This is a genomic window from Rothia sp. CCM 9417, assembly GCF_048513575.1.
GTDB lineage: Bacteria > Actinomycetota > Actinomycetes > Actinomycetales > Micrococcaceae > Rothia.
Genome location: NZ_JBLXXT010000010.1, coordinates 1 through 57,671, shown reverse-complemented (window position 1 = coordinate 57,671; position 57,671 = coordinate 1). Strand labels below are relative to the sequence as shown.

Here is a 57,671-nt window from a genome sequence, read left to right as displayed (position 1 = left end):
ATCGATGTTTACCGTTCATCTGGCCCCGGTGGACAGTCAGTGAACACCACTGACTCCGCTGTGCGTATTACCCACCTACCAACCGGCATCGTGGTAGCTATGCAGAACGAAAAGTCGCAGATTCAGAACCGCGAAGCTGCTATGCGCGTGCTCCGCGCCCGTCTCTTGGCTTGGCAGCAGGAGCAGATCGATGCGGAGAACGCCGAGAAGCGTCACTCCCAGGTGCGAACCATGGACCGGTCAGAGCGTATCCGTACCTACAACTATCCCGAAAACCGTATTGCGGATCACCGCACCGGCTACAAGTCTTACAACCTGGACGCTGTCCTCAACGGTGACCTGGGCGCTGTTATCCAGTCTGCTATTGAGATGGATGAAGCCGCCCGTCTTGAGAAACTAGGCCAGGACAACAAATAATCGTGGCTGACTTTTCTGCCTTGCCCGGTGAGGATCTGGATTCAGCTCTTGGCCGGGCCTCGGTCTACCTGGCTGAGGCAGGGGTGGAATCCTCCCAGACTGATAGCCAGCTGCTTGCGGCCTATCTGTTGGAGAAGCAGACCGGTGAGCCGGTCAGCCGGGGGAGGGTTCAAACTCTTGCTCTGCTGGGTACCCCGGTGCCTGCTGATTTTGATCGGCTGGTGACTCTGCGCGGTCAGCGGATCCCGCTCCAGCACCTGACCGGGCAGGCCCATTTCCGGGGGCTGACCCTTTCTGTTGGCCCGGGGGTTTTTGTTCCGCGTCCTGAGACTGAGCTACTGGTTGAACACGCTGTCGTAGAGTATCAGCGTCGCGTGGCCCAGGGTACCCTGCCGCATCGCCCCCTGGTCCTTGACCTCTGTACGGGTTCCGGGGCGATTGCTGCTTCGCTAGCTACTGAGCTGGCTAGGGCTGAGGTGCTAGCGGTCGAGCTGTCCAAGGACGCGGCCGCTTGGGCTGAGCGTAATCTTGATGGTACGGGTGCTCGACTGGTCAGGGGTGATGCCCTCACCGCACTGGAAGAGCTCAAGGGACAGGTGACACTGGTTGCCTCGAACCCACCTTATATTCCGCAGGGTGCTGTTCCAAAGGATCCCGAAGTCAGAGACCACGATCCGGCACTTGCCCTTTACGGTGGGGGAGAAGACGGCATGGAGTTGCCCTCCGCGATAGCTTACCGTGCCTACGATTTGCTGGCTCCTGGAGGGTACCTGATTATGGAGCACGCGGAAACCCAGCGGGAGCTCATGCGCCAAGCCTTTGAAAAGGCAGGTTTTGAGCGTACTGAATCTATTGACGATCTGGCGGGTAAACCCCGTCACACCAGCGGCTACAAACCGGTGTCCAAGAGCTAGGAATGTGAAAGAATAAAGAGTGTGAAAGCAACCATTGTTAGTGCCACAGACCAAGAAGCCTTTGACCAGGCTATAGCTACTGCTGAGTCGGTCATTAAAGACCACAAGCCCATCGTCATTCCGACCGATACCGTCTACGGTATTGCCGCAGACGCTTTTTCTGTTGAGGGCGTTACTGCTTTGCTGGCCGCTAAGGGGCGAAGCCGTCAGATGCCCCCGCCTGTTTTGATTTACGATAAGGCCGTACTGGCGGGGCTGGCTGATGAGGTGTCAGCTGATGCGCGGGCCCTTGCCGATGCTTTTTGGCCTGGAGCGCTGACCCTGATTTTCTACTCTCAGCCTTCTCTGAACTGGGACCTGGGGGAGACTCAGGGAACGGTAGCACTGCGTGTTCCCCATGACCCTGTAGCGATCGAGCTGCTCAAAAAGCTGGGCCCTCTTGCCGTGTCCTCAGCTAATAAAACGGGGCGTGTAGCGGCAACCACCGTTGATGAAGCCATGGAGCAGCTGGGCGCAGACGTTGAGCTTATTCTTGATGGCGGCCCTCGTCCCGCTGAGCGTTCCGATGATTTTGAGTCGGTACATGCCCAACCCTCGACCATTGTGGACTGCACCTCGGATCGACTGATTGTGGTGCGAGAAGGCGCTATCCCGGTTGAGCGGCTGCGCGAGGTTGTGCCCTCAGTAGTGACCCGAGCAGAGTTTGACGAGCAAGAGAAAGCCCGGCGGGAGGCCGAGGTTGCTCTGGCCCAGACCCAGCAGGCTATGACTACCCTGGAGAACGACTCAGACCAGCAAGAAATCGATGGTGTTGGGCCAAAGGCTGCCGCACCGGTTGCAGGTTCCCTGGCGGCTCACCTGGTCTCTCATAGCGGGCTGAAGGCGGTGGACCAGAAGCGAACAGCTACTGCCTATGCAGCACCCGTTCGCACGGTGGAAGATAAAACTAAGCCCTTTACCGTGGCTGAGGCCCGGGCCTTAGTTTTTGGTGCTAGCTCGAGCACCACAGCGGGCATCACGCTTGAAAGCACGGCTGGGCAGGCGGAACTGGACGAGCTTGAGGAGCTACCAGAGGCCTAAGGCTCCTAGCAGGCTATAGCCGCTGTGAGCAAGGGGGGGGCCGGTTGGTAATGAACCGGCCCCCTGATCTTGCATAAAACTAATCGCTGAACTTACGGTCCCGTTTTGAACCCAAAGAGCTATGGGCAGTGCGTAAGACCTCTTGCACCCGTGCCTGGGGGATTAGCCCGTGAGCCCTAGCCCAGGAGTCGTCAATGTCCTGGCCAAACCACATGACTTCTACGCGACGCACCGGCCCGGTCAGCCTATCGCCCAGGAGTTCGGAAACCTTATAACCTGCAGAAACTGCGGCGCGGCAGAGCGCTTCAGGCAGGTGGATTGGTTGCCGGCGCCCTGCATCGACGAGCACAGACTCGGTGGTTGCGCCTTCCCAGGGCTGAACTACGATGGCGGGCAGCTCACCTTCAAAGGCAGCAATCATATGCACGAACTCAGCCAGAGCGTAGTTAGATGACACGGGGGTCCGGCGGCTTGCTGAACCAGCAACCGATGCCAGCGGTGAGGATGCAATTTTGGCGAAAGCCTGGGTGGTGCGGCGACCGCGTCCCTGGACGCTAGTGGCCCGAATAATACAGATTTCTACCGCGTGATCTTTTGCAACCTGAACCGGCGCGTACGAGGGAGCGGCAGGGAACTCGGATTGTTCAGATCCTGGGGCACGGCCTTGAGCAGCAGTTTCTTCTACGAAGGAGCGAATCTTGAGTAGGGCTTCTTCGCCCAGGGCCTTGGAAAATGAGTATGCGGAGAACGGGTAAGTTTCTTCGGTGGGGGTTAGTACACTGGCCGCGCCTAGAACAGCGGCTGATGAGATATGGATGACTCGGCGCACACCTGTTCGCTGGGCGGCAATGGCAATGATGATGGGGAGCAGAGCATTTGCCCCGATCAGAGGAGCCAAGTCTTCTTGGTCGGGGGCAGCCAGACCCGAAGCATTAATAACAAGGTCGCACCCGGCAAAGGAATCAGCCAGGGTATCGATAATGCCCTCCAGGGAGCGAGCCTCGGCAATGAGTTTGTCGGGGTCACTAGTTCGGGTGAGTAGGCGTGGAGCCTCAACCGCCTCGAGCGTGACACCTTCTGAGGCTAGCCGGGCAAGGATTGATGACCCCACAAAGCCGCTTGCACCAATAACTTTCCATGTGGCGTGAGCCATGCCTTTTCTCCCTTGTGCGCTAAATGGAGCCAGTGAACCCCTGTCCTTTTAAGGTTGTCACAGCCGGGGCCTCATTGCACGTAAGGGGCTGATAAAAAACAAGGGTACCCTTGGTGCCCGTGCTCATGGGGGTAATACTCAGCCGGGTTAGGTAAACTTTATGTAGTTGTGTGGATTCTGCCCTTTCTTCCGGGCAGGGGCCGCGTATAGGTGGCCTTAAGCCCACGAAAGGACCTGTTCTTTATGGTTTCTGACCAGAGTAACCAGCAGCGACCGGCTGAGTGTATCGCCGCCGTTGTTGTCACCTACAACCGGCGTGCCCTCTTGGAGCGTACTCTGGCTGGTATAGCTGGCGGTCTGCTCACCCCTGATGTCGTTATTATCGTCAACAACGCTTCAACGGATTCCACTCCGGACTATCTTGAGAGCCTGGACTATGAGCTTGAAGCAGATATTGTTCACCTGCCCGAGAACGTGGGTGGGGCTGGCGGGTTTACCGTCGGCATTGACCGTGCCCTGGTCCGTCACCGGGCCGATTTGGTCTGGGTTATGGACGATGACACCGAGCCAACCGAGGGAACTTTGAGCGAGGCTTACCGGGCTTGGGCTAATTACTCACCTGTTAAGGCTGAACGCCCTGCGGTGGTTGCCTCCAAGGTGGTCTGGACTAATGGCGAAGATCACCCCATGAACACAATGCGAACCATGTTCGCCGCTGGTGCGGAACGAACCGCGCAGGCCGCGGCTGTGGGTGCGCGCCCTATCCGCTCTGCTTCTTTTGTCTCGATTTTGATGGACGGGGCGGCCATGCGTGCTACAGAGTTACCGCTGGCTGACTTCTTTATCTGGAACGATGATTTCGAGTACACCACCAGGCTGATTCAGCATAGCCAGGGGATTGCCACTGAGCGTTCTGTTGCTGTTCACAACACTAAGACTTTCGGTACAACCGATACTGCCCCGGGGCCACGTTTCTATCATGATGTGCGCAACAAGCTCTGGGTTTTTTGTGCTCGGCGTACTCTCGCCCCGCACGAAAAGCTACTCTATGGCGGTTCTACCGCCCGACTGTGGGCTAGCACCCTCTTAGGGACCGATGATAAGAAAATCTATAGCGGGTATTTCTTGAACGGCCTTAAGGATGCTCTTGCCGGTTACCGCTCTAACTCTGAGGTACTCAAAGATATCTACCAGTTAGAGACCCCAAATTTAGCCGAGATAGTGCGCGCACAATACCGCGATGCCCGCGATTTTTCTTTGTTGATGAGTGTCTACCGGGGTGATACTCCCCAGAACCTGAAGGCGGCACTGAACTCTAATACCGTTGAGCAGACGCTCCCTCCCACCCAGGTAGTTTTGGTTCAGGACGGTCCTGTAACTCAGGAGGTAGCCGAGGTCATCGCTGACTTTAAGATATCGGCACCCATGCCAGTCGAGCACATTGAGCTGGCAGAAAACCACGGGCTGGCTGCCGCCCTGCGCGAAGGTCTAAGCGCCTGCGCTTACGATATCGTTGCCCGTGCTGATGCCGACGATATCTCAGTACCGGAACGGTTCGAACACCAGATACCCCTGGTAGCAGACGGACGGTTTGACGTGCTGGGAAGTGCCATGTATGAGTTCTCTCTAGACCCGAGTACCCCCGATGCCCTGCGCCATGTAGCTACAGGGTCGCGGCGTATTAGCGAAGTTATTCCCCGACGTAACCCCATGCTCCACCCGACCGTCGTATTCCGTAGGAGTGCTGTCCAAGCTGTCGGTAGCTATATCGAGCTGCCGGGGGCCGAGGATTACTGGCTGTGGGCGCGTATGGATAAGGCAGGTTTTATTCTGGGTAACCTGCCCGATCCTTTAGTTAAATATCGGGTTAGTACGGCCTACACCCGTAGAGGTGGAATAAGCGCCCTGCGCAAAGACATTGATGTTCAGCGCCGGCTCTACAGTGGAAACGTAGTGAGCCCCGTGCGTTTTGCAAAGAATATGGGTATTCGTGGTCTCTATCGTCTAGCCCCCGAAAAGATACGAACCAAAGCATTCCGCTGGATGACCGGTCGGACCCCGCAAGGGATTGAGAGAAAGGGCGACAATGTCTAAGGAACCCTCCTTGCAGACCACCTCGATTCCCGCTCTCACCTCAACGTCTGAGCGCAAGAATTGGTGGAAGTACATTCAAGTTCTGCTTGACTCCCTGGCATGGCTGCTTGCGCTACCCGTTGCTTTCATGCTGCGTTACGGCATGGATATCGATCAGATCGACCCGCAGGGACTTACCCTTGTGGCCCTTGTGATGGTTACCCTTCAGGTGGGTGGCGGGCTGATGCTGGGTCTCTATCGTGGCCGCCACAGTTATGGCACCTTGCAGGAGGGGAGCAAGCTTTACCCCTTGCTCCTGATCAACCTGGTTATCATGCAGTTTTTGTTGATGATGTACTCCCGTACTTTTGGGGTGCCTCGGTCTGTGGTTATGATCGCTTTCCCCATTGCTATTTTGCTGATGATGGGTTTCCGCTACCTTAAGCGGATTTACGAGGAAACCACCAATCGTCCCACGGGGGAGGGTTCCGAACGCGTCATTATTTACGGCGCAGGATTTTTGGGGCGTAACCTCGTCTCTTCCTTGATGACGGACCCCAAGGCAAAGTACCTGCCTGTCTCCATCGTGGATGATGACCGATCGGTCAAGAACGCTAGAATCCACTCGGTTAAGGTGGAGGGTACGAGCGCTGAACTGCCTGCACTGGTCAAAAAGCACGGTGCGCGTAAGGTTCTCATAGCTATTGGTGAAGAAATCCCCGAGCGGCGTCTGGTTCACGTTGCCCAGACCATGAAAGATTTGGGCGTAGAAACAATTCGCATCAACTCAGTTGTTCCTGATTTTTCGGGGGCTAGCCGTCGAACTCACGAGGGCAATGAGCGTGAACTCTTAGAGGGAATCCGAGGGAAAATCGATTACAAGATTGACCATGCCCTGATCCGGAGCTATGTCCAGGGTCGTCGGGTGCTGGTGACTGGCGCCGGTGGTTCAATCGGTTCTGAGCTGTGCCGGCTGCTAAGCGGGTATGAACCAGCGGAACTGATGATGCTGGACCGCGACGAATCCCTGCTGATGGATACTCGATACTCTATGACCGGTCTTTCTAGCCTTGATGACCCGAGCGTTATTCTGGCTGATGTGCGTGATGCTGAAGCTATCGAGGCAGTATTTCTTGAACGTAAACCTCAGGTTGTATTTCATGCCGCTGCCCTCAAGCATGTGTCCGCGCTGGAGGCCTACCCCAAGGAGGCCTACAAGACTAATACGCTGGGGACCGCGAACGTCCTAAAAGCTGCATCTCTAGTAGATGTTGAAGCTTTTGTGAATATCTCAACCGATAAGGCAGCTGACCCCACCACTGCACTGGGGCAATCCAAGCGCAGCGCAGAAATGCTGACGAGTTGGTACGGTAAGCAGACCGGAAAAACCTACGTCTCAGTACGCTTCGGTAACGTCTTCGGTTCACGGGGTTCTATCAAACCGCTCTTCACCAAGCAGATTCTAGATGGCGGTCCGCTGACGGTCACCGACCGCAATGCGACCCGCTTCTTCATGCTAATTCCCGATGCCTGCCTGCTGGTCATGCTGGCCGGCGCCATTGGTAAGAGCGGGGAAGTGCTAGTTCTCGATATGGGTCAGCCGGTCAAAATCATGAAGGTGGCTGAACACATGCGAAGCCTCTACGAACGCTTTGACGTTGCTATCGACGTCATCGGCTTGCGGGCTGGCGAAAAGCGCGACGAGGTCCTCTTTGGTCTGGGTGAACAGGTACAGCGGAGCCAAGAAAACGAGAATATTATGCGGGCCCAGGCACCGGATATGGACCCGAACGATTTGGACTATGGCCGCTGGCTGGCTAACTATCGTGAGCATCGCGGCTACGATCGGGTTGAACGCCCCGGGCAGGCGGCCTAAATGGAAACCTCATCAATGATTGGCCTGGCTACCGTTGTGGCTCTTCTTGCCGGTTGCGCTGGCCTGCTCCTCCCCTTTGTGGTTCGCCCCTTTCTGCACCGCTGGAACCTGGTGGATATACCCACCGCCCGCTCTTCGCACACTTCCCCGGTCTTTAGGGGCATGGGCTTGGCAACGGCACTTGCCGCAGTTTTGGGCTATATCGCTGTTCTTGTTGATGGGCAGATTCCCACAGACCGATCGATTGCCCTCTTGGTCCTCTTTGGAATGCTGGCTTCGGGTGCACTGGGCTGGTTAGAAGATTACAGCGGTGTTCCGATTGCCATTCGGGCAGCTATCCAGCTCCTCATTGGTCTTGTGGTTACCGTAGGTATGACCATCATGCTGGGGACATCCGGGTTTTGGATTCCGCTGGGTGTTTTTGCTATTGCCGCCTACATCAATGTGGTGAATTTTATGGACGGCATCAATGGCATTTCCGGCCTGCATGGTCTTACTGTGGGCGGTGCCTATGCTTTTGCGGGCTGGGTCAATAATATGCCCTGGCTACTTGCTGGGGGACTTGCTGTAGCGGCGGCCTATCTAGCTTTTCTGCCCTGGAATGTGCGTACCGGCAAAAATGTTTTTCTGGGGGATGCCGGCTCTTACTTTTTGGGCGGTGCCATTGCTTCAATGGCTGTCGGTGCTTTCCTCTCCGGTGTTTATGTGGAATACATCCTTGCACCGCTTTTGGTCTACCTCGCTGACACCGGCACAACTTTGTTGCGTCGTGTTATCAAGGGGGAGCAGTGGTACAAACCCCACCGGACCCACACTTACCAGAAGCTGACGGATCTGGGCCTGAGTCACCTGGCCAGCGCCGGGGTGGTGACCCTGGCAACGGTTTTGGTGACGGCTATCACGGTTATTGCCTTACCCTTTGAAACACAGAACGCTGTGGGGGCGGCCCTGCTTGTCGCTCTTGTCTTGACTCTCTACCTTACCCTGCCGGCTATCTTGAGAAAGGTCGGTCAGCCCAATGGTAGGTAAGCCCCTGAAGGTCAATGAGATGCCTTGGCGCAGGATGCTGACCTCCGTGACTCTGGCTTTGGCGATCTTGGCCCTTGTCGGTAGCATAGTGGGTGTAGTCATTGCAGGTTACCCGGCAGCAGGCGCTTTCCTTGTCGGTCTGGGGCTGGTCTACCTGAGCTTTTTTATCGGGATTCTTATTGCACTCCTGACGGAAAAGAAATCAATGAAGACGGCTGCGGTTGCCTTGGCGGCTTCCTATCCGTTCAAAATTTTGGTTTTCACCGGCCTGCTAATTTTCCTACCTATTCCGGACGGTTTTAGAAACGGATGGTTACTGGCCGGAGCTGTTACTGGACTGCTTGTTCAGCTAGCCCTGGAAACGAAAATTATCACGAAACAGAGAATCCTCTACTTCGATTCGGTAGGATAATGCTAAGCAAAGGAGCGTGCATAGGTGGCTAATGCCGATGAGAAATGGTACCAGCAGAATAAGCAATTGCGATCAGCTGGTGAGCTTGTAGCAGGCGGCGGTACCGCTGGGGCTGTCATGACGCTTCTCTATGTCATGATAGGTATTGGTATCTGGAGTTTGGTAGGCTATGGTCTGGACCACTTGCTGGGTACCTCCTGGATTGTCTGGGCAGGCGCGGCTATCGGTGCCTTTGGTGGTATCTATCTGGTATTCATCCATATGCAACAGAGCAAATAAAACCGGCTCCTCGGAGCGGGCCCATACACATTTTTAATTCTTACAACCTCTGAGGTTGCTTTATAACAAGCGGCCAACACGAAGCAAGAAAGGACTTGCCTTGATTTCAAACGGGCTAGTTGTCGCAGCAGGAGAGCAGCAGGGCTACGTGCCGCCCACCATCGAAGACATGCACCTGCCTGCCCTTTTCCAGATTGGTGACTTTGAATTCGGCAAGCACACAATTCTGATTCTGCTATCAGTTGTCATCGTCGCTGGCTTCTTCATGTTTGCCGCTCGCAAGCGCGCTATGGTTCCCTCCCGGACCCAGTTTGTCGGTGAAATGGGCTACGGTCTGGTGCGCAACAGTCTGGGCAAGGAGCTGATTGGCGCTCACCACTACAAGCCTTTCGTGCCCCTACTATTCACCGCTTTCTTCTTCATTCTGGTCAACAACCTCTACGGTTCGATCCCCTTCTTCCAGCTCCCCACTATGTCACACGTTGGTAGCGCCTACGCACTGGCCGCTATCGCTTACATCACCTGGGTTGGTGTCGGCATCAAGCGCAAGGGTCTGGGCAAGTTCTTCAAAGACATGACCATGCCTGCCGGTGTTCCCCCGCTGGTTTATGTCATCCTCATTCCCATTGAGTTCATGTCCAACATGCTCATCCGGCCCGCAACTCACGCCCTGCGTCTTTTCGCTACCATGTTCGGTGGCCACCTGGCGATTATGGTTGCGGCCTCACTGACTCAGTACCTTATCGTTGAAGCAGGTGGCATCGCTGCGATTGCTTCAGTTGGCTCCGGCGCTCTGGGGCTCTTCCTCTACTTCCTGGAACTCATGATTCAGTGCATCCAGGCTTACGTCTTCACCCTGCTCCTTGCGGTTTACCTGCAGGGTTCGGTTTCAGAAGGCCACTAAAGATTTTCTCCGGCAGGGCAACCTGCCGGACGAGAAAAGCAACCCGCTCGCGCGGGGAGTGTACACAAATAAATACTCTGCCCCTGATAACACACGCCCTAAGGGGTAGGGGCACTGTGAAAGGAAACAAACATAATGGAACTTACCGGTTCACTTACCGCAGTTGGTTACGGTCTTTCAGCAATCGGCGGTGGCATCGGCGTAGGCCTGATCTTCGCGGCCTACATGACCTCCGTAGCCCGTCAGCCTGAATCACAGAAGACCCTGCAGCCCATGCTCTTCCTGGGCTTCGCTCTGGTTGAAGCTCTGGCAGTTCTCGGCCTGGTTCTTGCGTTTATCAAGTAATTTTTGGCCCCGCCGAAAATTTGACCAAACTATAGAACAGGAAAATCCCCTATGACTTATCTAATGGCTGCAGAAGAGGGCACGAACCCTCTGATCCCTAACGTCTGGGAAATCGCCATTACCGCCATCGGGTTCCTGATCCTCCTCTTCATCGTTACCAAGTACGTTGTCCCGGCATTCGAAAAGATTTACCAGGACCGCAAGGAAGCAATCGAGGGTGGTCTTGCCAAGGCCGAAAAGGCTCAGGCAGAGGCAGCAGCAGCACGCGAAGAGTACGGCCAGCAGCTCGAAAGCGCTCGTCTGGAAGCACAGAAAATTCGTGAAGAAGCACGTGCCGAGGGTGAGGCTATCGTGGCTGAAGCCAAGGAGCGCGCTACCGCAGAAGCTGCTCGCATCACCGAGAACGCTCAGAGGACAATCGAAGCAGAACGTGCAGCTGCCGCAGCCTCACTTCGTACCGAAGTTGGCGTGCTGGCAACCTCACTGGCAGGCAAGATTGTGGGCGAATCCCTCAGCGATGATGAGAGGTCTTCACGTGTCGTCGATCGTTTTCTTGCTGACCTTGAAGTTCAGCAGCAGGCAGGTGTGGCCCGCTAATGTCAGCAGTATCGACTGAATCACTGAACAAGGTGGAACAGGTGCTAGCAGCTCATGCTGGCCAGAACCCGACTGACCTCGCAGCAGAACTCTTTGCTATCGTCGATGTCATTGATACCAACGGTGGGTTCCGCCGAGGCCTCACTGACCCCTCCCGTCAGGCGGCCCAGCGAGCAGGCATCGCCCGCTCAGTGCTGGGCGGTAAGATTTCCGATAACGCTCTGGCAATCGTGACTGCGGCAGCAGAAGCCCGCTGGAGCGCCGAACGAGATCTGGCAGATGCACTCGAGAAAACCGCTGTTTCTGCAGTAGCACTGTCTGCTGAGAAACGCGGCGGTATCGACGCTCTGGAGCAGACGGTGAACGAACTGCTGACCTTCATCAACACTGTTGATGCTTCAGCTAAGGCACAGGCTGCTCTGGCCGACACCCGGGCTAGCAAAGAAGCACTCAAGAAGCTGGCCGTTTCTCTCGGTGGCAAGGTGTCCTCCGAAGAAGGCAGGCTTCTGCTCGAACGAGTTGGCACCGTAGCCCGTGGCACCACTGCCGCACGCTTGGCTAACGAGTTCGTTGAAATCATCGTCAAGCGTCAGAACAAGTGGATTGCGCGGGTTGTTACAGCACGACCCTTGACTGCAGGGCAAACTGCTAAACTCCAGAGCTCCCTGAACAAGACCTACGGTAAAGAGCTCAAGCTCGATATCACCGTAGATTCCACACTTTTGGGTGGGCTCAGAGTACAGGTGGGGGACGAGGTCATCGATGGCACTCTATCTACCCGCCTGGCAGATCTCAGCAGAGCATTCGCATAATCGTTGACATCAGTCGAGACCTCGACGGTGATTTAGAAGATACACAGACGATTCGGGCCAGCTCAGAGCATATCGCCCCGGCACGTCATACAAGTTTCGGTGAGCCTGTCAGCACTGGTGGCGGGCCTACCAACAATCTAGGAGAGCAGGGACATAAGATGGCCGATTTGACCATCAACGCCGATGATGTCCGTAACGCGCTGAACGAATTCGCAGCGTCTTACGAACCCGGCAACGCAGAACGCGTAGAGGTGGGTCGAGTTGCATCAGCATCCGACGGCATCGCACGCGTTGAGGGCCTTCCCTCAGTAATGGCTAACGAGCTGCTTCGCTTTGAAGACGGCACCCTTGGCCTGGCACAGAACCTCGACACCCGTGACATTGGTGTCATCGTCCTTGGTGACTTTACCGGCATTGAAGAAGGCCAGGAAGTCCACCGCACCGGCGAGGTTCTCTCGGTACCTGTAGGCGATGCCTACCTGGGCCGTGTAGTTGACCCCCTGGGTAACCCCATCGATGACCTGGGCGAGATCGTACCCGAAGGTCGCCGCGCCCTCGAGCTTCAGGCCCCCGGCGTCACCCAGCGTAAGTCAGTTCACGAACCCCTCCAGACCGGTCTCAAGGCAATTGATGCCATGATCCCGATCGGCCGTGGCCAGCGTCAGCTCATCATTGGTGACCGCCAGACCGGCAAGACTGCAATTGCGGTTGACACCATTCTGAACCAGAAGGACAACTGGGCAAGCGGCGACCCCACCAAGCAGGTTCGTTGCGTTTATGTAGCAATCGGCCAGAAGGCCTCCACCATTGCAGCTGTCCGTGAAACCCTCAAGCAGAAGGGCGCACTGGAGTACACCACCATCGTTGCTTCACCTGCATCTGATGCTGCGGGCTTCAAGTATCTTGCACCCTACACCGGTTCGGCTATCGGCCAGCACTGGATGTACGGTGGCAAGCACGTCCTCATCATTTTTGATGACCTCTCAAAGCAGGCAGAAGCCTACCGTGCAGTGTCACTGCTTCTTCGCCGTCCTCCGGGCCGCGAAGCCTACCCCGGTGACGTCTTCTACCTCCACTCCCGCCTGCTTGAGCGCTGTGCAAAGCTCTCAGACGAGCTGGGTGCAGGCTCAATGACCGGTTTCCCGATCATTGAGACCAAGGCAAACGACGTTTCAGCCTTCATCCCCACCAACGTCATCTCCATCACCGACGGCCAGATCTTCCTGCAGTCAGACCTCTTCAACGCTAACCAGCGCCCCGCAGTTGACGTAGGTATCTCTGTTTCTCGCGTCGGTGGTGCAGCTCAGACCAAGGCAATGAAGAAGGTCTCCGGTACCCTCAAGCTTGATCTGGCTCAGTTCCGCGCAATGGAAGCATTTGCCATGTTCGCTTCGGACCTTGACGATGCTTCTAAGGCTCAGCTGACCCGCGGTGCTCGCCTGACCGAGCTTCTGCGCCAGCCCCAGTACACTCCCTACGCTGTTGAGGACCAGGTTGTTTCAATCTGGGCCGGCACCAACGGTCACCTGGATGATCTGGAAGTTTCAGACGTCCTGCGTTTTGAGGCAGAGTTCCTGGACCACCTACGCCGCTCAACCTCGGTACTGCAGAACATTGCATCATCGGGCAAGCTGGAAGAGGACACCGTAGCAGCACTTGAGGCCGCTATCCTTGACTTCAAGAAGGGCTTCCGCTCAGAGGGCACCAGCCACCTGGTTGAGGCCGGCCATGAAGAGCACAAGCCTCTGTCAGACAGCGAAGTATCACAGGAAACTATCGGTTAGCGATTTTCCTAGTTCCGTGATTGGCCCCTCACCTTTTGGGGGAGGGGCCCTCACCACTAGGAGTGAAAGGAATCTCTATGGGAGCCCAGATTAGGGTTTACCGCCAAAAGATTACTTCAACATCGTCTATGAAGAAGATCTTCAAGGCGATGGAGATGATCGCAACCTCACGCATTAACAAGGCACGTCGTAGCGCAGAGGCTGCAAGCCCCTACGCAAATGCGCTGACTAAGGCAGTAACTGCTATTGCGACCCAGCACCCCATTGAGCATCCCCTGCTCAATCCCAGCTCTAAGCATAGGGTTGGTCGCTCTGCAGTTCTGGTTCTAACCAGTGATCGTGGCCTTGCGGGTTCATACTCCTCATCCGTCCTCAAGAAAACCGAGGGTCTTATTGAGAAGCTCCGCGGTGAGGGACGCGACGTCAAGCTCTACCTGATCGGTCGCAAGGCAAAGTCCTACTTTGACTTCCGCGAACGTGATTACGAACAGGCATGGGAGGGTAACACCGATAACCCCAACATCGAGATGGCAATTGCCGCTCGTGACGCTGTTCTGGCCGCCTACGAAAACGGCGAAGTCGATGATCTCCACATCGTCTATACAGAGTTCGTTTCCATGGTGACTCAGGAGACTCGCGTCTTGCGCCTGCTCCCCATTGAGGTGGCAGCTGCACGGGCACTCGGTGAGGACATCATCCCCGGTGAACGTCTTGAAGATGACCAGTTCCAGCAGAACTCGGTCTTCGAATTTGAGCCCAACCCCCAGGAAGTGCTTGATGAACTGCTCCCGCGCTATGTTGCCTCCCGCATCTATGCGTGCCTGCTTGAAGCCGCCGCCTCCGAACTCGCATCTCGCCAGCGCGCGATGAAGTCCGCAGGCGATAACGCTGATGAGCTCATCAAGAAGTACACCCGCCTGATGAACAATGCTCGCCAGGCTGAAATTACTCAGGAGCTCAGCGAAATTGTTGGCGGCGCCGACGCACTCGCCTCATAAACCCACCACAAACTTTTCCACTCTCTACATAGGTAAGTGAGAACAATGACTGCCACTCTGAACGAATCGGCTACCGCGCCGGCTCAGGGCGCAACCGGTCGTATTGCTCGCGTTATCGGCCCTGTCGTCGACGTTGAGTTCCCTGCCGGCCAGGTACCCGAAATTTACAATGCGCTGACCGCTGAGCTCACCCTCAACGGCACCACCCGCAAGATCACCTTTGAGACCGCTCAGCACCTGGGCGACTCATTGGTACGCGCCATCTCCCTGCAGCAGACCGACGGCCTGGTCCGTGGTCAGGCTGTTGTTGATACCGGTGCCCCCATCTCCGTCCCCGTTGGCGACGGTGTCAAGGGCCACATCTTCAACGTCCTGGGTGATGCTCTGGATGTCTCCAACGATGAAATCAAGGCCGATACCTACTGGCCTATCCACCGTGCAGCTCCCGGATTCGCCGACCTTGAAGGTTCAACCGAGATGCTGGAAACCGGCATCAAGTCAATTGACCTTCTAACCCCCTACATTCGCGGTGGCAAGATTGGCCTCTTCGGCGGTGCAGGCGTTGGTAAGACCGTTCTGATTCAGGAAATGATTACCCGCGTTGCTCGTAACTTCGGTGGTACCTCCGTATTCACCGGTGTGGGCGAGCGTACCCGTGAGGGTAACGACCTCTGGGTTGAAATGGAAGAGGCAGGCGTTCTTAAGGACACCGCCCTTGTCTTCGGCCAGATGGACGAACCGCCGGGAACCCGTCTGCGTGTTGCGCTGACCGGCCTGACCATGGCGGAGTACTTCCGCGATGTCCAGAATCAGGACGTGCTGCTCTTCATCGACAACATCTTCCGCTTTACTCAGGCTGGTTCTGAGGTTTCAACCCTGCTTGGCCGTATGCCTTCAGCTGTGGGCTACCAGCCCAACCTGGCCGACGAAATGGGTCTGCTCCAGGAGCGTATTACCTCAACCCGTGGTCACTCCATCACCTCTATGCAGGCAATTTACGTTCCTGCGGATGACTACACCGACCCGGCGCCTGCAACCACCTTCGCACACCTCGACGCAACCACCGAGCTGTCTCGTGAAATTGCTTCTCGTGGTCTGTACCCCGCGATTGATCCGCTGTCCTCCACTTCCCGAATCCTGGATCCCCAGTACATCGGTCAGGAGCACTACGACACCGCGATTCAGGTCAAGGCGATTCTGCAGGAGAACAAGGAACTTCAGGACATCATCGCCATCCTTGGTGTCGATGAACTCTCTGAGGAACAGAAGATTGTTGTCTCCCGTGCTCGCCGTATCGAGCAGTTCCTGTCGCAGAACACCTACACCGCTAAGCAATTCACCGGCGTTGAAGGCTCAACCGTGCCCCTGAAGGACACCATTGAGTCATTCCAGATGATTTGCCGTGGCGATGTTGACCATATCCCCGAGCAGGCCTTCTACAACATCGGTGGCATGGACGATGTCATGCGTCGTTACGAGGAAATCAAGGCACAGTCTGGAGCCAAGTAATCATGGCACTGAAAGTTGAAGTTGTTTCCCGCGAACACATCGTGTGGGTCGGCGAAGCAAAATACGTTCGGGCTCGCACCGTGAACGGGGATTTGGGCATTATGCCCGGTCATATCCCGACCATGGCGCTTCTGGCCGACGATGGTGAGCTTCTGATTGAAGACATCACGGGCGAAAAGAAGACAACCCGCCTGAACGAAGGTTTCTTGACCGTGTCAAACGATCGAGTCACCATCGCCGCAAAGCACGCACAGATTTAGTCTGTTCCTGCTCAGCAGATACGGTCGCCTTCCCCATCTGGGGGAGGCGACCGTTTTTGCCTCACACTGTGACTTTGCTACCGGGGGAATAAGAAAAGGGGGGGCGGCACCCCATGGGTGCCGCCCCCCTTATGTCTAGGTTCTTTAGAAGAGCCGGGAGTCGCTATCGTCAACACCGCGCATAGCATCGTAATCTAGGGCTAGACAACGGATGCCACGATCCTCTGCTAGTGTGCGTGCCTGGGGTTTGATACGCTGGGCAGCAAAAACGCCCTGAACGGGAGCCAGGAGGGGATCGCGGTTCAGGAGTTCAAGGTAGCGGGTGAGCTGTTCAACGCCGTCAATATCACCTACACGCTTGAGCTCAACAGCCACCGAGATACCCGAGGCATCTTTGGCCAGAATATCGACCGGGCCGATAGCGGTGGGGTATTCACGGCGAACCAGGCGGTAGCCACTGCCCAAAAGCTCAATCTGTTCAGCCAGTAAACGCTGAAGATCTGCCTCAACACCGTCCTTGATGAGACCGGGATCTATGCCTAAGTCCTGGCTCAGCTCGCCCTGCTTCTCAAAGACACGGATGACCAGTCGGTCATCGGATTTGGCGGCTTGCACGGTCCACAGCTCGCTGATATCGGAGTCAAGATCTTCGCCTGCGGTGGTTCCTTCAAACTCCTCGCGGGGTGCAATATGCAGACGGCAGGGCGGGCTCATCCAGTTGAGCGGTTTGTAGGAGCCGCCATCGGAGTGGATAAGTACCGAGCCGTCATTCTTAATCATGAGCAGACGGGTCGCACGGGGTAGGTGGGCCTTCAGACGGCCCACATAATCAACAGAACAATCAGCTATAACTAAACGCACCGTACCACTCTAACAGCTGAGCAAGAAGCAGTTGGGGCTTAGCTCAAGGACGTGACAGAATAAACCCATGCCTCGTAGATCCCCATCCAAGAAACGTCGCCCTCATTCTAATTCCGGCTCTGCCCCTAGCAAATGGCAAAAGCAGAGCAAGCCTGGGCGCGATATTTCTCGTCTACTAGACCCATCACCGCGAGTGGAACGGGCAGGTGATGGTGACTGGTTCGTGCAGTATATTCCCCCCATGAATGCTCAGAAAACCTACACCTGCCCTGAATGTATGACCTCGATTAGGCCGGGTGTAGCGCACCTGGTGGTGTGGCAGGAAGATCACATGTTCGGTTCTCAACGCGCTATCGAGGAACGCCGGCACTGGCACCAGCGTTGCTGGCAGACCCGCCGCTTCTGGTAGCCAAGAGCTTTGTACATAGAGCGGGCCGGGGTAGGTAATGATTACCTACCCCGGCCCCTTAAACCTCATCGATCAGGTATTTATAGACGATCTTGTCGAGGTACTAAGACCTCATTGACCAGGATCAAGATAGAGGCGGCAACTGGGATAGCAATTATTGCTCCCAGTACGCCCCAAATCGAACCGCCCGCAACTACCGCAATAATAGCAACAGCGCCGGGCACAGCCACCGCTTTTTTCATGATGCGCGGCGAAATGAAGTAGGCCTCGATCTGGAGATAAATCAGGTAGGGGACCAAGAAGAAGAGGGCAGTCTGCCAGCTATCGGTCAGTGAAATCAGCGACACTAGGACCGCTGCGCTGACCCCACCGATTAGGGGGATAAAGGCCAAAACCAGAACTAAGAGCATCAGGAGCTGGGCAAAGGGAACACCGACAATCAGCATAATAAGGGCAGCCACCGTTGCGTTACAGATAGCTACTAGAGCCTGGCCCATCACATAGTGGCCCACGGAGTCAGAAATCTTTTCGGTCAAGTATCCAACGCGTTCTCGACGTGAGGCAGGAGCCAGACGAATAAACCAGGCCTTGATGGTTGGCAGCGAAGCTAAGACGTAGATAGAGAGGAAGAGAACGATAATAATGCCTGTGGTGGTCTCCGCTAGGGTGGATCCCGCGTTGAGCAGAGAGTTCATAAAGTTGCTGACCACCGAGGTATCGGAGGTTAGCTGGGTAAAAACCTTTTCAACTTCTCCGTCAACTGCTGAGCGGATCTGAAACTTTTCATCCAGAGAAGTAAACAAATCTGAATTGAGAAAGGCTTCAAGCTGGTTGGGGAAACCCGTGATAAAGGAGACGGCCTGGCGAGCTACCATGGGGATGATCCAGAAGGTCAGGGCACCCACTATAGAGGCAAAGGCCAGGAACACTACACCTACACCTGCCCCTCTGGGCAGACCCCTCTGCTCAAGTTTGCGGACGGCAGGGTCAAGGCCTAGCCCAATAAAAACAGCACCGGTGATCCAGCCTGCTAGGGCACCTACATTCAAGACAAAGTAGATGCAGATAAGAGCTAGAGTAATTCCAACTGCCAGCATGAAACCGAAGTAGATGGGGTTGGTGATATGGCGGCCGTGCTCGGGGACCTGCGATTGCTTAGAAGGCAAATGTGAGACCTGCTGATCGGGTTCCTTGACTGTGTTGGCTGTCTCGGTAGGATCAGCCGGTAGCTGCAGCCTATGCCGGGGCCGAGCGCCGGGTATGGCCGGTAGCGCTGGCATCGTGAACTTGGAGCTACTACTGTTTTGAGCATCGTCACCCGATGCGGCTTGAGCAGGTTCTGAGCTTCTGGCACGAGAAGCTCGGGAGGACAAAAATGGTAGTGGCATATTCCTGGCCTGGTCATCAAAAAGGGATAGTTGTCTACTACCTTATCGTGATTTCTGCCCTGGGCTAGAAAGTAGAGGCTCTCTTGGCGGCGGTGGCCTGTTTTTGACACCATAGACTGAAGAGAAAAGAACCTGCTACTCCCTAAGGAGAAAACCATGACCGCATCATCGGGTTTCCAGCCTGAGAACCTACCGGCTTCGGTGCGCAATGCTCCGGATCTAAGTGTTACTGCTCAGGCTAGCGCTCAGCCGGGGGAGCAAACGGCCCAGGCAAGTGAGCCCAGTTGGCGTTTTGACGTCACCGATGTAGCCCAGTTCCAGCAGCTGGTTCAGGAGTCCAACCGGGGTGCCGTTATTTTTGCCCTGTGGGCACCCCATTCCCCTGCTTCTGTGCAAATGCTCGAGCAGGTTGAGGCACTGGTCAACTCCGCCGGAGGGAACCTGCTCCTGGCGGCCGTGGATATTACCAAGACTCCCGAGATTGGTCAGGCCTTCCAGATTCAGGGTGTACCAGCCGCTGTTGCGGTACTAGCTGGCCGTCCCGCCCCGCTCTTTAACGGGCCTGTTGAACCCCAGGCTCTGACCGAGGTGCTGGGGCAGGTAGTCCAGCTAGCAACCCAGCAGGGTCTGGCCGGTGGCTTTGAGCCGGTTCTCAGCGAACAGGAAAAGCCCCTGCCGCCCCTGCACCAAAAAGCCCTGGACGCTCTTGACTGCGGGGATTACGCTGGTGCTGAAGCCGCCTACACCCAGGCATTGAATGAGAACCCAGGCGATACCGATGCGAAAATTGGCTTGGCCCAGGTTCACCTACTCCACCGAGTTTCATCTCTGACTCTGGCCGATGAACGAGCCAGAGCCGCCGCAGATGCCACTGATATTCAGGCTCAGCTCAATGTGGCTGACCTAGATATTGCTGGTGGCCATATTGAGGATGCATTCAAGCGCCTAATCACTCTTTTTAAAGCAGTTGGCCCTGATGACAAAACACGGGTACGGGAACGCCTGCTAGAGCTCTTTGAGGTAGTCGGTTCAGCTGATCCCAGGGTCAAGAAAGCACGGGCGGAACTGATGATGGCCATGTTCTAGTCAGGAGCATATCTTTATGAGGGGCCTCCCGGGAATTCTCAGCGCTAGAGCTTAGATCTTTCCCAGGAGGCCTTGTCATACAATGGATATCAGCCTGCTGGGGGAGCTCAGAGCTAGCTAGGTCACCTACCATAGTTATATGGAACACGATGAGAAGACCTGGCCGCACCAGGCAAACCCCCAAGAAGTCACGCCCCTTTACCCGGCGGCACCCAGTGATCAGGTTTCCCCGGCATCTCCGGTGGAAGCTGAGATTGCTCCCGAGAGCCTAGATACACCTGCCCTACAACTGCTTAACCTGGTCAAGGTTTTTGACCAGCACCCTGCCGTTAACGGTATTAACCTAACCATTCCTCGCGGGTCCTTCTACGGTCTGGTAGGGCGTAACGGTGCCGGTAAAACAACAAGCCTGTCAATGGCCACAGGCATGCTTAAACCCACCGACGGTCAGGTGCTGGTGGGCGGTACAGATATGTGGGCTAGTCCGCTGGAGGCCAAGCGTAAGGTGGGGGTTCTGCCCGATGGCGTGCGCCTCTTTGATAAGCTCACCGGAGAGCAACTGCTGACCTATGCGGGTCGCCTGCACGGGCTTGACAAAGTGACGGTTGCTGAACGAACCCGCGATTTGCTCCTAGCCCTTGACCTGGTTAATGCCGCCGGGAAGCAGGTTGCTGATTACTCCGCCGGTATGACCAAAAAAATTGCCCTGGCCTGTGCAATGATTCATGCGCCCTCTTTGCTGGTGCTTGATGAACCCTTTGAAGCGGTTGACCCTGTCTCCGCCTCCAACATTCAAGATATCTTGAAGGGGTATGTTGCCGGTGGGGGCACCGTCATTATTTCCTCTCACGTCATGGATTTGGTTCAGAGATTGTGCGACCATGTGGCGGTTATGAATGAGGGGCGAATCCTGGCTTCGGGTACCGTGGAGCAGGTCCGGGCCGGTATGAGCCTGGAAGACCGATTTGTTTCACTGGTCGGCGGTCGAATGGTGAGGGAGGGCCTGTCATGGTTGCAGTCCTCGTCCGACTAAAGCTTGCGCACTTTATCGCATATTTTACCAGGGGTAACGCCTGGGCTATCGTGGGGTTCTCTTTTGCCATGCTCTATGGGCTGGGCCTAGCGGTCTGCCTAGGAGCGGGCGGGTTCTTTATTGATAATGCCAGCGGTGCTCAGGTTTTTCTGGCGCTGGTAGGCGGAATTCTGACCCTAGCCTGGTTCCTTGTTCCCCTCTTTGCCTCCGCCGCCGATGCCACCTTGGATCCTGAGCGGCTGGCACCATACCCCATTCGGGTTAAGGACCTGATGCTGGGCCAGGCTATCGGGGCTCTCGTGGGTGCCCCCGGAATCCTGACTCTCCTCATCGCTCTGGCGAGCGCTACCTCGCTGTTCTTCTCGATCCCGGGTCTCTTGACCTACCCGGTAGCCGCTATCCTGGGTCTTGCACTGGCAATTGCCGGTTCCCGGGTCGTGACGCTTGCTTCTATCCCTTTGCGGGCTCGTAGGGGTATCAGTAACCTGCTGACGATTGCCTCCTTTATGGTGGTGATGCTCATGGGGCCTATCATCGCGGGTGCTGCCGGTGGGATAGCGCAGGTGGCAGACCGCCTCCCCGAATACATCGAGGTGCTACAGTGGTTGCCTTTGCTGACTCCCTGGCTCATTCCGGTTCATGTTGCCTCCGGTAGCTACGGGCTGGCTGGAGCCCTGTTGGCTCTTAGCCTTCTCTACCTGGCCATCATCTGGTGGTTCTGGTACCTGCTGGCTGCCCGCACCATGGCTAACGTTGGGGAAGTCACCGGGCGTAAGGAAGCCCGCAACCTGGGCACCGGATACCTGGGCATTCTTGACCGCTTCCCGGCGACCGTTCGGGGCACAATTGCTGCCCGCATTGTGCAGATGATGTTCAAAGACCCCCGGTGCACCGTCAATGTTATGAGCCTACCGCTTTTTTACCTGATCTTTACTTTCATGGGTAATTTGAGTGTTACAACGGATACGGGGGAGGACGTTTCAACACCCATTATGGGAGTCTTTTTCTGTAGCGCCTTCATCCCTGCTTTCGCTGGTTACATATATGCCTATCTGGTGTCCTATGAAAGCACCGCTTTCTCCTTACACACCACCACGGCTGTGCGCGGCATTGATGACCGGCTGGGGCGGGCCTACGCCATGATACTGATTTACGCACCGATGATTCTGATGGGCACCCTGCTCTTTGGCCTGATTGCAGGAGCGGGCGCTTATACGGTACCCATGCTGGTGACCGCCTACTCGGTTTTCTTCTTGGGTATGGGACTCGCGTCCTATGCTGATACGGTGTTTTCCCTACCTGTGCCGCCACCGGGCTCAAGCCCCTGGAAAACGGCCAAGCAACCCGACGGCATGGCCAAAGCATTTGTGCGCGGTCTCACCATGATGATTCCCATGTTCCTTGCTGCCCCCGGCCTGGCCGGTATGGCGGCCTCAGCAATCAACGGCAATATGCTCTGGGCTTGGCTGGGCGCTGGTGTCATGCTGGTGATGGCAGTGGGCGGTTTCACTCTGGGAATCCGCCTGGGCTCCCAGCGCTTTGAGCGCCACAGCGCAGATATGCTCTACCGGGTTACCCAGTTCAGCTAGCCTATTGTGCTCGCCGGAGAACCTGCCTGGCTTGGTAGACTAACTAGAGATAGCCCGCCTGGGCCACTACGAAAGGACGCACCCGTGTCATCTATTCCCGGAATCGAAGATCCCTTCCCCGAAACCGCCCACTCAGGCGGTACTGCGCTCCTTGAGCGTGAGGAAGTTCAGAACGTAGAACCCGGTGACCACGAGCGCTTTGCCCACTACGTGCGCAAGGAAAAGATTATGGAGTCTGCCCTCACCGGAAACCCTGTCCGTGCTCTCTGCGGCAAGAAGTGGACTCCTGGCCGAGACCCCGAGAAGTTCCCGGTCTGCCCCGAATGCAAAGAGATCTACGAGGGCCTGGCCCCTGGCGGGGACGACCAGTAATCAAGCCATTCGCGTTCGCCCGTTCTGTCGCGTGAGACCAGCACCCTACCCCGAATACAGAACAGGGGGAGAGGTCGCTCTCACAGGTGCAGGTGCTCGTTGATAGCCCCATTCCTCACCGAATGGGGCTAAACTTTTGTGGTGCCCACCGTGGCTCATATCTGTTGTGAGGGAAGGGAAAATACATGGACGATAGCCAGCCAACACTCTTTGGAGAAGGCAGCAGCGCCCTACCCCCAGCCTACCCGGACCGCGCCGCCTGGGGCACTGCTCCCAAGCTCCGTGCCTGGCAGGCCGAAGCTATGAGCAAGTACTTCACCCAGAACCCCCGCGACTTCATGGCTGTGGCTACTCCCGGTGCAGGTAAGACCACCTTTGCCCTGACCGTTGCCAAAGAACTTTTCAACCGGGGAACCATCAACCGCATGACCGTGGTCGCGCCTACCGATCACCTTAAACGCCAGTGGGCCGATGCCGCCGCCCGTGTAGGTATCTCCATTGACCCTAACTTCAAAAATGCAGACGGTAGCGTGGGCAGGGGCTACCAGGGCGTTGCCCTGACCTACGCCCAGGTAGCCAATAAACCTATGCTCCACCGGGCGCGTACCGAAAACGGCCGAACCCTGGTGATTATGGACGAAATCCACCACGCCGGTGATTCTCTCTCGTGGGGCGACGGCCTGCGCGAAGCCTTCGAGCCTGCTACCCGACGCCTGGCTCTGACCGGTACCCCCTTCCGCTCCGATACCTCACCCATTCCCTTTGTGCAGTACGAAGAGGACGCAGAAGGCATCCGCCGTTCCAAGTCTGACTACTCCTACGGCTACGGCCCCGCCCTCAAAGACCATGTTGTGCGCCCCGTCATCTTTATGGCCTACTCAGGTCAGATGCGCTGGCGCACTAGCGCCGGTGAAGAAATGGCGGCCAACCTGGGGGAGGGCTTCACCAAAGACGTCACCGCCCAGGCCTGGCGCACCGCCCTTAACCCTGAGGGCGAGTGGATTCCCACCGTACTTGCTGCCGCCGATAAGCGCCTGACCGAGGTACGCCGTACCGTACCCGATGCTGGTGGCCTAGTGATTGCTACCGATCACGCCGATGCCCGCGCCTACGCCGCCCAGCTTCAGCGTATTACCGGTGAAAAGCCCGCCCTTATTCTTTCCGATGACAAAGAAGCCTCCAACAACATTGAGGAATTTTCCCAGGGGCTTGCTCGCTGGATGGTTGCTGTGCGCATGGTCTCCGAAGGCGTGGACGTTCCCCGCCTAGCGGTGGGTGTTTACGCAACTTCCACCTCAACGCCTCTCTTCTTTGCTCAGGCTATTGGGCGTTTTGTGCGCTCGCGAAAGCGCGGGGAAACTGCTTCTGTCTTCCTGCCGTCTGTTCCTCAGCTCATGATGCTGGCTAACGAGATGGAAACCGAGCGCGACCATGCCCTGGACCGCAAGAACGCTCAGCAGGAAAACCTTGACCCGCTCAATCAGGGGCTGGACGATCACCTGATTGAAGAAGCTAACCGTGAAGAAGGGGCCAGCGAGCAGTTGACCCGTGGCAAGTTCGAAGCTATCGGTTCCCAGGCCTCCTTCCACGGGGTCCTTTTTGACGGTGCCGAGTTCGCCTCGGGCGGTCTTGAAGTGGGTTCAGATGAGGAACAGGATTTTTTGGGGATCCCCGGCCTGCTGGATGCTGAGCAGGTAGGTACCCTGCTGAGAGCACGGCAGAAAGACCACGCCTCGCGCCGCCCGGCGACGGCCGTGCCGCAGGTGGTGGATCACCGCCAGCTCAAAGAGCTCCGCAGCAAGCTGGCTAAGAACGTTGCCGCCTGGGCTGCTCGGACCGGTAAGCCGCACGGTTCTATCCACAACGAGCTTCGTCGTATCTGCGGAGGCCCTGCTGTTGCCCAAGCCTCAGCCGAGCAGCTCCAAGCGCGCCTGGATAAGCTCCAGGACTGGTTCGTGGGCAGAAAATAAAAGAGCAGAAAAAGAGGCCGGGGCACTGAAATGAATCAGCGCCCCGGCCCCTTACCTGCACCAGCTGAGACTAGAGAACCTGGATAACTGTCACACCGGCATCTTCTAGCTCGGCCACGGTGTCATCAAGCGAATCCTCAGACACAGGGGCCGTGAGATCAAGCAGCACGCGTGTCTCGTAGCCCGCATCAACAGCGTCCATCGCAGTTGCCTTAACACAGAAATCAGTGGCGATGCCTACGACATCAATATCGGTAATCTCCCGCTCGCTCAGCCAAGCATCCAGAGGAGTCTGCTCACCGGCATCTTCAACCGGAGCGCCGGCTTCACGCTCACCGGGCATGACCGTGTACTCGGGAGCCAGAAGGCCCTCAAAGGCTGAGTAGGCAGGGGCATAGGCACCCTTGCGGAAGTAAGCCTCGATGTAGTCGGTATCAAGCTCGGGGTGAAGCTCAGCGCCCTTAGACTCTGCGCGACAGTGCGGGGGCCAAGAATCCTGATAATCTGGGTTATCCGAAAAGTGCGTGCCCGGGTCGATATGCCAGTCCTGAGCTGCCACAATGGCCTGGTAACGGTCGTGGTAGTTTTCTACGAACTCGCTGATCAGAGCCGCAACCTCAGCGCCGCGTTCGGTAGCTAGCGCACCGCCTGGGCAAAAGTCATTCTGGACATCAACAATAATCAAAGCTTTAGACATAGTTTCCTCAGGTGGGCTAAACAGCGGGCACAAACTCGGTGGGGATTACCGGGTCACCGGGGGACAGACGGGTTGCAGTGACGGGCAGCTCGGACAGGGACCGGGCGTGACGTTCAGCGGCACGGCGCACGCCTTCGGCACCGGTAAAGCCGGGCTGAAGCTCACCGTCGACCACAAAATCAACCATAAGCTGGCGGTCGTTGGCATCGGCAGGTGCGCTCACATCGAGGCCTATGACCTCAGCGGTAGCAATACCACGTTTATTTAGGCGGCGCACCGCGCTCTTTTTGCCACCCACAGATGCCTTACCAGAGGATGCCTTAGCGACCGGCTCCATTACGCCCTGGGCGTTCTCGCGCAAAACCACCTTGTAAACCATGGAAGAGGTTGGAACACCTGAGCCGGTCACCAGCTTGGTGCCCACACCGTAGGAATTAACCGGGGCTGCTGCCAGAGAGGCGATAGCGTACTCATCAAGATCGCTGGTCACAGTAATCTTAGTGGAGGTGTTACCGAGGCTATCGAGAAGCTGACGGACGAAAGCGGCCTGGGCAACCAGGTCACCGGAATCCAGGCGAACGGCACCGAGTTCTGGGCCGGCCAGCTCGCAAGCCAGGCGAACAGCGGCTTCAACATCGTAGGTATCTACTAGCAGTGTTGTATCTACCCCGAGCGAAGCAAGCTGGGCTTCAAAAGCCTGGCGCTCGCTGTCATGGAGCAGGGTAAAAGCGTGGGCGCTCGTGCCCACCGTGTGCAGGCCATAGCGGCGGCCAGCCTCTAGGTTAGAGGTGCCGATAAAGCCTGCAATTACCGCAGCCCGTGCGGCAGATACAGCGGCTTGCTCATGAGCCCTGCGTGAACCCATCTCAAGGCAGGGGCGCTTACCGGCGGCTACCGTCATACGGGAGGCCGCAGTTGCAACGGCTGAATCGAAGTTGAGAACCGAGAGAATATAGGTCTCTAAAAGGCAGGCCTCGGCAAAGGAAGCTTCAACCTGGAGCACGGGGGAGTGGGGAAAGAAGATTTCCCCTTCGGCGTACCCACGAATATGCCCGCTAAAGCGGAAGTCAGCCAGGTAGTCCAAGGTCTGCTGGTTGATCACCTTGCGGGAGGCAAGGAACTCAAGTTCGTTCTGGTCGAAACGGAAATTTTCAAGACCCTCAAGGAGCCTGCCAGTGCCGGCAAGGACACCGTAGCGGCGGCCACCGGAGAGCCTGCGGGTAAAGACCTCAAAGACGGTCCGCCTATGGGCGGCACCGGAGGCAAGAGCCGCCTGAACCATGGTTAGCTCGTAGTGGTCTGTTAACAATGAAGTTTTCTGAGTCACGGCTACCACTCTAGCCCCTGTGCGGCCTAAAAAGACAGCCCTCTCAGAAGATAAAACTGTGACCTCTAGCTTGCTCTAGCTGGCGCGTGGCAGTTGTGGCTCCTTAGCCGTATGATAGATAAGGTGTATTTGACCTATAAGTCTGCTAAGGGCCCAGTGGCGTAAGCTTGTTCAAGGCGCTACCGACTCAAAGATTTTCACAAGGAGAAGAAGGCTATGTTATCGGCTGAAACAGCTATCACCCTGAATACAGCGGTGGATACTTTAGCCGACCTTGAACGTAGCTTAGAGAGCGAAACGAATGACCGACCCCAGCTTCCTTGGACGGTGCTGGTCTGGGATGACCCAGTTAACCTCATGAGCTTTGTCACCTATGTTTTCCGCACTCAGTTTGGCTACAGTACCGAAAAGGCCCAGGAGCTGATGCTCCGTGTACACACCGAAGGTAAGGCCGCAGTCTTTAGTGGTTCCCAAGAAGAAGCCGAACGCCACACAGCAGCCCTGCATACCTGGGGGCTGTGGGCAACGCTAGAACAGGCAGGTCTATAAGATGGCAGAGCCTTTTAGCAGGACACCGCGTGGCCTGACTGCACGCTTTACTCCCGAAGAGGTCCAGGTGCTTACCCGCCTTTTTGAAGATGTAGCGCTTGCCCTGGAACCTGAGGAAGACCCCAACACTGACCCCCTGGCAGCTCTGGTGGGAATTTCGGAAAAAGCTGATGTGCCTGCCGATCCCGCTGTCGCCCGCATGCTGCCTGTCGCCAGTGATGATCCTGAGGTAGCCGATGAGTACCGGCGTTTCACCGATCTCTCCCTCCGACAGGCTAAAATCTCGCACCTAAAACTGGCCGCTATGGATATCCAGGCAGGCACAGTTCACCTGGATACAGAACACGCCAAGGCCTGGGCCGCAGCCCTGAACGACGTTCGCCTGACCCTGGGTTCCAGGCTGGGCATTATCAGCGCAGCAGATGCCGAACGGGTGGGGGAGCAGACCGACTGGGACCGGGTAGAAACAACCGAGGACTATATGGCTCTGCTCTATAACTTTGCAACCTGGCTTCAGGAAAGCCTCATGCAGGCACTCCTGATAGGGCTGGAAGAAGATTGATTTTTACCGGTCCAGAGTGTCTATTTATGACACCAAAAAGTCGTGTTAGAGCGTGATTGTCCACTCAAAAACCGGCAGGTGAGTTCTACACCTTACTGAATTAACCATCGAGTAGCTAATGTCAGGTCTGTCATGAACGATTCAAACCCAAAAATAGTCACCCCCTGGGGCAGCCAGGTGCTGGCAGAGCCAGCCGCCAGCGCCCCCATTGGCGTGTTTGACTCGGGTGTGGGTGGGCTGACGGTTGCCCGTGCCATCATGGACCAGCTACCGCACGAATCGATTATTTATGTGGGTGATACCGCCCACGGCCCCTACGGCCCCCTGAGCATAGCTGAGGTGCGTGCGCACGCCCTGCGGATTATGGACGAGCTGGTAGATTCCGGTGTGAAACTTTTGGTTATTGCCTGCAATACAGCCTCAGCGGCAGTTCTGCGTGATGCCCGCGAACGCTATACCCGCAAGTACGGTATTCAGGTGGTTGAGGTTATCCAGCCTGCCGCCCGCCGTGCGGTGGCCGCAACCCGCAAGCGTAAAATCGGTGTCATCGCCACAGAAGCCACGGTCACCTCACGCGCCTACGAGGACACCTTCTCAGTGATGAGCGACCTGGAGATTTATTCGGTGGCCTGCCCCCGCTTTGTGGAGTTTGTTGAGCGGGGCATTACCTCCGGACCTGAGCTTCTCCAAACAGCCGAGTCCTACCTTGCCCCCCTCAAAGAAGCCGGGGTTGATACCCTGGTGCTGGGTTGCACCCACTACCCGCTCCTGACCGGCGTTATTTCCTACATCATGGGTGATGATGTAACTCTGGTCTCATCATCGGAGGAATCCGCTAAAGATGTTTACAAGGCGCTACTGAGAGCCGGCCTTGAACGCCCCGCTGATCTACCGGCAAGCCACGAATTCTTGGCAACCGGTCACAGCGAAACATTTGAGCACCTCGCCCGCCGATTCTTGGGCCCCGAGGTCGCTCGCGTCCGTCACACCAACTCGGTAGCAGAGCAGTTTCCCACAGGCTCGCTTGCCCTTATCCCACCGGAGTTGATTAAGCCACGAGTCACCATCGAGGCAGACCGCTCCACCCCCAAACGCTAAGGAAGAAGACACCATGCGACTCACAGTGATCGGTTGTGCCGGTTCCTTTCCAGGGCCGAATGCGGCAGCTAGCTGCTACATGGTTTCGACTATCGATGATCTAGGTAAGACCTGGCGGATTATCATCGATATGGGCAATGGTGCCCTGGGGACTCTTCAGACCCACATGAACCTTGAAGACATAGATGCGATTCTGATTTCGCACCTGCACCCCGATCACTGCATTGACCTGTCGGGCCTGCACGTTGCCGTCAAATGGAACCCCAACGGCTGGGGCAGAGGCCCTATTCCCCTGTATGGCCCCAGCGATATTCACCAGTACCTGGTCAATACTCACGGGCTACCGCTAGAACCGGGGATGCACACCGAGTTTGAGTTCAACGAGTGGAGCAACCACGCTGAGGTAAAAATTGGGCCATTCACTGTCACGCCCTATGCGGTCGTGCACCCCGTTAAAGAACCCTATGCGCTCCGTATCGTCTGTGAGACAGGTGAAGGGAAAACGATTCTGACCTACTCCGGTGACACCGATTCCTGTGACGGCTTAATTGAGGCAGCCCGCGATGCTGACCTTTTCCTCTGCGAAGCGGCCTACCAGGAGGGGCGTGACGACGCCTTGCGCGGTATTCACCTGACGGGCCGCAGGGCAGGGCTGGCTGCCCAAGAAGCCGGTGTGCGTAATCTGCTCCTAACCCACCTACCCATCTGGAACGACCCTGCTGTCGCCTTTGCCGAAGCCAGTGAGGTCTTCTCTGGTCCTATTTCGGTGGCCGAGGCTTCAGCTACCTACCGGGTTAACCCCCGCCGGGCACCGGAAGACTACGAGTCCGACCCCCAGACCACTACCCTCCAAGTGATTGAGCGCTACGTTGCCGGGCAAGGTATGCGCGCGCAAAGCTGGCAGGGACACGGCTAAAAAGTTTGCCCACGATTTCTACGGGTTCAAGCGAAGAAGATAGGCTGAAAGCATGACAGATACTATGGAATCCTCACCCGTCCGTGGCGACGGACGCACACCCGATGAACTCCGACCCATCACCGTGACCCGGGGCTGGGCTAAGAACGCAGAAGGCTCAGCTCTCATCGAGTTCGGTAATACCCGGGTGCTCTGCACCGCCTCGCTCACCGAGGGCGTTCCCCGTTGGCTCAAAGGCCAGGGAACTGGTTGGGTCACCGCCGAATATGCCATGCTCCCGCGTGCCACCAATACCCGTAACTCCCGTGAGTCCGTTAAAGGCAAGATTGGTGGCCGTACCCACGAGATTTCCCGTCTGATCGGTCGCTCTCTGCGCGCCGTGATAGATACCGAGGCTCTGGGCGAGAACACTATTGTTCTGGACTGTGATGTTCTTCAGGCTGACGGTGGCACCCGAACTGCCGCCATCACCGGTGCCTATATTGCTCTGGCCGATGCCATTACCTGGGCCCAGAAAGAGGGTGTTATCCCCGCTAAGGCTCGCCCTCTGACCGGGTCTGTATCGGCAATTTCTGTGGGCATCATTGACGGTGTCCCCATGCTGGACCTTCCCTACGAAGAGGACGTCCGCGCCGAAACAGATATGAACGTCGTGGTGACCGGTGAGGGTAAGTTCGTGGAGGTTCAGGGTACAGCCGAGGGCGCTCCCTTTGACCGCGATGAACTCAATGATCTGCTGGATCTTGCCTTGCACGGTACAGCCCAGCTAGCCTTGATCCAGCGTCAGGCCCTGGAGGACTAATGCCCGCCAAAATTGTTCTTGCCACCCATAATCAGGGTAAGCTGCGCGAGTTCCGTGAACTGCTGCGCGGAGCTATTGACGGACTGGACGTTGAAACCCAAGTGATTGATGCCGGTAGGGCCGGCGCCCCCGATGTGGTGGAGGACGGGGTAACTTTTGCCGAGAATTCACTGCTCAAGGCTCGCGCGGTAGCTGAGGCTACCGGTCTTATCGCTATCGCAGATGACTCCGGGCTTGCCGTGGACGTCCTGGGTGGGGCACCCGGTATCTTCAGTGCCCGCTGGGCAGGCAAGCACGGTGATGACCGGGCTAACCTGGACCTACTGCTTGCCCAGCTTTCGGATATTTCCGATGAACATCGGACCGCCCGCTTTGTCTGCGCGGCATCACTGGCTACCCCGGACGGGCGGCAGGCCGTTGAACACGGCGAGCTGGTCGGAACCCTGCTCCGTGAACCGCGCGGAGAGGGCGGGTTTGGCTACGATCCCATTATGGCCGCCCAGGGATTTACCGGTGAATACAGCGGCAAGTCATGCGCTGAGGTCCCGCCCCATGTCAAGAACGCCATAAGCCACCGCGCTCAAGCTCTGACTAAGCTCATCCCTCATCTGCAAGCAGTGCTGGCAGACTAACAGGCACCTAGGTAAAGACTCTTATGGCAGCGCACCTTACGCAGCTTGAACAAATGAAGGCCCTCCCCGTTGTCTACGCGGTGATGGAGCAGGCCGGTGTTGTCGTCCCCTCTGACCGTTGGGATATACGAACAACCGGGTCAGCTCATATCATCGTGAACATGGGCTCTGAGCTGAGCGTGCGTGTAGCTAAGACTCAACAGACCGGCTACCTGGTAGCTCGGCGTACTGAGATTTTACGTCGCCTGCCTAAGACCCTCCCTTTTGCGGTGCCCCGCCCCATTACCCGGGTGATTACCCGCAATGGTTTTACAGCGGTGGGTTTGACCTGGATTAAGGGCGAGCCTCGCCAGCAGGGAGCGGCCCCTCCCAAACAACTGGCAACCATGCTCAAGGCTATCCATTCGGTAGATTTTTCGGGCTATGGCCCCTACTTGGATATGGTGCATGAGCACTGGGGCGGGAGAGAAAACTGGGAAGAACTCCTGCGCCAGCAGGTAGTTCCTCGGCTCTTGACGACTGCCCAAAAAATCGCGCACAGGGCCATTGACCGGGTCGTCGCCCTGGACCCGGTAAGGCCAGTACTGGTTCACAGCGATCTAGCTGGCCACAATATCCTGTGGAAAGGCGATAAGCTGGTGGGCGTCATCGACTGGGATCATGCGTCGGTGGGGGATCCCGCGATTGATTACGCAGCCTTGGGTAACTACTACGGTTGGGATTCTCTGACCAGGGCCCTGGACGCTACCCAGTTAGAGCGGGCACGCACTGTTGCCCAGCTCCTGCCCCTTCAGTCGCTGGCCTACAGCATGAAGAACGGTATGGGGGGCGCTATCCAGCGGCTCGCCCTAGAGCGGGCAGATGAATGGTATCTGGACCACCGCGCCGAAATTTTCGACGGATAAAACCCTCTGGTTTAGATACCCAACTGGGTGAACCAGGCTTTCTCCACGAGCTCGAGAGCGGCCCGTGCATCGAGCCCTTCCAGCAGTTTTGCCGGTAGGACGGCGTCACTCCACCGGGCTCCGACAAGGGAACCAACCAAGGCTGCGATAGAGTCTGAATCTCCGTCAACAGCTACAGCATCGGCTAGCGTTTGGAGCAGGGCCTGGCTTGGCTTCATGCCCTGGGAAACCAGACTTTCTGTAGCAAGGAGCAGGTAGAGACCGTAGCCTAGGCAGTCGGTTGCCAGAACCAGGGCACCAAAACTTTTGCGGGCTTCATGAGCCGGGGACTGCCGGTCCGCCAGTTCAAGCGCCCGGCCAAATGCCGCACGGGTGAGCGTGGCATCACCGGGAAGTAGGCTACTTTTTTCAACAGTCCCTAGCCAGTTTTTAACCTCCTTGAGGGCAAGACGTACCGGAGAATCCACCGGCACAGCAAGCTCGTGTGCACCTAAAAGGTAGCGGATCATCAGAGCGTAGGCGGCTGCTGAAACCAGGGCTTCTGGGTGCCCGTGCGTGAGGGCGGCGGCCTGGACGGCAAGTTTGATGACCGTAGCATCATCAGCAACTGGCAGATAGCCAAAGGGAGCAGAGCGCATGAGCGCACCGGTACCCAGGGCGTCAGGGTTTACATTCTTGGAAATGAACTGCATCTGCCCGGTTGCTAAAGCATTCAGAGTGGCCTTACCCGGCCCCCGCTTCTGGCGCATGATTGCCTGAGAATTCAGGGGGCGGGGGAGGGAATAGGGTGCGGCTTCGGGGGCGGTATGACCGGTGCCGGTGTACCAGCGCAGGTAGGACAGCCAGATACAGGCCAGCTCATCGGCGGCCTGACCCTCATTGTTCCATTCCAATACTTCGGTTAATCCGTCCAGGGTAGCCAGGGTGAGCTGGGTATCATCGGATACCGCCAGGTCACCGCCTGCCAGAGCTTCTAATAAGTCGGTTTCGCCTGCTACTGACCACCGCTCAAGCATCTCGGTGCGACTGAGGGTTTCTACGCGGTAGCCCAATGCATCACCCAGTGCGGTGCCAAACAGTGAACCCCGTAGGGCCGCGCGGTAAGCAGGTGAGAGCGCATCAGGGGCAGGAAAAACTGAAGTCATACTCTCTATTCTAAAGCGGGGCTGACTGTAGGCCCATTAGACTAAGGAGCATGCGAATTTTGCACACCTCCGACTGGCATCTGGGCCGTAGCTTCCACGGTACCTCCCTGCACACCGTAACCGAACAGCTCATGGATGAGCTGGTAGAGCTGGTTCAGGAACAAGCACTGGATGTGGTTCTCATTAGCGGAGATGTCTATGATCAGGCTCAGCCTCGCACCGAAACTGTAGAGCTTTTTGACGGCACCCTCACGCGCCTTACTCAAGCTGGTACCCGGGTTTTTGCTATTAGTGGCAACCATGATTCAGCCATCCGGTTGGGTTTTGGCTCTTCGCTACTGAGCGCCGCAGGAGTGCACCTGGTGACCTCACAAACTCAGGTGGGAACCCCCACCCTCATTGAAGCCGGGGGAGTGTCGGTAGCTTTCTACGGGGTTCCCTATCTGGAACCGCGCCCCATCGCCGCTCGCTGGGGCACCGAGCCTACCCACGCCGGCGTTCTCGCTGAGGCTATGCGCCGTATCGAGCAGGACAGGGCAACCCGCCACGTAGATGCCAGCATTGTCTTGGCCCACTGTTTTGCTGGTGGGGCTGAACCTTCTGAATCTGAACGGGATATCTCGGTAGGTGGTGTGGAACAGGTACCTGCCCGCCTCTTCTCATCAGCCACCTATACTGCTCTGGGGCATTTGCACGGGAAGCAGAAAGTAACCGATACCGTGCGCTATTCTGGGTCGCTCTTGGCTTATTCCTTTAGCGAACAGAACCACCGCAAAGGCGCCTGGATCCTTGATATTGAGCCGGGTGGTCACCTGAGCGTCACCGACTACCAGTGGAAGACCAAACTGGTACTCAAAACCTTACGGGGAACTCTCGAAGAGGTGCTTTCTCCCCAGAATATCGTTGAGTACGGTCAGGCATTTGTCAGCATCACCCTGACCGACCCCGAACGTCCAGCTCAAGCCTTGGAAGAGCTCAAAGCGCACTATGAGCATGTGCAGGAACTCTACTTTGACCCTCAAGGAGCACAGGCAGGCCAAAAACACAGCTACCGGGCGGCTCAAAGCAAGCACAGCCCCCAAGAGATTTGCGGTTCTTTCTACGAGCACGTGCGCGGGCGGCAACTGACAGATGACGAGAGCGCCTACCTGGCTGAAGTCATGGAAACAGCACGAATTCAAGGAGGGGCAGAATGAGAATCCACCGCTTAGAGCTCAAAGCCTACGGCCCCTTCCCCGGCACCGTGGCCATTGATTTTGATGACCTCAACCGCGAAGGCATCTTCCTGCTCAACGGCCCTACAGGCTCGGGCAAGTCATCCATTCTCGATGCCATCTGTTTTGCTCTCTACGGCACTACGTCCTCAGGGCGCACCGACCTTAAATCTCGTTTCGCTGAGCCTGCGGTACAGCCGCGCGTGACCCTGGAATGTACTATCGGGGGCACCCGCTACCGTATCGAACGCAACCCTGCCTATGAGCGACCCAAAAAACGTGGTGAGGGAACCATTACCGAGCAGGCAAAGACCCTGATTGAAAAATACGACGCGGCCACCGGCGAATGGGAGAGCGACCCCACTATTACCCGCCATAAGGACGCCGGCGACTTTATGCTTTCGGTACTGGGTTTGAACGCCCAGCAGTTCAATCAGGTCATGCTTCTACCTCAGGGCCAGTTTCAGCGGTTTTTGCTGGCGTCGTCCGGTGAGCGTGAACAGCTCCTCAAGAAGCTCTTCGGGACCAATGAATTTGAGGCTATCCAGAACCTTTTGACGGAGCAGGCTAAGGAAGCTGGTCACCGTGCGGAGCAAGCTAGCCATGAACTTGAGGTACTGGTTGGCCGCGGTCAACGGGCTGAGCACGGCGCTCGCTTAGAGGAAAGTTATGCCCTACTGGGTCTTGAAGGCCTGCTGGCAGACTCCGATAGTGAGAGCACCACACTTTCTGCAGATAACCCGGCAAGCGCACCGGGTTACCTTGAAGAACTTGCTGCTGAGCTGGGTCAGCTGCATAGCCAGCTCCTAGAACGCACAGGTCAAGTAGCTGAAGAACTCACCAGGGTAAATGACCAGCGCGCCCAGATGATTCAGCTCAACCAGCACTGGCAGGAATATAGCCAGCTGACCCTGGTCCTAGACAAGCTAGAAAGTGCCAGAGAAACTGTTACCCAGCAGAGTAGTCTGCTGGAATCCCACCGCAAGGCGACCCTTGTATTGCCTTTCCTCATTGCGGAGGAAAGAGCACTAGCATCCTGTGAAAGCACCCGGCAGCGCGTCACCGCGCTAAGTTTCCGGGGGCAGGAATTAGCCTCAAAATTACAGGGAAATCTTGACCAAAGGGCGCGTGAGCTTGCGACCGTGGAGAAGGTATTGGACCTTCTCAAGGATCAGCAGGACGTAGAGCATTACGAGCAAATAAGCCATGACCTGGCGGAATATGCCAAGGATCTTCAAGCACTGGACCGCGATGAGCAGAGGCTGATAGACCTGGCAGCCGAGCAGAAACTGGCCCAAGCTCAAGGTGCTCCGCTGGAAAGCAAAGTGTGTGAGGCAGAGCAGGACCTGACCGCCCATCGCAAGAAGATTCAAGACCTTGAAGAAGAGTACAAAGGCCTTGAAAATGCACCGGTTGAGCTCGAAAAAGCAGGCATGGACTACGCCGGTGCCCAAGAGGCGCAACAAGAGGCAAGGGCATTGGTTCGTGCGCGTCAACGGGTTGAGCAGGCAGAGCAAGCAGCTACCGAGACTGAATCGAAACGGGTGCGGGCAGACCACCAGGCCGATGAACTTCACCGCCGCCGTTTTGAGAATGCCGCGCTGATTCTAGCCGAAGCTCTGGTTGCCGGTCAGCCATGTTCAGTCTGCGGTTCACGCCAACACCCTGCACCGGCTACCGGACTAGAAGCAGGTGCAGCGGTTAGCGAAGAAGCCCTGCAGAAGGCTCGTGCCCAGAGAACTGCCGCCGAAACCGAGGCTTCTCGAGCCCTGGGCGAGCTTTCAGCTGCCCGGGAATCTCTGGACCAGCTCACCCGGTCAGGCGCACCTGAACCCGAAACCGCCCAAAACCTCATAGCTCAAGCTCAGGACGCGCTGACCCGAGCCCAGAAAGCCCAAACACGTCGCGATGAGTTAGACCAGCTACTCCAAGAGGGCAAGACCCACGAAGAAAAGCTGAGGGCCCAGCTGGTGGCAGCGCAGCGCCTAGTTGCTGAGCACAAGGCCACAATCCAAGAACGAGCCCGAACACTGGCCGAACTTGAAGCCGGGCTGAAACCTCAGACCCAGAAGATGAGCTTTGCTGACCGCGCCCATGCTCTAACCAGCCTCAATACCTGCCTGACCCAGCTCGGTAACTCCCGCCTGGAACAGAGCAGGCAGGCTGAGGTTCACCGGCTTGCTCAGGCTGAAACAGCCCAAGCCCTAAGCCAGTCAGGCTGGAGTGATCTAGCCCAAGTGCGAGCTGCGCATCTTGCACCAGCACAAGCCCAGAAGCTTGAGCAAGAGATCCGTCACTACCAGGAACGGGTGCTTGCTACCCGTGCCCGTCTTGAGAGCCCAGCCCTGCTGAGCATTGCTGAACGCGCTAGCCGGGGCGAAACCGCGCCCGATCCGCAAGACCTTGCGGTTCTTACCTCCCGCCTAGAAACCCTCAGCCGCGAAAAGGATGAGCTCATCGCCCACTCCACCCGCATTTGGGGGGCAGAGGATGAAATCATCCAGGTACAGCAAGAGCTCACGGCCGCACTGACTCGCAGCCAGGAACTGATCGAGACCGCCCACCTGCGGCAGGAACTCGCGGCTACGGCCAATGCCACCCCCGGGAGCGATAACCACCTGCGGATGACGCTGACCACCTATGTGCTTGCCTATCAGCTTTCCGAGGTCGCTCTGGCCGCCAGTGAACACCTGGAAAAGATGACCCACGGGCGCTACCGGCTAGAACACAGCGACCGTGCTCAGGGACGCGGAAAATCAGGTCTGGGCTTGTTGGTCTTTGACTCCTGGCACAATGCCCACCGCCAACCGGCCAGCCTGTCCGGGGGAGAAAGCTTTATGGCATCCCTGGCCCTAGCTCTGGGACTGGCTGATGTGGTCCAGCAGGCCAACGGTGGCATCGAAATTGACACCCTCTTTATTGACGAAGGCTTCGGCTCTCTGGACGATGAAACCCTAGAAGAGGTCATGTCCACCATCGACTCACTCAGAGAACGTGGACGGGTCATCGGGCTCATCTCCCACGTTGCTGAGATGAAAAACCGGATTAACCGGCACATCCTCTTGCAGACTTCCCCCCAGGGTTCTAGCCTGGTGAAAGAAACAGGAGCAGTATGAGCCAGCCCCAACGTAAAACCAAAAAAACCTTTACCTACAGGACAGCGGCACCGCGATACCGAGGTGCGCAATCTCAGGTTCCTGCGACCACCGCTAGTATCCCCATCACGATTGCTGAGGGGGCCCGCAGGCTTGTCGTCTCGGCCCGCTATGCCAGGAGCAGGTTCCAGGGTATTTTGCTAGCCCACGGGTGGCGTTTCCTAGTTTTCTCTTTGCTGATGCGTCTGCCTGCGGCTATGGTCATGCTGGCAATTATGATGATGCTGGCGGTGCAGAACGGTGAGGCCACCCTAGGCGGATACGCGGCAGGTACTGTGGGCCTGAGTTCTGCCCTGATGATACCGGTCTACCGTTCCATCTCTGAACGGTGGGGCCAGCGTCGCATCTTCTTCGCCGTAACCGCTTTGAACATGGTGGCCCTGATGTGGTTGACGACTGAGTCGCTCCGGTTTTCGGGCACAAGTAACGGATCAATTACCCGCTTTCTGGTGGCCTGCGCAGTGGTGGGTGTAACCACTGTTCCCCTGGGAGCCATGATGCGAAGCTACTGGAGCGCTGAGTATCTGAGCACCAAGGATCGGCGCAAACTCAATGCCTCGATCTCCTTGGAAACCATGCTCGATGTCACCGCTATTCCCGCCGGTGCGGCAATTGCGGGCATGACTACCGTACTTTTTACCGCTCAATCCACCCTTTTTGCGGTGATCCTGATTGATGTTCTGGGGCTCATCATGTTGCTCTGGCGGCCCGAGAACCTGCCGGTGGAAACCCGTGACACCAGCGCGACCGAACGGCGTAAGCCGCTACGCGGTGTCAGCAGGTCACTACTTTGGATTCCCCAGCTGGGTACGATTTGCTTGGGTATTTCTTTGGGCGCGACCCAGGCCTCCATCGTTTCTTTTACGATGAGCACGGACCAGCTAGGTGCAGCGGGCTTCCTCATTGCCCTTCTTGGGCTCTGCGCTGTCGGCGCGGCACTCTTCGTACTGTTTGAGCGGCTCCCCATGTTCGGCTGGGTGGCCTGGCTGATTAGCGGCATTTTCTTGATGATGACCGCAATGATACTTTCCTTGCCGGGGTCAACATCCGGCATGATTCCACCCCTCATCTTCATGGGTATGGCCTACGGTATGTGCCTGGTAACCATGGACTCGGTTGCGGCCAGTCTCTCTGCCCGAAAAAATCTGGATTTGGCACTGTCTACGCTCCAGGCGAGTTCTTTAGGCGGCATTGCTCTTGGTTTTGTGTGGGCGGCTGACCTCAGCGGAAGCTACAGCTACCAGGTCTCGCTCATTATCCCGCTGGTGGCTGCGGCTACCTTCTTCTGCTTGGGCCACCTGTACGGTTTCCTGTGGAGACGCTCCTACGAAGAGCACCTGGCTTTGCTACCCTAAAGGCGTTGTAGTCTGTATTAAAGAGCACAGGCTGGGCCGGTACTTTCGTCAGTACCGGCCCAGCCCGTACAGACTGAGCGGGGTTAGCCTGCTCTAACGGCCTCGCTTCATCCAGGTATCGAGCTCAGGGGCTTCTAGGCCGATACCGGTGGAGTCACCGTGCCCGGTCAGAACCGCTGTGGACTCAGGCAGGGTTAGGAGCTTTTCCCTGATGGAGACGATAATGGTCTCAAAGCTGGAAAAGGAACGCCCGGTCGCACCGGGGCCACCCTGAAAGAGGGTGTCCCCCGAGAATACCACTCCCTCGCTGTTTTCCCAGCTGAGGGTAGGTGCGTAAAAGCATACAGACCCGGGGGAGTGGCCAGGGGTTGCTAGAACTATCAGCTCCGTGTCACCGATAGTAATCCGGTCACCGTCAGCTAGCTCAGTATCGAAGTCCCAGGAGGGGTAGACCATCTCCCAGAGCGGGCGATCAGCGGGGTTCAGATAGACCGGGGCACCGAACCGCTCAGCGGCTTCACGGGCAGAGCGGATATGATCATCGTGGGCGTGGGTCAGCAGAATCTTTTCAACCCGCCGTCCAGCTAGGCGGGTAGAGATAGCATCCACATCATGGGCCGGGTCAATCAGAATCAGGGACTTATCGTTACCGACCAGCCAGACATTGTTATCAACCTCCCAGCTACCTCCGTCGAGCGAGAAAGTCCCAGAGGTTACTAGCCGTTCAATACCTTCAGTCATTTTTACCCTCCTTAGAGTTCAACTACCGAGCGGAGCACCTGTCCGGTCTTCATGGTTTCAAAAGCCTCATTGACCTGCTCCAAGCTGATGCGTTCAGAAACAAAACCGTCAAGGTTCAGGTTGCCCAGTAGGTAGTGGCGCACAAAGAGCGGAAAATCACGAGAGGGCAGGGTGTCTCCATACCAGGCGCTCTTAATGGAACCACCGCGACCAAAGACCTCATCCAGGGGTGCCTCCCAGGTGGTGCCCGGTGCAGGGACACCCACCAGAACAACCCGGCCTGCTAAATCACGGGCTTCAAAAGCCTGCTTGAAAGTTGCCTCAATACCGACAGCGTCAACCACCAGATCGGCACCAAAACCGCCGGTTAGCTGGCGGATAGCCTCTACCGGGTCCTGCTCCGATGAGTTCACGGTGTGGGTAGCACCGTGTTCCTTGGCACGAGCCAGTTTCTGCTCATCAATATCAACAGCAATGATGGTGGTGGCACCGCCCAGCTTGGCACCGGCAAGAGCGGCAGTACCCACACCACCGCACCCGATAACGGCCACGGTTTCACCACGTTCCAGCTCACCTGTATTGAGCACGGCACCCAAACCGGCGGTAACACCGCAACCCAGCAGGCCAATAGCGGCGTACTGGTCCTCAGTCAGGTCCTCAGTAATCTTGGTGCACTGACCGGCGGCAACCAGAGTCTTCTCGGCAAAAGAACCGATGCCCAGCGCCGGGGTCAGCTCGGTGCCATCCTCCAGACTCATCTTCTGGGTGGCATTATGGGTTGCGAAACAATACTGGGGCTTACCTTTTTGGCAGGCGCGGCATTCACCGCACACAGCACGCCAGTTCAGGATTACAAGGTCGCCGGGAGCCACATTGGTGACGCCCTCACCTACAGCCTCAACAATACCCGCTGACTCATGGCCCAACAGATAGGGGTAATCATCACCTACCCCACCCTGAACATAGTGGTGGTCAGTCTGGCAGACACCGCAGGTGAGAACCCTGACCAGGGCCTCACCGGCAAGGGGATCGGGCACATTGATGGTCACCACTTCAACCGGCTGGTTCTTGGCACGGGAGATAAGGGCTTTAACCTGCTGCATCTTGTTCCTTTTCATCAGAAGATAAGTCGTGGAGCTAACCCGGTTTGTGGGGCGCTCGCGGTTTCTACGCTACCGTGTGTTGGCTCACCCCGCTAGCTGGTGTCGGCCTGTGACGAACCATGAACTCTATGGCGGTGGCTCTGAGCTTACCACTGGTCAGAATATTGATATGGTCGCGCCTGGGGTACTCTAACCAGACAGCTTGATCTGGGGCAAGGAACTTGTAGGCTTTGAATGAATCACGGGCTACGGTGTCTTGATTACCCCGGAAAAAGAGAACGGGGCATGCAGGCAGCGGGCTGGAGGAAAAGCTTTCTATGGGTAGAGCGGCGAAGGCCTGAAGCTGGGGTTCTGGCACTGGCGAACCTGTCAGGATATCGGCAAAACCATCTGGGAGCCTGCCACCGGTGCGTAGTGCCCGGTTAATGAGCGGCACATGGTTGGTAAGCGGCATGGCCCCTGCAACCAGGGAGCTAACGGCATCGGGGTAGAGCGAAGCGAGAGTCCAGCAGATACGGGCACCGATGGAATAACCTACCAGGTGCACCTCACCGCTGAGAGTAGCCAGGTAACTGGCCAGCGATTCAGCTATTGCGCTAAGCAGTCGCTGTGTGGCTGGTAGTTGGTAGCTGACAGCACCAGGTGTTTCCTCAGCTGATTCTGGGAGCCGGTGGTAGGGCAGAGTCACTGTGTGGACTGTAGCACCCTGGGCCTGAAGCTGGCTGACCCAACGGGTATGGTGCCAGTTAACCATCGGTGTAGAGGCGAACCCGTGAACTAGAAGCACATGGGCCCCCTCCAAGGGTTGGGGTGGTTGCCCGCTGTCCTGCGGCGTAGGTGGGATAGAATCAACAACTAAAGGTAGCTGGTCGGTGGTGGCGGTGGTCATAGGCTCATCGTACGGTGCATATAGGGTGAAGAAAACCCCGGTCACTGACTGACAGCGCCGGGGCAACCTTGCAGGTGGGCTTTACTCCTTCTCTTTTTCTTGGGCCATCTTCTCAAAATCGACCCCGCTATGGGAGAGACGGATTTTTCGGCCTTCCTCAATCAATTCTTCCTGCTTCTGCTGAATCTTGATAGCCATAGTGTCGTCTCTGGGTGGTAAGCGCAGGTTCTCTTCTGCCTTGATGCCTGCTTGAAGCTCACGGCTACGTTGGATCTCTGCATCAATCTGAGCACCGAGTAAGAGCACATTGTTCATGATCCATATGAATAGGAGCATGACGATAACGCCACCGATCAGACCGTAGGTGGCATTATATTTGCCAAAATTTGAAACATAGAAGCTAAAGCCGGTACCGGCCAATGCCATAAAGACCAGGGCGAAAACAGCGCCAGGGGTCAGGAAGGCTAATTTGGGCTGCCTGACGTTAGGAGTAGCAAAGTAGAGCAGGCTGATCAGGACAACTGCTAGGGCCAGCATGATTGGGTAACGTAGCCACATCCAGATTCCGATGAATCCGCCCAACTCAAAGTCGGGAACTGCGGATTGGATCATCAACAAAACGTCCCCAGATGAGAGGAAGACCAACATCATGGATACTACGATGAGCACTAAAACGGTCGTAACCATGAGGTTAATAGGTCGTAGCTTCCAGATAGGGCGACCCTCAAGAACTCCATAGATTTTATTCATAGCACGGCCAAATGCCCCGGTATAGCCTGAAGCGGTCCACAGCGCACCGACAATACCGGTGACCAGGGCCAGACCGGCTGCACTGGAGCTGGTCAGCTGGGTGATGGGGTCCTCAAGAATCGTGAGCATTTCCTGAGGAGCATAATCTTGCAAGAAGCCCAAAATGGTCTTTGCCGTTTGTTCCCCCTGCCCAAAGACACCCAGCAAGGAAACGATGGCCAGCAAGGCTGGGAATATAGAGAGCACCGTGAAATAGGTCAGGGCCGCCGCTAGATCGGTGCACCCGTCGTGGCTAAACTCGCTGAGAGCCCTTTTAAAGATGTATTTCCAGCTGGACCCACTGACTTCGGTGAGCTTAGAGGGCTTGGGCCTTGCTTGGTGGGTTGGTTCTGTGCGTGAGCGTTTGACGGTCGTGGCTGCACGGCCCATAGATAAGTTTCCTTCGATGACTTGAGATATTAATCAGTAGATATCCTATCAGGGGCTTGTGAGCGGCAAAATGCTGCTTGCTTCAGGTAGAAAGAGTTGTGCCCCGGGCTTTTGAGCCCGGGGCCTTAGAGTCAGCCCTGCCATACTAGTTGTCTATACCCAAAACCTTAGAGGTGTAGGCAAAGAGCTCATCGGCTAGCTGGTGGTTGTCGTTGAGCTTGACACCGTAGCCGGGAACTAGCTCTCGAATGCGTGGCTCCCATTGGCTAAGCTGCTGGGGGAAGCAACGGGCTAGCAGGTTCAGCATGATAGGTGCGGCTGTGGAGGCCCCCGGTGAAGCGCCGAGTAGAGCCGCTAGGCTGCCGTCGCCCGATGCAATGAGCTCGGTACCGAACTGTAGGACGCCGCCCTTCTTGGGGTCTTTCTTGATAACCTGAACGCGCTGACCGGCGGTGATGAGCTCCCACTCGTCATCGACTGCGGTGGGGTAGTATTCGCGCAGAGACTCAAGGTGCTTAGCACGATTCTTAAGCAGCTCACCGATCAGGTACTTGGTGAGGTCCATATTATCCAACCCGGCCCGCACCATGGGGACAAGGTTATCGGGGCGGAGCGAGAGCGGCAGGTCAAGCAGGGAACCGTGCTTGAGGAAGTTGGTTTTGAAACCCGCGTAGGGCCCAAAGAGCAGGGATCGCTTGCCCTTGACATAGCGGGTATCAAGGTGGGGAACAGACATGGGAGGAGCGCCCACTGATGCCTGGCCGTAGACCTTAGCATTGTGGCGCAGGGCGGTTTCCTGGCTGGTGTTGCGCATGAAAAGGCCCGAGACGGGGAAACCGCCGAAGCCCTTGCCCTCTTTAATGCCAGATTTTTGGAGGAGGCTGAGGGCACCACCGCCGGCACCCAGGAAAACGAAGCGTGCACGGATGGTTTCTTGCTGTCCCTTTTCCTTGAGGTTCTTGGCTGTGACCACCCAGCTACTGTCGCTTTGCTGGTTGAGATCGGTGACCTGCTGGCCGTACTGTACCGATACACCCTGGTCTACCAGGTAGTCGAGCATCTGCTGGGTGAGGTTGCCGAAATCGACATCGGTGCCCTCCGGTGACCAGGTGGCGGCAAGGGGCTGGCTGGGGTCGCGGCCCTCAACGGCCAGGGGAGCCCACTCAAGAATCTTGTCGATATCGGTGGAGAACTGCATGCGCTCGAAGAGCTTCTGCCCTTCGAAGGCTTCAAAGCGCTTGGCCAGGTAGTTGGAATGTTCCTGACCGAAGACCAGAGACATGTGGGGTACGGGGTTGATGAAGGAAGCGTCCTTGAGTTTTCCTTCTTCAACCAGCGATGCCCACAGCTGGCGGGAAATCTGGAACTGTTCGTTGATGCCCAGAGCTTTTGCTGGGTCAACGGTACCGTCCGGCCCTGCCGGTGCGTAGTTGAGCTCGCAGAGGGCCGAGTGGCCGGTGCCTGCGTTGTTCCAGGGGTTTGACGATTCCTGTCCAGCCTCATCAAGGCGCTCTAACAGGGTGATGTTCCAGCTGGGTTCTACTTCTTTGAGTAGGACACCCAGGGTTGCGCTCATGATACCGCCGCCGACTAAAAGGACGTCGGTTTGTACTTCATTAGCCACTGTTTGACACTCCGTCGCTGTACTCAGACTTGGCGCCGAGCTGGGGCGCCTTGTGTGTGGGGTTTCACCCCAGGTTCCTTATTAGCCTAGTACAGATAGGGCGACCTACCTAACACTGTGACGGGGTTGCGCCCTAATCTCTATGGTTGGTGTCAATTCTCTACATCCACCGTTGAGAACACATCGAGGCAGGTAGCAGTGACGGTGTAGCTTGTGACCCGTGCGCCCTGAGTGACACCGGATACCGGGTAGGCCAGGGGGATAGCGGGCAGGAGCTCAGAGACCTGCGCGTTGAGTTTGCGATAGGCATCGCGCCAGGCAGAGATGTCGGTGATGCTGTCTGCCTGGTCAATGGCTTGCATGATGCTGGTGTAGCTTGATGCGGCTTTGGAAGGGTCGTCGGTAGCTGGTTCCCCTGTACTTGGGGTAGAAGTCGATCCCCCTGGGTTTATGCTGATCTCAGCTGGTGCTCTTGAAGCGGGTGCAAGAACCTGCCCCAGGAAAGCAGTGGGGTCGCGGTAGGCGCCGATAAAACCTGCCAGTTCTAGCCCGTAATTGGGGTGTTTGGCAGGGATATCGTCACTTCCTTGGTCGGTCCACTGGTAGGGTTTGGGCACAAGGTTGAAGCCCGCACTGATGAGGTTGGTTGCAATAAGAGAGTAAATGCCCTCTGGTGAGGGTAATGAGGCCAGCGAAACATTGACAGGGTAGTAGAAGTCGATGCTCTGGTTAGCGTAGGTTGAGGTTCGCAGTAACTCTTTTGCCTTCGTCGCTGAGTAGTTATAGACCTCCCCGGCTTCGGGGTTCTTCATCTGAAAAAGTGCGGGGATAAAATCGGAGGCTGCCTTGGTTCCCTGGGGGTAGTAGGCGCTAATGAGGGCGGCCCGGTCAATAGCGCAGGCTAGAGCCTGACGCACTCTGAGGTCATCGAAAGCTGGGTGGGCTAGATTGATGCCGATATAAGCAACGGCATAGGGGTCACGAGATTGCACCGCGTACCCATCAAGGGCCAGAGGGACATAGTCTTTGAGGGCTACCTGGTCATAGGCGTCAATCCGGCCTTCAACAAGGTTGTAATAGCGTTTCTCGGCACCGGGAATAGTCACAAATTCCAGGCGGTCAATCTCGGGTGCTGTCCCTCTGTAGTTCTCAGAGCGTTCGAGAACAGCCGTGGCTCCATCCCAGCTTTTAAGAGTGAAAGCGCCGCTACCGATGGGCGATTCAACCGCTGCCGTATTGTTGGCAAACTGGTCAGGCTTCATAATCCCACATGCGGGCTGAGTGAGGGCTTTGAGGAAACTAGCGGAGTGACGTGAGAGGGTAACTGTAAAACGGGTGTCAGTTTCAGCCGACCAGGCACTGACCAGAGCTGGGGCTGGTCGCCCACTGGCGCGGGGGGTTTCTGCTAAGAGGTGGGCATAGGCCTGGTTGAGCTGCGTCAAGGGAGCTGCGGCCAGAGCCTTCCACCGGTCAAAGTTCTGGGAGATACTCTGTGCATTTAGGGGGCTACCATCACTAAAAATTAGATCCTTGTCTAAGGTGAAAGTGTAGGTGAGCCCGTCGTCGCTGATATCCCATTGCGAAGCCAAGCCTGGGACAGGCTCGCCCGTGTTGACATCTGCCCCTACCAAGGGGTCAAGAATCTGGGCGCTGATGCGGTGGCTTTCAATGCGGGTAGTAGCGGTAGGGTCTAAGGACTGTATCTGCGCAGCCTGTGCAAAACGGAATACTTTACCGCTACCGCTAGAAGCTGTTGCGCCCCTCGGTGTGGCGACGGGTTGGCGGGGTGCTGAGGTAGAGCAGGCACTGAGTGCAAAACCAGCGCTGAGCGCAGCGCCAATGCCTAGAGCCTCCCGGCGAGTTACTGTCTCTGCTGCCATTGCTATTACCTCTTGATGACATGGCTGGGCCCCGCCCAGGGCCGCTATCGGGTCTTGGGGCTGAGGGGTTACTGTTGACTCCCTTTGGGGGGAACATAATCAAAAAACCCGCTCAACCGGGAATGAACCGGGCGAAACGGGTTATTGATATAGAGTGCGCGAGGAGGGACTTGAACCCTCACGCCGTAAGGCACAGGAACCTAAATCCTGCGTGTCTGCCAATTTCACCACTCGCGCAGGTGGCGCTGTAAGCACAACACAGAAAATCATACAGCACCAGGTGAGCTTTTTCCTAATTGATGGTGGGTGAGCTAGCTATCAATTCCCAGATCGCGGCGGAGCTTTGCAACATGCCCCTTGGCCCGGACGTTGTACTGGGCAAGAGCGACTTTTCCGGCTTCATCAATAACGAGGGTTGAGCGAATGAGGCCTACATAGGTTTTCCCGTAGTTCTTTTTCTCTCCCCAAGCGCCGTAGGCTTCGGCAACGGCGTGGTTCTCGTCGGAGAGCAGGGGGAAGGGTAGGTCCTGGGTGGCGGTGAATTTATCGAGTGCAGCGATACCGTCGGGAGATACCCCCAGAACCTGGTAGCCATGTGCGCTCAGTGACTCAAGGCTGTCTCGGAAGTCGCAGGCCTGGGTGGTACAACCGGGAGTAGAAGCCTTGGGGTAGAAGTAGAGGATTACTTTGCGACCGGTGAAGTCTGCTAGCGAGACTGTTGAGCCACCGGCGGCGGGGAGCGTAAAATCAGGGGCGGTAGCTCCTGGCTCGAGACGTGCCATGGTATCTGCCTTTCAGATAGTGAAAACAATGGGGAAATCGTAATGATATCCCGTGAAGAATATGTGGGTCGAAAACCAGCTTACCAAGTAGGTCGGTGCCCTAAATAGGTTGGAAGGTCGCGGTCTTGAGGGGCTGGCTAGAGCTCCTTGTTAACTTGAAACACTTGTAATGCGCCTGGTTTAGCATCAGCTAAACGTGTCTATACTGTTGGCATGCCAGAAATTCGTAATTGGTCTATTACTAGACTCCTCTCAACAGCTGCACGCATGCTGGAATATAGCTGGAATGCTCAGCTTAAATCCTTAGGTCTTACTCATGCCGGTGTCACGGCTCTCGATGTGATTGCACGGGAAGGCATGATCTCTCAGGTTAAGGTTGCCTCCCTGGTTGGCGTTCAGGCGCAGACTATGGGAAAGACCTTGGCTCGGCTTGAAGCCCACGGGCACGTCTTTCGTACACGTAACACAATCGACCGCCGGAGCTACCTCTTAGGTATTACCGAGGAGGGGCGGCGGGTCCTGGCTGAAGCGGAAAACATTGACCGTATGCTGGGTTCAGCTGGTGAGCTGTCGAACCCTAAATTTCGTGAAATGTTGGTACATATCATTGAGAGCCTCAGCGAGCATCACGGTGGTGGCGAGGTCTTAGCGGGCTTGGCCGAAGAGCAGTCCGCGCAGATTGGCGCCCTGACCCATTCCTTGGTTCAGGGCAGCGGCGGTGAGGGTTTGCCCCCTGAGACCAATGTCGAGGCGGTAGCGCAGGAACGCACTATCACAGCGGTTATGGATGTCATTACCCCCGAGACGATTGTTCAAGGTCATTCATAGCACTGCACTGGCGCCCTGAAGTGGCCGGTTTGATAGCAGGTTAAAACTAGTTTTTATGAAGGTTCTCACAAACACCCTTATGGGTTTGTGCAGTCCCCATGGGGTGTGTATAGTATTTATCTGTTGCCAGGGAAACCTGGTCAAACAAATGAATATGCGCCTCTAGCTCAATTGGCAGAGCAATTGACTCTTAATCAATGGGTTCTGGGTTCGAGTCCCAGGGGGCGCACAGAAGAAGAAAGGCCTGACCGGTTTGCCGGTCAGGCCTCTCTCGTGCGTGTTTGAGAGCTTTTGATGGTATTTATGAAGGTTCTCACAAACACTCTTATGGGTTTGTGCAGTCCCCGTGGGGTGTGTATAGTATTTATCTGTTGCCAGGGAAACCTGGTCAAACAAATGAATATGCGCCTCTAGCTCAATTGGCAGAGCAATTGACTCTTAATCAATGGGTTCTGGGTTCGAGTCCCAGGGGGCGCACAGAAGAAGAAAGGCCTGACCGGCTTACCGGTCAGGCCTCTCTTGTGCGTGCCTATACACTGACAGGTGACTACAGGGCCCATGCGTCAATGATGACCCGTTTGAAATCTTCAATATCAAGGGCCTGGTCCAAGACCCCCGATCCCTGACTCGTTTCAACAAAGTGCTTGGGGTCAAAGGTAAGAGAAAAAGAGGTACCGTTGGTTGCCTCCAGCCCAAAATTGAGGTCTGTGACGGCAAAGGTGCGAGCCGCATTGGTGTTATCAATCGAGGTGGGAGTGCCCAAGCTACGAATCTGAGGTAGGTCGAGGGGAGCGATAATCGCCTCCCGGGGGGTATCCCGGTAACCGACCAGGAAGTAACGCTGCTCGTCCTCCTGGAGTGAAGCCACATCGGAGTTACGGTAAATAGCTGAACCTGTTGCAAACACAAGGTTATAGGCACCGTAATTGATGATCTGGCTATCGAAGACCGTGTGAAGGGCCTTGGCGATCTCATTGCTGGTGAGCTGATGTGAGGCAGTCATGCCCCCAGTCTACGGTGCAGGGCTGTGGCTCGGGGCAGTTAAGCCTGTGGGGATATTAAATGACACAAGATGACAGCGGCATCCGCAGGGGGACCCAATGGGTGTTCGCCCGCTGACGAGGACAGGCTTGCGCTGCTCACCATAGAACTGTGACCAGCCGAGATTTTTTTACACGCAGTGAACCCAGTAACGAAATATAGTGTCATATTCTAAGACCGGTTTGACCTGCTGGCCGGGAAAAGCCAACAATAAAGAGTATGACATCACACCAGCAATCACAGATTATTTTTGTGGTGCGACTCCTAGCGGAGTGCGCAGCATAAGATGCTCTGTGTCTGATGGCGTGCGCACCCTTCGCTCAACCAAGCGGAGGGTTTTTTTCTAGGTAAAACCGTGACCCGGTAGCACCTGGCCCACAGGGCGTACCCCACCGCTCGCACACAAGACTATCTTCGGACCACCACTAGGATCACCCATGACGACGGGACAACCCATCAACCCGGCAGATCTCGCAAAGAATCTGAGGGCTGCATCCGCACCCTCAGAACCCTCACCCCTTGAACGTATGACAGGCTCCCAGGCTATCGTCCGTTCGCTCGAAGCGCTGGGCGTCACCGATATCTTCGGCCTGCCCGGTGGAGCCATCCTTCCCACCTATGACCCCCTCTACGACTCCGAGCAGCTCAATCATATTCTTGTGCGTCATGAGCAGGGGGCTGGGCATGCAGCGGAAGGCTACGCTATTGCAAGCGGCAAGGTTGGTGTGGCAATCGCTACGTCCGGCCCCGGTGCAACCAACCTGCTGACCGCTATTGCCGATGCCAATATGGACTCTGTACCGCTTGTTTGCATTACCGGTCAGGTATCCTCGGCCGTCATCGGTACCGATGCCTTCCAAGAAGCAGACATCGTGGGCATGACCATGCCGATTACCAAGCACTCCTTTATGGTGCGGGACCCTCAGGAAATTCCGCGGTGCATCGCAACAGCTTTCCACATTGCCTCCACCGGTCGCCCCGGCCCCGTCCTGATCGATATTACCAAGGACGCCCAACAGGGCATGATGGACTTCTCCTGGCCTCCTGTTACCCATGAGGCACGCGGCTACAGCATCGTTACCCGCGGCCACTCCAAGCAGATCCGTGAAGCAGCCAAGCTCATCACCGAATCCCAGCGTCCGGTCCTATACGTGGGAGGCGGTGTCGTACGCGCCGGTGCATCGGAAGAACTCATGAAGCTGGCCAAGCTGACCGGGGCACCAGTTGTCACCACGCTGACTGCTCGTGGTGCCTACCCTGACTCCGACCCCCAGAACCTGGGTATGCCCGGTATGCACGGAACCGTACCAGCGGTAACAGCCATGCAAAAGTCCGACCTGCTGATTACCCTCGGCGCTCGTTTCGACGACCGTGTTACCGGTGTTGTCTCGGAGTTCGCCCCGGAAGCTAAGGTCATCCACGTTGATGTTGATCCGGCTGAAATCTCCAAGATCAGGGTTGCAGATGTGCCCATCGTGGGTGATTTGCGCCAGGTCCTTCCCGAACTCAATGAGATTCTGACCGGTGAGTTCTCCAGCGCCCTGCCAGACCTCACGGACTGGTGGACACTGGTTAATAATTTCAAGCAAACTTACCCCCTGGGCTACACCAAGACCAATGACGGCTTGGGGGCACCCCAGTACGTTATCCAGAAGATTAGCGAAATGACCGGCCCCGATGCCTACTACGTCACCGGGGTTGGCCAGCACCAGATGTGGTCAGCTCAGTTCATCACGAACGAAAAGCCCCGCCACTTTATCAACTCAGCGGGCCTGGGTACCATGGGCTTCTCCGTACCCGCCGCTATGGGTGTCAAGGTCGCCTTCCCCGACTCGATTGTCTGGGCCATTGACGGCGATGGCTGCTTTCAGATGACCAACCAAGAGCTGGCAACCTGCGTCCAAAACAAGATCCCCATCAAGGTCGCAATTATCAATAACTCGTCCTTGGGCATGGTGCGCCAGTGGCAGAACCTCTTCTACGATGGCCGCTACTCCAATACCCACCTTAAGACCGGCATCGGTACCGAACGGGTCCCGGACTTTGTCAAACTCGCGGAAGCCTACGGTTGTGCCGGTTTGCGCTGTGAACGTGATGAAGACGTTGAGGCGACCATCGCCCAGGCCCTGGCTATCAACGACCGGCCCGTTGTGGTGGACTTTAACGTCAGCCCCGATGCCCTGGTCTGGCCAATGGTTCCAGCCGGTGTATCCAACGATTTAATCCAAGTCGCTAAAGACATCTCACCGACCTGGGATGATGAGGAGATGCTATGAGTCGCCACACCCTCTCTGTTCTCGTAGAAGATAAGCCCGGTGTGCTGGCCCGCGTATCTGGCCTCTTCGCGCGTCGTATGTTTAATATCGATTCCCTGGCTGTGGGCCCTACCGAGGTCCCTGGAATCTCAAGGATAACGGTTGTAGTGGACGCAAGCGATTTGCTCCTGGAACAGGTCACCAAACAGCTCAATAAGCTCATCCATGTCCTTAAGGTTGTTGAACTTCCTGCTGACAACTCAGCTCAACGTGACCACATCCTCATTAAGGTGCGCGCCGATGTTGCAGCCCGTATTCAGGTGACCCAGGCCGCTGACCTCTTCCGGGCTAGCATCGTCGATGTCTCCCCCGAATCGGTGGTCATTGAGGCAACCGGATCAGCCAACAAAATCAACGCTCTTCTTGAAGTGCTTGAACCCTTTGGTGTGCGGGAAATTGTTCGCGCAGGAACCATCGGCCTCTCCCGTGGCTCTCGTTCCATGAACGAAAAAGCCCTCCGAAGCTAGAACCGGATCTAGCTCACTTACTTTCACAATGTAAAGCCCCTGTCTACCCACGGCAAGCGCCGCCATGTAGGTTAGAGGTTTTCAAACCCCACAGATCGGGTAGCGCCAGCTACCCCTCTACCGATCAAGGAGATCGAAACACATGGCAAAGATCTATTACAACGACGATGCAGACCTGGCCAATATCGCAGAGCGCTCCGTAGCGATCATCGGCTACGGTTCACAGGGCCACGCTCACGCCCTGAACCTGCGCGACTCAGGCGTAGATGTCCGCGTTGGTCTTGCAGAAGGCTCAAAATCCCGTGCCAAGGCCGAAGCAGAAGGCCTGCGCGTACTTACCGTTGCAGAAGCAGCAGCCGAAGCCGATGTCATCATGATTCTGACCCCGGACCAGGTCCAGGCAGAAGTGTTCAAGAAGGATATCGCTCCCAACCTCAACGAAGGTGACGCTCTCTTCTTCGCCCACGGCTTCAACATTGTCTTTGGCTACATCGAAGCTCCCGCCGGCGTAGATGTTGCCATGGTCGCCCCCAAGGGTCCTGGCCACACCGTTCGCCGCGAATTTGAAGCTGGCCGCGCGGTTCCTGCCCTGGTAGCCGTTGAAAAGGATGCCTCAGGTAAGGCACTGGACCTGGCTCTGGCTTACGCCAAGGGCCTGGGCGCAACCCGCGCCGGTGTCATTGAGACTACCTTTAAGGAAGAAGCCGAGTCAGACCTCTTTGGTGAGCAGGCTGTTCTCTGCGGTGGCGCTTCACAGCTCATCCAGTACGGCTTTGAGACCCTGACCGAGGCTGGCTACCAGCCTGAAATTGCATACTTTGAGGTTCTGCACGAGCTCAAGCTGATTGTTGACCTGATGATTGAAGGTGGCATTGCTAAGCAGCGCTGGTCCATCTCTGACACCGCTGAGTACGGCGACTACGTTTCCGGCCCTCGCGTTATCACCCCCGAGGTCAAGGAAAACATGAAAGCTGTTCTGGCCGATATCCAAAGTGGTGCTTTCGCCAAGCGCTTCATGGAAGACCAGGCCGCAGGCGGCCCCGAGTTCAAGGAACTTCGAGCTAAGGGCGAAGCGCACCCCATCGAAACCACCGGCCGCGAACTGCGTAAGCTCTTTGCATGGACCAACAGCGTGGATGCCGACTACGTTGATGGTTCTGTAGCTCGCTAAGGCGCATGAAGACCGTTCGCTGCTTGAGCGCCGACACTCTCTGAGCTGAAGCCGACTACCTGCCAAACCGTCAGGTGGTCGGCTTTGGTTGTTCTATGACCCTTACAGCGGTCAGACGGAGTGCCCCCTGTAGCCCTTAAGGTGAACTACAGGATGCACCTACTCCGGCCCCTCGCAGAGCCGTGCACCGGGGGCAACCCCCAATCTTTGATGAGGCGTCCTTAGGGTCCGAAGCGCCTCTACCCATACGAGAGAACACCCTCATTACCTGAACCAAGGAAAACCGTGACTGCAAAACCAGTTGTACTGATTGCCGAAGAACTATCACCTGCCACTGTCGAAGCCTTGGGCCCCGATTTTGAGATCCGCACCTGCGACGGGGCAGACCGCCAACAGCTCCTGAAGGCTATCACCGATGTGGACGCTATTCTCGTCCGCTCTGCCACCCAGGTCGATGCCGAAGCTATTGGAGCTGCCAAGAAGCTCAAGGTGATTGCTCGAGCCGGTGTAGGCCTAGATAACGTCGACATCAAGGCCGCCACCAAGGCCGGTGTCATGGTGGTCAACGCACCTACATCCAATGTTATTTCTGCTGCAGAACTGACCCTAGGTCATATTCTGGGGCTAGCCCGCAACATTGCGGCCGCCGACTCTTCGATGAAGGCAGGGGAGTGGAAACGCTCCCAGTTCTCCGGGGTCGAGCTCTACGAAAAGACCGTAGGCATCATTGGTCTGGGCCGCATCGGTGGCCTGGTGGCTGAGCGTCTGCGTGCCTTTGGCACCGAGCTTATTGCCTACGACCCCTTTGTTACGACCGCGCGTGCCGCGTCACTTGGCGTTGAGCTGGTGGAGCTGGATGAACTGATTGAGCGGGCAGACTTCATCACTATCCATATGCCCCGTACCCCAGAGACCCTGGGCATGATTAATGCCAAGAGCTTCAAGAGGATGAAGAAGAGCGCTTACGTCATTAACGTGGCCCGCGGCGGGCTGATTGACGAAGCTGATCTCGATGCCGCACTGCGCAGCGGTGAGATTGCCGGCGCCGCCATTGATGTGTTCGTCAAGGAGCCGGCTAAGAAGGTTCCCTTTGTTGGTTTGTCGAATGTTGTGGCAACCCCTCACCTGGGTGCCTCAACCTTTGAAGCCCAGGAGAAAGCAGGTATCTCGGTGGCTAAGTCGGTACGACTGGCCCTTGAAGGGGATCTGGTGCCCGATGCGGTGAACGTTGCCGGTGGGGCCATCGACAAGGACGTGCGCCCCGGCGTGCCCCTGGCCGAAAAGGTTGGCCGGATTTTGACCGCCATTGGCGGCGACGAAGCCTTGACCCGCGTTGAAGTCAAAATCGCAGGTGAAATCGCCACTAAGGACGTCACCTCACTCAAGCTCTCAGCCCTCAAGGGGGTCTTCACCGATGTTGTCTCCGATAAGGTGTCCTACGTTAACGCCCCGATTCTGGCTGAGCAACGCGGCCTTGCGGTGGAGCTGGTGACCACCACCGAAACCGATTACTTCCGCAACGAAACCATTCTGACCGGCGCCCTGGCAAACGGTGAGGTTGTATCGGTGGCAGGTACCGTGACCGGCCCCAAGCTCATTGAGAAGCTGACCAACGTCAACGGCTACGATGTAGAAATCGCCATTACTGACCACATGCTGGTTCTGGAGTATGAGGACCGCCCCGGCGTCATTGCCGCTATCGGTACTTTGCTGGGTACAGCCTCCATCAATATCGCCGGTATGCAGGTTTCTCGCCACGAGAAGGACGCGCAGGCCCTATGTGTTCTGGCCCTTGACTCAGCACTGACCTATGAGGTCTTGGAGTCCATCAAGCGGGTCGTGAATGCTTCACGCGCCGCAATTATCAACTTGGCTGACTAAGCTCTGAGTTAGCCTCGGCATGGGGTGCCTTCTATCTCCCGATTGGGGGAGGGGAGGCACCTTTTTGTGGGCTGATGGGGGAATGACCAGTGGGCTCATGAGCGGTTCTTGTGGGCTTAAGATAAATGTTTTTCCATATCAGAATAATATTAAGAGGGTGAAAGTGATGCGCAATACTGGTAGGTTAAAGCCGGTCGCTAGCAACCGCTGGGGCTTACAGCCTCTGAAATAAGGGCGCACTGCGGGGTAAATATCCTGGCAGTTCCCAGCGGTTCTGGCACCCACAGACCCCGAGATAAAGGATGTTCAATGTCTTCTGCACACCCCATTAGCCGCCGGGCTCTGGCACCCCTGTTCCTTGGAGGTATAGCGGCTATGGCCCTACCCGTGGAACAGGCATCAGCAGCCGTAACCTCACCACTTAGCCCCGCCTCCTACCTGGCGCGAGGAACGGTTGCCCAGCGGAATGTCTCGCAGATGCCGGTGCTCTCCAACTCTGCACAGATGGCCAACTACCTCAAGAATCTGCACAGCAGGTATGTGAGTGACCGGTTTAGAGGCAAGCTACCTCTGAGCGGTAATGTCTTCGCCTACAATATCCCCATTCATACGGTCAATAGCAAAGACCCCGCTCAGCACTACGAATGGTTCTACAGCCTCGATAACCGGGTTAGATACCAGAGTGATGAGTATAAGAGGCTGATGGGGGCTGAAAGGGCTGTACGCCTGCCCGTCCCTAAGAACTTCCAGATTCCCGGTGGTGGGGACCGCTCTATCGCTATTTACGATCGGGGAACCGGTATCTGGCGCTCCCTCTACCAGGTCAAGAAAACAACCAGTGGGAGTCATGCCGGTCAGTGGCATTACAGCTCCGGCGGCTATATTAAAGATGCTCACAAGCTCCCCGGTTCTAAGCACAGCCTGCAACTGACCGGAGGCACAAGTTCGGTGGTTGGGATGGCCAGCGAACTCACCCAGATCGGTATTGACGAGGTTCTTGCCGGCTCTATCAACCACGCAGTTTCTTTCACCCTGCCTAATGCGCGTAGCGGCTTCTCCTGGCCTGCACGCCAGGGGGACGGTAACCTGACCCATGCTCTGGCACCCTATGAGGGGCAGTGGTTCCGCATCAACCCCGCAGTTAACCTCAATACCCTGGGGTTGCGCCCACTAACCCTCATGATCGCGCAAGCCGTGCAGAAATACGGTGGCTATGGCAGTGACCGTAACATTTGGTGCATGGCGGCTAACTACGAGTATGACACCAGCCAGTCCCAAGCAAACCAGGGCAATTCACGCTGGTACACCCAGGTGCAGAAAAAGTACGGCCAGGCACCCGAAAACCTGCATGATTTCCCCTTCCAGCACCTTCAGTTCGCTCCCAAGGACTGGCGTGGCGGGCTTTAGAATGGGTCGAAGCCGGTGATATTTTCTGATGAGTGTAGGGCTCGTCGGTAGTATGTGTGGCAGATCTAGTTGAGGCTGGTGGTTTGACCATCGACCCTAGTGCTAGACCTGCTGTGCTGTTTGTACCGGTCAAGGGAACTGCAACGGAGCAGTTGTAGGCTATAGGGCAATCACGCTTTTTAGCCACACAACCTAAGCCCTATCAACACTGGATGAGGGAAGCTGTCATTCTTCCGGCTGGTGTACCCGGTAGTCGTAAGTGGGATTGCCAGGCTAGGTATAAAGGCGGAAGAGCCCCCGAAATAAACGTTTTTATCGATGCATTCCATTTGAATAGATTGACCAGCCAGCTATAGCAGCGGCAAAAGAAGCTACTGCAAAAGCAAGGACAGTATATAAAAGGGCGAGAATCGATGAAATTATTTTACTCTCACTCTTCCTAAAAAGAGGAACTAACAGGGCTATACCTAAAAAGATAGCGGCGCTGAACACCAGGAAGGTGCTTACGGATGTGAGTTGCTCATCAGTGCTCAAAAATACGATTGATAGCTCAAGGAATACGCATGCAAGAAAACCTATGAGGCCTGCAATGATAATTCCGTTGGTAGAGCTCTGGTCAGGTTCGGGAGTGGGGGTATTTTCTTGGGGCATCGTAATTTTCTCCAAAAAATATTAAGTAAAAATATATCTCAAAAGAAATTGATTAAAAAAATAGTTTTAACTCAACAGAAGAATTTATTGTGCTATTTCAGCGGGAATGACTTCGGCGGTAGGTTTCTGGTCGTCTTCTAACCCGGGTAAACATTGCGTTTCTGCGTCAATTACTTCGAGCTCATCGGCAACTGAGTAAACTACG

Annotated in this window: 53 protein-coding genes and 3 tRNA genes (1 of these 56 running past the window's edge); 40 read left to right on the top strand and 16 right to left on the bottom strand. The window is 56.5% G+C overall.

The genetic code is table 11. The annotated features are described in order from the left end of the window. The 3 genes in view from prfA to ACN082_RS09615 are tightly spaced (at most 21 nt apart) and all read left to right on the top strand, a layout consistent with a single transcriptional unit that may run on beyond the window. Positions 1-417: the final stretch of a peptide chain release factor 1 gene (gene prfA / locus ACN082_RS09625; RefSeq protein ID WP_419100642.1), read on the top strand. 666 nt of this gene lie to the left of the window's left edge; only the last 417 of its 1,083 coding nucleotides appear in the window; its start codon lies off the left edge, out of view; it ends in the stop codon at positions 415-417. 2 nt (positions 418-419) lie between these two features. Then, positions 420-1,331: a peptide chain release factor N(5)-glutamine methyltransferase gene (gene prmC / locus ACN082_RS09620; RefSeq protein WP_419100641.1), complete on the top strand. Its 912-nt coding sequence runs from the start codon at positions 420-422 to the stop codon at positions 1,329-1,331. Positions 1,332-1,352: 21 nt separating this feature from the next. Beyond that, positions 1,353-2,411, top strand: a complete 1,059-nt coding sequence (locus tag ACN082_RS09615) for an L-threonylcarbamoyladenylate synthase (protein WP_419100640.1) — start codon at positions 1,353-1,355, stop codon at positions 2,409-2,411. Between the two features lie 79 nt (positions 2,412-2,490). On the opposite strand, the gene ACN082_RS09610 is transcribed toward ACN082_RS09615, so the two are convergent. Further along, complete coding sequence (locus ACN082_RS09610) at positions 2,491-3,564, bottom strand: NAD-dependent epimerase/dehydratase family protein (protein WP_419100639.1); 1,074 nt, start codon at positions 3,562-3,564, stop codon at positions 2,491-2,493. A 243-nt stretch (positions 3,565-3,807) separates the two neighbouring features. Between ACN082_RS09610 and ACN082_RS09605 the strand changes: the two genes are divergently transcribed. From ACN082_RS09605 to ACN082_RS09545, 13 genes are all read left to right on the top strand, one after another. Further along, positions 3,808-5,658 (top strand): glycosyltransferase, encoded by a 1,851-nt coding sequence (locus ACN082_RS09605; protein ID WP_419100638.1) that lies wholly within the window; start codon positions 3,808-3,810, stop codon positions 5,656-5,658. Next, the gene (locus ACN082_RS09600; RefSeq protein WP_419100637.1) at positions 5,651-7,513 is read left to right on the top strand and encodes a polysaccharide biosynthesis protein; all 1,863 of its coding nucleotides are present in this window, start codon (positions 5,651-5,653) and stop codon (positions 7,511-7,513) included. Before ACN082_RS09605 ends, ACN082_RS09600 begins: the two co-directional genes overlap by 8 nt. After that, positions 7,514-8,542 carry an MraY family glycosyltransferase gene (locus ACN082_RS09595; RefSeq protein WP_419100636.1) on the top strand — a complete coding sequence of 343 codons (1,029 nt, stop codon included), beginning with the start codon at positions 7,514-7,516 and terminating at the stop codon, positions 8,540-8,542. Continuing rightward, a complete protein-coding gene (locus ACN082_RS09590) occupies positions 8,532-8,954 on the top strand; it encodes a hypothetical protein (protein WP_419100635.1) in 423 nt (140 codons plus the stop codon). Before ACN082_RS09595 ends, ACN082_RS09590 begins: the two co-directional genes overlap by 11 nt. Positions 8,955-8,978: 24 nt before the next feature. Next, positions 8,979-9,233: a hypothetical protein gene (locus tag ACN082_RS09585; RefSeq protein ID WP_419100634.1), complete on the top strand. Its 255-nt coding sequence runs from the start codon at positions 8,979-8,981 to the stop codon at positions 9,231-9,233. A gap of 100 nt (positions 9,234-9,333) precedes the next feature. Then, positions 9,334-10,137 (top strand): F0F1 ATP synthase subunit A, encoded by an 804-nt coding sequence (atpB, locus tag ACN082_RS09580; protein WP_419100633.1) that lies wholly within the window; start codon positions 9,334-9,336, stop codon positions 10,135-10,137. Between the two features lie 135 nt (positions 10,138-10,272). Further along, entirely contained in the window at positions 10,273-10,482 is a 210-nt protein-coding gene (atpE, locus tag ACN082_RS09575) for an ATP synthase F0 subunit C (protein WP_237187984.1), read from the top strand. Positions 10,483-10,533: 51 nt separating this feature from the next. Next, positions 10,534-11,079 carry a F0F1 ATP synthase subunit B gene (locus ACN082_RS09570; protein WP_419100632.1) on the top strand — a complete coding sequence of 182 codons (546 nt, stop codon included), beginning with the start codon at positions 10,534-10,536 and terminating at the stop codon, positions 11,077-11,079. Then, complete coding sequence (locus tag ACN082_RS09565) at positions 11,079-11,891, top strand: F0F1 ATP synthase subunit delta (protein WP_419100631.1); 813 nt, start codon at positions 11,079-11,081, stop codon at positions 11,889-11,891. The genes ACN082_RS09570 and ACN082_RS09565 overlap by 1 nt, the downstream gene beginning before the upstream one ends. A gap of 158 nt (positions 11,892-12,049) precedes the next feature. Beyond that, positions 12,050-13,675, top strand: a complete 1,626-nt coding sequence (atpA, locus tag ACN082_RS09560; protein WP_419100630.1) for a F0F1 ATP synthase subunit alpha — start codon at positions 12,050-12,052, stop codon at positions 13,673-13,675. Positions 13,676-13,752: 77 nt separating this feature from the next. Next, positions 13,753-14,673 carry a F0F1 ATP synthase subunit gamma gene (locus ACN082_RS09555; RefSeq protein ID WP_419100629.1) on the top strand — a complete coding sequence of 307 codons (921 nt, stop codon included), beginning with the start codon at positions 13,753-13,755 and terminating at the stop codon, positions 14,671-14,673. Positions 14,674-14,718: 45 nt separating this feature from the next. Continuing rightward, entirely contained in the window at positions 14,719-16,182 is a 1,464-nt protein-coding gene (gene atpD, locus ACN082_RS09550; RefSeq protein WP_419100628.1) for a F0F1 ATP synthase subunit beta, read from the top strand. Positions 16,183-16,184: 2 nt separating this feature from the next. Continuing rightward, positions 16,185-16,442: a F0F1 ATP synthase subunit epsilon gene (locus ACN082_RS09545; RefSeq protein WP_419100627.1), complete on the top strand. Its 258-nt coding sequence runs from the start codon at positions 16,185-16,187 to the stop codon at positions 16,440-16,442. Between the two features lie 144 nt (positions 16,443-16,586). Here ACN082_RS09545 and nucS read toward each other — a convergent pair whose 3' ends face one another. Next, complete coding sequence (gene nucS / locus ACN082_RS09540; RefSeq protein ID WP_419100626.1) at positions 16,587-17,303, bottom strand: endonuclease NucS; 717 nt, start codon at positions 17,301-17,303, stop codon at positions 16,587-16,589. A gap of 67 nt (positions 17,304-17,370) precedes the next feature. Between nucS and ACN082_RS09535 the strand changes: the two genes are divergently transcribed. Then, the gene (locus ACN082_RS09535) at positions 17,371-17,712 is read left to right on the top strand and encodes an ATP/GTP-binding protein (RefSeq protein WP_419100625.1); all 342 of its coding nucleotides are present in this window, start codon (positions 17,371-17,373) and stop codon (positions 17,710-17,712) included. A gap of 80 nt (positions 17,713-17,792) precedes the next feature. Here ACN082_RS09535 and ACN082_RS09530 read toward each other — a convergent pair whose 3' ends face one another. Continuing rightward, positions 17,793-19,100 (bottom strand): AI-2E family transporter, encoded by a 1,308-nt coding sequence (locus ACN082_RS09530; protein ID WP_419100624.1) that lies wholly within the window; start codon positions 19,098-19,100, stop codon positions 17,793-17,795. 156 nt (positions 19,101-19,256) lie between these two features. On the opposite strand from ACN082_RS09530, the gene ACN082_RS09525 reads away from it, so the two are divergent. From ACN082_RS09525 to ACN082_RS09505, 5 genes are all read left to right on the top strand, one after another. After that, a complete protein-coding gene (locus ACN082_RS09525; protein ID WP_419100623.1) occupies positions 19,257-20,186 on the top strand; it encodes a tetratricopeptide repeat protein in 930 nt (309 codons plus the stop codon). 139 nt (positions 20,187-20,325) lie between these two features. Beyond that, entirely contained in the window at positions 20,326-21,219 is an 894-nt protein-coding gene (locus ACN082_RS09520; RefSeq protein WP_419100622.1) for an ABC transporter ATP-binding protein, read from the top strand. Further along, entirely contained in the window at positions 21,195-22,808 is a 1,614-nt protein-coding gene (locus tag ACN082_RS09515; protein WP_419100621.1) for a hypothetical protein, read from the top strand. Before ACN082_RS09520 ends, ACN082_RS09515 begins: the two co-directional genes overlap by 25 nt. An 84-nt stretch (positions 22,809-22,892) precedes the next feature. After that, positions 22,893-23,180: a DUF3039 domain-containing protein gene (locus tag ACN082_RS09510; protein WP_419100620.1), complete on the top strand. Its 288-nt coding sequence runs from the start codon at positions 22,893-22,895 to the stop codon at positions 23,178-23,180. Between the two features lie 185 nt (positions 23,181-23,365). Then, the gene (locus ACN082_RS09505; RefSeq protein ID WP_419100619.1) at positions 23,366-25,150 is read left to right on the top strand and encodes a DEAD/DEAH box helicase; all 1,785 of its coding nucleotides are present in this window, start codon (positions 23,366-23,368) and stop codon (positions 25,148-25,150) included. Between the two features lie 70 nt (positions 25,151-25,220). Here ACN082_RS09505 and ACN082_RS09500 read toward each other — a convergent pair whose 3' ends face one another. Together ACN082_RS09500 and ACN082_RS09495 are read right to left on the bottom strand one after the other, a co-directional pair. Continuing rightward, positions 25,221-25,847 (bottom strand): isochorismatase family protein, encoded by a 627-nt coding sequence (locus ACN082_RS09500; protein ID WP_419100618.1) that lies wholly within the window; start codon positions 25,845-25,847, stop codon positions 25,221-25,223. 16 nt (positions 25,848-25,863) lie between these two features. Then, positions 25,864-27,174: a nicotinate phosphoribosyltransferase gene (locus ACN082_RS09495; RefSeq protein ID WP_419100617.1), complete on the bottom strand. Its 1,311-nt coding sequence runs from the start codon at positions 27,172-27,174 to the stop codon at positions 25,864-25,866. A gap of 216 nt (positions 27,175-27,390) precedes the next feature. Between ACN082_RS09495 and clpS the strand changes: the two genes are divergently transcribed. From clpS to ACN082_RS09460, 7 genes are all read left to right on the top strand, one after another. Then, entirely contained in the window at positions 27,391-27,723 is a 333-nt protein-coding gene (gene clpS / locus ACN082_RS09490) for an ATP-dependent Clp protease adapter ClpS (protein WP_419100616.1), read from the top strand. 1 nt (position 27,724) lies between these two features. After that, complete coding sequence (locus ACN082_RS09485) at positions 27,725-28,285, top strand: DUF2017 domain-containing protein (protein WP_419100615.1); 561 nt, start codon at positions 27,725-27,727, stop codon at positions 28,283-28,285. Positions 28,286-28,417: 132 nt separating this feature from the next. Next, positions 28,418-29,383, top strand: coding sequence for a glutamate racemase (gene murI / locus ACN082_RS09480; RefSeq protein WP_419100614.1), 966 nt, complete (start codon positions 28,418-28,420; stop codon positions 29,381-29,383). Positions 29,384-29,396: 13 nt separating this feature from the next. Next, positions 29,397-30,299, top strand: coding sequence for an MBL fold metallo-hydrolase (locus ACN082_RS09475; RefSeq protein WP_419100613.1), 903 nt, complete (start codon positions 29,397-29,399; stop codon positions 30,297-30,299). 52 nt (positions 30,300-30,351) lie between these two features. After that, entirely contained in the window at positions 30,352-31,101 is a 750-nt protein-coding gene (gene rph / locus ACN082_RS09470) for a ribonuclease PH (RefSeq protein ID WP_419100612.1), read from the top strand. Next, positions 31,101-31,733, top strand: a complete 633-nt coding sequence (gene rdgB, locus ACN082_RS09465; RefSeq protein WP_419100611.1) for an RdgB/HAM1 family non-canonical purine NTP pyrophosphatase — start codon at positions 31,101-31,103, stop codon at positions 31,731-31,733. The genes rph and rdgB overlap by 1 nt, the downstream gene beginning before the upstream one ends. A 23-nt stretch (positions 31,734-31,756) precedes the next feature. Then, positions 31,757-32,638 (top strand): phosphotransferase, encoded by an 882-nt coding sequence (locus tag ACN082_RS09460; protein ID WP_419100610.1) that lies wholly within the window; start codon positions 31,757-31,759, stop codon positions 32,636-32,638. Positions 32,639-32,649: 11 nt separating this feature from the next. Here the strand turns inward: ACN082_RS09460 and ACN082_RS09455 are convergent, their stop codons facing one another. Then, positions 32,650-33,783, bottom strand: a complete 1,134-nt coding sequence (locus ACN082_RS09455; RefSeq protein ID WP_419100609.1) for an ADP-ribosylglycohydrolase family protein — start codon at positions 33,781-33,783, stop codon at positions 32,650-32,652. Between the two features lie 50 nt (positions 33,784-33,833). Here ACN082_RS09455 and ACN082_RS09450 point away from each other — a divergent pair, with 50 nt between their 5' ends. The 3 genes from ACN082_RS09450 to ACN082_RS09440 are packed head-to-tail and all read left to right on the top strand — an operon-like array spanning position 33,834 to position 39,507. Beyond that, positions 33,834-34,979: an exonuclease SbcCD subunit D gene (locus tag ACN082_RS09450; protein ID WP_419100608.1), complete on the top strand. Its 1,146-nt coding sequence runs from the start codon at positions 33,834-33,836 to the stop codon at positions 34,977-34,979. Then, a complete protein-coding gene (locus ACN082_RS09445) occupies positions 34,976-38,113 on the top strand; it encodes an AAA family ATPase (RefSeq protein WP_419100607.1) in 3,138 nt (1,045 codons plus the stop codon). The genes ACN082_RS09450 and ACN082_RS09445 overlap by 4 nt, the downstream gene beginning before the upstream one ends. Then, on the top strand, positions 38,110-39,507 hold the full coding sequence (locus tag ACN082_RS09440; RefSeq protein WP_419100606.1) for an MFS transporter: 1,398 nt from the start codon (positions 38,110-38,112) through the stop codon (positions 39,505-39,507). The genes ACN082_RS09445 and ACN082_RS09440 overlap by 4 nt, the downstream gene beginning before the upstream one ends. Positions 39,508-39,600: 93 nt before the next feature. Here ACN082_RS09440 and ACN082_RS09435 read toward each other — a convergent pair whose 3' ends face one another. From ACN082_RS09435 to bcp, 8 genes are all read right to left on the bottom strand, one after another. Further along, on the bottom strand, positions 39,601-40,248 hold the full coding sequence (locus tag ACN082_RS09435; RefSeq protein WP_419100605.1) for an MBL fold metallo-hydrolase: 648 nt from the start codon (positions 40,246-40,248) through the stop codon (positions 39,601-39,603). 11 nt (positions 40,249-40,259) lie between these two features. Continuing rightward, positions 40,260-41,351: an S-(hydroxymethyl)mycothiol dehydrogenase gene (locus ACN082_RS09430; RefSeq protein WP_419100604.1), complete on the bottom strand. Its 1,092-nt coding sequence runs from the start codon at positions 41,349-41,351 to the stop codon at positions 40,260-40,262. A gap of 64 nt (positions 41,352-41,415) precedes the next feature. Continuing rightward, the gene (locus ACN082_RS09425; protein ID WP_419100603.1) at positions 41,416-42,240 is read right to left on the bottom strand and encodes an alpha/beta fold hydrolase; all 825 of its coding nucleotides are present in this window, start codon (positions 42,238-42,240) and stop codon (positions 41,416-41,418) included. A gap of 81 nt (positions 42,241-42,321) precedes the next feature. After that, positions 42,322-43,419, bottom strand: a complete 1,098-nt coding sequence (locus ACN082_RS09420) for a YihY/virulence factor BrkB family protein (RefSeq protein ID WP_419100602.1) — start codon at positions 43,417-43,419, stop codon at positions 42,322-42,324. 145 nt (positions 43,420-43,564) lie between these two features. Beyond that, entirely contained in the window at positions 43,565-45,070 is a 1,506-nt protein-coding gene (locus ACN082_RS09415; RefSeq protein ID WP_419100652.1) for a malate:quinone oxidoreductase, read from the bottom strand. A gap of 125 nt (positions 45,071-45,195) precedes the next feature. Beyond that, entirely contained in the window at positions 45,196-46,923 is a 1,728-nt protein-coding gene (locus tag ACN082_RS09410) for an ABC transporter substrate-binding protein (protein ID WP_419100601.1), read from the bottom strand. A gap of 155 nt (positions 46,924-47,078) precedes the next feature. After that, positions 47,079-47,160: transfer RNA gene (locus tag ACN082_RS09405), tRNA-Leu, on the bottom strand. A 74-nt stretch (positions 47,161-47,234) separates the two neighbouring features. Then, positions 47,235-47,705, bottom strand: coding sequence for a thioredoxin-dependent thiol peroxidase (gene bcp, locus ACN082_RS09400; protein ID WP_419100600.1), 471 nt, complete (start codon positions 47,703-47,705; stop codon positions 47,235-47,237). Between the two features lie 213 nt (positions 47,706-47,918). Between bcp and ACN082_RS09395 the strand changes: the two genes are divergently transcribed. From ACN082_RS09395 to ACN082_RS09385, 3 genes are all read left to right on the top strand, one after another. After that, positions 47,919-48,533, top strand: coding sequence for a MarR family winged helix-turn-helix transcriptional regulator (locus ACN082_RS09395; RefSeq protein WP_419100599.1), 615 nt, complete (start codon positions 47,919-47,921; stop codon positions 48,531-48,533). A 156-nt stretch (positions 48,534-48,689) separates the two neighbouring features. Next, a tRNA-Lys gene (locus ACN082_RS09390) sits at positions 48,690-48,762 on the top strand. Between the two features lie 175 nt (positions 48,763-48,937). Further along, a tRNA-Lys gene (locus ACN082_RS09385) sits at positions 48,938-49,010 on the top strand. 70 nt (positions 49,011-49,080) lie between these two features. Here ACN082_RS09385 and ACN082_RS09380 read toward each other — a convergent pair. Then, positions 49,081-49,536: a hypothetical protein gene (locus tag ACN082_RS09380; RefSeq protein ID WP_419100598.1), complete on the bottom strand. Its 456-nt coding sequence runs from the start codon at positions 49,534-49,536 to the stop codon at positions 49,081-49,083. 475 nt (positions 49,537-50,011) lie between these two features. On the opposite strand from ACN082_RS09380, the gene ACN082_RS09375 reads away from it, so the two are divergent. From ACN082_RS09375 to ACN082_RS09355, 5 genes are all read left to right on the top strand, one after another. Further along, positions 50,012-51,850 carry an acetolactate synthase large subunit gene (locus ACN082_RS09375; protein WP_419100597.1) on the top strand — a complete coding sequence of 613 codons (1,839 nt, stop codon included), beginning with the start codon at positions 50,012-50,014 and terminating at the stop codon, positions 51,848-51,850. Further along, on the top strand, positions 51,847-52,356 hold the full coding sequence (gene ilvN, locus ACN082_RS09370; RefSeq protein ID WP_419100596.1) for an acetolactate synthase small subunit: 510 nt from the start codon (positions 51,847-51,849) through the stop codon (positions 52,354-52,356). The genes ACN082_RS09375 and ilvN overlap by 4 nt, the downstream gene beginning before the upstream one ends. A 142-nt stretch (positions 52,357-52,498) precedes the next feature. Then, entirely contained in the window at positions 52,499-53,527 is a 1,029-nt protein-coding gene (ilvC, locus tag ACN082_RS09365; RefSeq protein WP_419100595.1) for a ketol-acid reductoisomerase, read from the top strand. 285 nt (positions 53,528-53,812) lie between these two features. Next, positions 53,813-55,408: a phosphoglycerate dehydrogenase gene (gene serA, locus ACN082_RS09360; protein WP_419100594.1), complete on the top strand. Its 1,596-nt coding sequence runs from the start codon at positions 53,813-53,815 to the stop codon at positions 55,406-55,408. Between the two features lie 309 nt (positions 55,409-55,717). After that, on the top strand, positions 55,718-56,815 hold the full coding sequence (locus ACN082_RS09355; RefSeq protein WP_419100593.1) for a hypothetical protein: 1,098 nt from the start codon (positions 55,718-55,720) through the stop codon (positions 56,813-56,815). A gap of 312 nt (positions 56,816-57,127) precedes the next feature. On the opposite strand, the gene ACN082_RS09350 is transcribed toward ACN082_RS09355, so the two are convergent. Then, positions 57,128-57,466 (bottom strand): hypothetical protein, encoded by a 339-nt coding sequence (locus tag ACN082_RS09350; protein ID WP_419100592.1) that lies wholly within the window; start codon positions 57,464-57,466, stop codon positions 57,128-57,130. Between the last annotated feature and the right edge of the window lie 205 nt (positions 57,467-57,671).

Bases quoted from the DNA above. Each gene is read 5' to 3' on its own strand.
- ilvN (WP_419100596.1), top strand. From the start codon at position 51,847: ATGAGTCGCCACACCCTCTCTGTTCTCGTAGAAGATAAGCCCGGTGTG.
- rdgB (WP_419100611.1), top strand. From the start codon at position 31,101: ATGCCCGCCAAAATTGTTCTTGCCACCCATAATCAGGGTAAGCTGCGC.
- ACN082_RS09590 (WP_419100635.1), top strand. From the start codon at position 8,532: ATGGTAGGTAAGCCCCTGAAGGTCAATGAGATGCCTTGGCGCAGGATG.
- ACN082_RS09570 (WP_419100632.1), top strand. From the start codon at position 10,534: ATGACTTATCTAATGGCTGCAGAAGAGGGCACGAACCCTCTGATCCCT.
- ACN082_RS09555 (WP_419100629.1), top strand. From the start codon at position 13,753: ATGGGAGCCCAGATTAGGGTTTACCGCCAAAAGATTACTTCAACATCG.
- ACN082_RS09600 (WP_419100637.1), top strand. From the start codon at position 5,651: ATGTCTAAGGAACCCTCCTTGCAGACCACCTCGATTCCCGCTCTCACC.
- ACN082_RS09455 (WP_419100609.1), bottom strand. From the start codon at position 33,783: ATGACTTCAGTTTTTCCTGCCCCTGATGCGCTCTCACCTGCTTACCGC.
- atpA (WP_419100630.1), top strand. From the start codon at position 12,050: ATGGCCGATTTGACCATCAACGCCGATGATGTCCGTAACGCGCTGAAC.
- ACN082_RS09535 (WP_419100625.1), top strand. From the start codon at position 17,371: ATGCCTCGTAGATCCCCATCCAAGAAACGTCGCCCTCATTCTAATTCC.
- ACN082_RS09520 (WP_419100622.1), top strand. From the start codon at position 20,326: ATGGAACACGATGAGAAGACCTGGCCGCACCAGGCAAACCCCCAAGAA.
- ACN082_RS09450 (WP_419100608.1), top strand. From the start codon at position 33,834: ATGCGAATTTTGCACACCTCCGACTGGCATCTGGGCCGTAGCTTCCAC.
- ACN082_RS09430 (WP_419100604.1), bottom strand. From the start codon at position 41,351: ATGCAGCAGGTTAAAGCCCTTATCTCCCGTGCCAAGAACCAGCCGGTT.
- ACN082_RS09380 (WP_419100598.1), bottom strand. From the start codon at position 49,536: ATGACTGCCTCACATCAGCTCACCAGCAATGAGATCGCCAAGGCCCTT.
- ACN082_RS09595 (WP_419100636.1), top strand. From the start codon at position 7,514: ATGGAAACCTCATCAATGATTGGCCTGGCTACCGTTGTGGCTCTTCTT.
- ACN082_RS09610 (WP_419100639.1), bottom strand. From the start codon at position 3,564: ATGGCTCACGCCACATGGAAAGTTATTGGTGCAAGCGGCTTTGTGGGG.
- ACN082_RS09375 (WP_419100597.1), top strand. From the start codon at position 50,012: ATGACGACGGGACAACCCATCAACCCGGCAGATCTCGCAAAGAATCTG.
- ACN082_RS09485 (WP_419100615.1), top strand. From the start codon at position 27,725: ATGGCAGAGCCTTTTAGCAGGACACCGCGTGGCCTGACTGCACGCTTT.
- ACN082_RS09545 (WP_419100627.1), top strand. From the start codon at position 16,185: ATGGCACTGAAAGTTGAAGTTGTTTCCCGCGAACACATCGTGTGGGTC.
- ACN082_RS09410 (WP_419100601.1), bottom strand. From the start codon at position 46,923: ATGGCAGCAGAGACAGTAACTCGCCGGGAGGCTCTAGGCATTGGCGCT.
- ACN082_RS09515 (WP_419100621.1), top strand. From the start codon at position 21,195: ATGGTTGCAGTCCTCGTCCGACTAAAGCTTGCGCACTTTATCGCATAT.
- ACN082_RS09530 (WP_419100624.1), bottom strand. From the start codon at position 19,100: ATGCCACTACCATTTTTGTCCTCCCGAGCTTCTCGTGCCAGAAGCTCA.
- ACN082_RS09505 (WP_419100619.1), top strand. From the start codon at position 23,366: ATGGACGATAGCCAGCCAACACTCTTTGGAGAAGGCAGCAGCGCCCTA.
- ACN082_RS09445 (WP_419100607.1), top strand. From the start codon at position 34,976: ATGAGAATCCACCGCTTAGAGCTCAAAGCCTACGGCCCCTTCCCCGGC.
- atpD (WP_419100628.1), top strand. From the start codon at position 14,719: ATGACTGCCACTCTGAACGAATCGGCTACCGCGCCGGCTCAGGGCGCA.
- rph (WP_419100612.1), top strand. From the start codon at position 30,352: ATGACAGATACTATGGAATCCTCACCCGTCCGTGGCGACGGACGCACA.
- bcp (WP_419100600.1), bottom strand. From the start codon at position 47,705: ATGGCACGTCTCGAGCCAGGAGCTACCGCCCCTGATTTTACGCTCCCC.
- ACN082_RS09440 (WP_419100606.1), top strand. From the start codon at position 38,110: ATGAGCCAGCCCCAACGTAAAACCAAAAAAACCTTTACCTACAGGACA.
- atpE (WP_237187984.1), top strand. From the start codon at position 10,273: ATGGAACTTACCGGTTCACTTACCGCAGTTGGTTACGGTCTTTCAGCA.
- ACN082_RS09395 (WP_419100599.1), top strand. From the start codon at position 47,919: ATGCCAGAAATTCGTAATTGGTCTATTACTAGACTCCTCTCAACAGCT.
- ilvC (WP_419100595.1), top strand. From the start codon at position 52,499: ATGGCAAAGATCTATTACAACGACGATGCAGACCTGGCCAATATCGCA.
- murI (WP_419100614.1), top strand. From the start codon at position 28,418: ATGAACGATTCAAACCCAAAAATAGTCACCCCCTGGGGCAGCCAGGTG.
- ACN082_RS09425 (WP_419100603.1), bottom strand. From the start codon at position 42,240: ATGACCACCGCCACCACCGACCAGCTACCTTTAGTTGTTGATTCTATC.
- ACN082_RS09475 (WP_419100613.1), top strand. From the start codon at position 29,397: ATGCGACTCACAGTGATCGGTTGTGCCGGTTCCTTTCCAGGGCCGAAT.
- clpS (WP_419100616.1), top strand. From the start codon at position 27,391: ATGTTATCGGCTGAAACAGCTATCACCCTGAATACAGCGGTGGATACT.
- ACN082_RS09420 (WP_419100602.1), bottom strand. From the start codon at position 43,419: ATGGGCCGTGCAGCCACGACCGTCAAACGCTCACGCACAGAACCAACC.
- ACN082_RS09565 (WP_419100631.1), top strand. From the start codon at position 11,079: ATGTCAGCAGTATCGACTGAATCACTGAACAAGGTGGAACAGGTGCTA.
- ACN082_RS09435 (WP_419100605.1), bottom strand. From the start codon at position 40,248: ATGACTGAAGGTATTGAACGGCTAGTAACCTCTGGGACTTTCTCGCTC.
- ACN082_RS09460 (WP_419100610.1), top strand. From the start codon at position 31,757: ATGGCAGCGCACCTTACGCAGCTTGAACAAATGAAGGCCCTCCCCGTT.
- ACN082_RS09605 (WP_419100638.1), top strand. From the start codon at position 3,808: ATGGTTTCTGACCAGAGTAACCAGCAGCGACCGGCTGAGTGTATCGCC.
- ACN082_RS09525 (WP_419100623.1), top strand. From the start codon at position 19,257: ATGACCGCATCATCGGGTTTCCAGCCTGAGAACCTACCGGCTTCGGTG.
- ACN082_RS09500 (WP_419100618.1), bottom strand. From the start codon at position 25,847: ATGTCTAAAGCTTTGATTATTGTTGATGTCCAGAATGACTTTTGCCCA.
- ACN082_RS09355 (WP_419100593.1), top strand. From the start codon at position 55,718: ATGTCTTCTGCACACCCCATTAGCCGCCGGGCTCTGGCACCCCTGTTC.
- ACN082_RS09350 (WP_419100592.1), bottom strand. From the start codon at position 57,466: ATGCCCCAAGAAAATACCCCCACTCCCGAACCTGACCAGAGCTCTACC.